The organism is Pedobacter sp. SG908 (assembly GCF_011759615.1).
In the GTDB taxonomy this organism is placed as follows: domain Bacteria; phylum Bacteroidota; class Bacteroidia; order Sphingobacteriales; family Sphingobacteriaceae; genus Pedobacter; species Pedobacter riviphilus.
In genome coordinates this window covers 519,012-576,682 of record NZ_JAAOYY010000002.1, presented here as the reverse complement: position 1 = coordinate 576,682, position 57,671 = coordinate 519,012, and the positions used below count along the sequence as shown (strand labels likewise).

Below are 57,671 nucleotides of genomic sequence, written 5' to 3'. Positions count from 1 at the left end.
GTCATCTCGCCTGGCAGATAAATGGGAAACTGGGTAAAAGTACCTGCACCAAAACCATTAATGCGTACAGTTGTATTAATTGCCGTATAAAATGGAATCCTGCCATCACCGCCATCCGGAATATTAGCGCCCGTTTGCCCTAAATTTATATTCTTAGGTTGAATTACATTATTGGTAGAGGTAGCGACTTCAAAAATTGGATTTAAATTTTGTGCATCGTAAGTGAACGACGATCTTTTAGTTAAATCAACGGCATTGGCACTGCTTAAAGCAAGACTATAGTTCCCAACAAATAAAGCGTAACGTGCTTTTAAGGCATTTAAAGTACTAGGAATATCTACCCCTGTAGGAATATTGCTCAAAAACGAAGTGCTAATCGGGTTTGCTGCTATTACCGCCAAGGCATTATCAATGGTTGTAATTGCTTTGTTATAGCCATCAGCACGACTAATGAAGGTAACGTTTTGCCCTGTACCAGCTGGAACCTTTTCCCAATATTCTGATAAACTACCCACAGCCAGAGCCTTAAAAACACTCGCATAAGCTATTAAACCCGCTGCATAGTTTTTATCCGGAAGATTGACAGCATTATTGATCACGTTATCAGCATCATAAATAATTTTATTAGCACCAGCCCAAACATTTAGCAATATCGAATTGGTACCATCTACCTGTACACCTCCAGCAACTAATCTTTCTTCATTGGTATTACCTGTATTAATGGATATTAACTCATTTGTAGTTAAGCCATTTAAAGTAATAGTCGCATACAGAATTCCAGCCCGCGTTGTAGAATAGTTTTTTTGTAAGCCTACCGTAACACCTGTCAAACCTTTTGCAGAGGTTAATACATCGCCAGCCGTAGCTGCATTAGGATTTAAGTATTCCTTTTTACAAGCGCTTGAGAAAGCCACTATGGTAAGCAGAAATGTATATCCTATATATCTTGATTTTAAATTTTTCATAACAACAGTTTTAAATTAGAATCTTGCCTGTAAACCCAAAGAGAAGGTGCGTGGAATTGGTACTGAACCGAAATCGATATTTCTCAAGATTGTTGATTGACCACCAGAATTCAATTCAGGATCATAGCCTTTGTAATTATCCCACGAAATGAGGTTTCTTCCACTAAGATTAACGCTCAAACTTTTAATGAATTTAACCTGACCAATATTATAACTCAAAGAAATCTCTCTTAATTTAACAAAAGATCCATCATCAATACGCCATTCTTCTACACCGTATGCCCCGGCCACGTAACCTCTAGGCAATTGCCCCATCTGCTCTGCTTCGGCAACTTTACCATTTCCCACACCCTGGCGTGTTCTCCAATCTGCGTTCCAAACATCACCTCCTTGAACAGCATCCAATTGAATGTGTAAGCTTAATTTTTTGTACGTAAAATCGTTGACAAAAGACCCCGTGTAATCTGGGTTAGGATCGCCAATTACTTTACGCAAAACATTATTGGCCGTCTGACCTGCAGTTAAAGGAATACCCGCAGCGTTTGTAGCAATATTTCCATCTGCTGTCCGCTCAAAATATGTTCCATAAAAAACGCCTACAGGATAACCGTCAATAATGGCAACAGGTGCGCCAGCATTGGTCTGAATTAATCTCCGTGCACCTGAACCTACTATTTTATTTCTATTTCTATTGTAAATTAGCGTCGATGTCCAGGTAAAATCTTCGGTTTTAACTGGCACCCCTGTAAGCATTAATTCAATACCCCTATTTTTTAGCGTCCCGCTAATATTGTCTAACAGGCTAGAGAAACCAGTTGTGGGCGCAGTCACAACTGGCAATAATAAATCAGTTACATTCTTATCGTAGTAACTAAAAGTTAAACCTAAACGATTATTAAAAAAAGACATGTCCGTCCCGATTTCAAGCTCTTTTTGGCGCTCTGGTTTTACACTTGTATTAGCCAATGTTGTTAACGATGTTAAAGACGTTTTGCTGTTTAGCGCACTTGGCGAGTACACATTAAAACGATCATATGCTCCAATCCCTGTTAAATTTCCAGACTGGCCGTATGCCGCTCTTAATTTGAAAGCATTCCACCATGATGATACACCAAAATCTTTCCAATAATCGGCAGATGACAGTACGTAACTTACATTAGCTTTAGGATAAAACTGTGTTCTATTGTCTTCCCCAAATACTGTAGATTGATCTACTCTTATGGCGCCAGTTACAAACAAATGGTCCTTATATTTAAAATTTTGTTGTAAATAAGCACCACTGATCGAGAATTCTGAACGACTATCAACATTAGTTAAAGCAGTACTTGCTCCGTTTACGACCTGAACAAATGGGGCTAAACCGCGCCCGTTTAGCAAGCTATACAGGTCTTTTTGGTATTGATAAGACCCACCAAGTTGGGTTGTTGAACTCAACAAATCTGTGATCTTGGCCTCATAAGTAAAATTCAGTTCATTATTAAATAATGTGGTAGTAGCATTTGCCGCACTGGCATAACCATTTAATGATGGATCCAGAGTTGGTCCACCACCATAAAAACTTGTACTTACATTATATGCAAAGGGCGGAATAAATGTTGTCCCATTTTGGATTGAGTTATCTACCCCCATGGTATAATCAATTGTTAAATTTTTAACAGGAGTAAGTTTTAATCCAGCATTTGCAATGATACGATTGGTAAACTGGCGCTGCTTGATATCTTCAATTACCGATACCGGATTAACACGACCGCGCTCTCCTATGGCTTTTAAATTACCCAATGCATCTCTAGTGAACAAATCATGAAAATTACCAATAATGGTTACCGAATTCATTGGCGAGAAAAAAGAGTTTCCATCTGGCTTTTCGTTCGCATCACTATGTATATAATTAAATCCTGCCGTCATTTTTGCCCATTTATTAATGGTTTGATCAAGATTCGCCCTGAAGTTCATTCTGGTGAAATCGGTGTTTTTTATAATTCCCTGGTTTGAGAAATAACCAGCAGAGGTATAAAATTTAGTGTTGTCATTTCCTCCAGAAACTGAAACTGAATTATCTGTACCTATACCCGTTCTGAAAATATAATCCTGGTAATTATACCTGGTTACCGGAGTTGTTGTAATTAGCGAAGGCGATAATACGTCTTGGGTTTGCGCATTCGGCCCATCAGTTGGCCCCCCAAATTTTGTTGGCGATTGATTGACATCAATTTGCTTGCGCAGCTCACTAATGATTAAACTGGTGTTGAAACTTACTTGCGGCGCTCCAGTTTTACCCCTCTTGGTGAAAATCTGAATTACCCCTGCATTGGCTCTCGATCCGTAAATTGCCGCAGCAGCTGCACCATTTAAAACCTCAATATGATCAATATCAGATGGACTAATGTCAACCATTCTATTTTGTCCGATATTTCCCACCTGAATACTATTGTTCGCATTATCATAATTAGATGAGGTATTGGTAACCCGTGTGGTTGCATTATTTACAATCACTCCGTCAATAATATAAAGTGGTTCTGATGATGAGTTAACCGAGCTTACTCCTCTTAAACGAACGGAAATTCCGCCCGCCGGATCTCCAGAATTCTGGCTAATCTGCGCACCAGGCGTTTTACCCTGCAATGAAGCCAGTGCATTTCCGCTGGGTGCTTTATTTAAATCATCTCCCTTCACCGTACTCACATAACTACCGAGCTGTTTACGGGTAGTTCCTTGAGAGGTACCTGTAACAATTACCTCATCAAGCCCCACTGCATCGCCACTCAAAGCACTATTTGCCTGAACCGTGGTATTCTCACCAAGTATTACAGTTTCGATATTTGATTTAAAGCCGATAAAAGAAATCTGGATCTGGTATTTACCAGGCGCTAAATCAACCGAAAAGCTGTACGTTCCGCCCGAACTCGTGCTTGTTACAAGATTTGTATTGATAATTTTTACTACAGCGCCGGGGACAGGGCTGTTATTTGAGGCATCGGTAACCTTACCACTTATGGTATACCGTTTGTTTTGTGCCTGTGCCATCCCTGTAGATAAGAGCAGCAGAAATGGGATCAACAAAATTACGAAGAATCCTGGTGACCATTTTAGGTAACTTTTTTCCATAAAATTTGGTTTTGTTAGAAGATTAGTTTAAAACAAATTAAACAAAATACCACACAAACCAAATTTTTAACAGATACAAACAGGTTTACAATCTGTAAAACAATTGCATTTTATTATGTTGGTAAACTAATTTTACCCATGCAAACCGAAGGCACACCTTGCCTATTGCCAAAGTCTATTGGTTTACCACAGAGCGTTTCGTTGGCCAAAACAGCAAACAAAACCGCTTCCTTAGCATCGGGATTGATATTTAAATCGGCTGTGGTTAGGAATTTGCAAAAAGGCAGCTTGCTTTTAAGAAGCTGAACAAGCAGCGGATTGTGCATCCCGCCACCGCTCATAAAAATTTGCGCTTTAGCCTCATCGCCAAAACAACGTTTTATCGCATTTGCAATGGTTTCTGCAGAAAAATGACATAAAGTGGCCATTACATCTTCTTTGCAAAGCGCTGTTGTTGAAGATTGTGCTTGGGCCTCTATTAAATATTCCAGGTTAAATAATTCCGGCCCAGTGGTTTTAGGGAAATCTAAATCGAAAAAACTGCAATTTAACAATGCAGATAATAGACGGGGATTAAATTTACCAGCCAAAGCAACAGTGGCATTTTTATCATAAAAATGATTAAAATGTTTTTGCATATACTGGTCCATCAAGGTATTACCAGGACCAACATCCGTCGAAAAAATTTCACTTGCATCCGTACTGCCTGGAAGGTAAGTGAAATTTGCTATACCTCCAATATTCAGCATTACGCGGTCTTCTCCGGCTTCTGAAAATATCAGGTAATCGCCATAAACGGCTAAAGGTGCGCCTTCGCCCCCTGCAGCCAAATGTTTCTGCCTAAAATCAGAAAGTGTAATAATTCCTGTTTTAATGGCAATATGGTCACCATCACCAATCTGTAGTGTACCATTAGGATAATCGGCCAGTTGATGCAAAGATTTTGGTGCGTGAAAAATCGTTTGTCCATGGCTCGCAATAAAATCAACGTCTTCATTTCGGATGCCCCACTCTTTTAGCGCTTCGTTTATGAGCTGCGCATGGGTATTTGCAATATGTTCGTTCATCAGGCACACCAACTGTAAGTCGACTTCTTTTTTCGAAAAAATCGCTTTAATTTTAGCCCTAAAATCATCGGTATAATCGCCTGTTTTAAATTTCAGCACCCGAATGTTGGTACCTGCTCCACTTCCCTTAACCGAGCATAACGCAATGTCAAGCCCATCCATAGAAGTTCCACTCATTAAGCCGATAATAAAACGTTCTGATTTCCCTGCTTTCGAATACAACTTTTCAATCTGTGTGTTCATATTGGTTTTTATCTTAAAAAGATCAAACGTTTGTCTGCTCCTCTAATCGAATTTTATATAAATACTTGCAATAAATGTAAATAACCTTTGTTAGAAATTGGGCATAACTCTCTATATTTACTGCTCCGTACATTAAAATCCATATAAAAAAAATGGCTAGATTAAATCTACTGGAGGAGACACGTTTCGAGAAATTACCAGTAAGCGTGTTCGAAAATCCAAAAATTGCTTCAATTAATGTAGCACACCGCATTGCCGAGCTCATTAAATCAAAACAAGCAAACAACGCACCTGCAGTACTGGGCTTAGCAACAGGTGTTACTCCAATTGCAGTTTATGCCGAATTGGTTAGACTGCATAAAGAAGAGGGCTTGAGTTTTAAGAACGTAATTACTTTTAACCTGGATGAATATTATCCAATGGCGCCAACTGCGACACAGAGTTATGTTACGTTTATGAACGAAAACCTTTTCAATCATATCGACATTGATAAAAAAAATGTTCACATCCCTGATGGTACGCTTGCACTAGAAGACATTCCGGCTTTCTGCCTGGATTACGAAAAGAAAATCGGCGATCTTGGTGGTCTTGACATCCAGATTTTAGGTATCGGGCGTACAGGTCACATTGGGTTTAACGAGCCGGGTTCAGCACCAAATTCTGGTACCCGTTTAGTTACCTTAGATGATTTGACACGCCGTGATGCTGCACGCGATTTCGGCGGAAAAACTTTTGTACCAACAAAGGCCATTACTATGGGTATCGGTACAATTTTCAAAGCAAGAGAAATTATATTGATGGCTTGGAGCCGTAAAAAAGCTTCAATCATCAAAAAAGCTGTTGAAGGCGAAATTTCAGGCGAGGTTCCGGCAACATACCTTCAACTATCCGACCACGTAGAGTTTATCCTTGACGTACCTGCTGCTTCAGAGCTGACCCGTTTTGATACGCCGTGGTTAGTTAAAGATTGCGTTTGGACAGATGCTTTGATCCGCAAGGCAGTGATCTGGTTGGCCAACACATTAAAAAAACCGATCTTAAAATTAACCGAAGACGATTACAACAATAACGGTATGGCACAACTGGCCACCGAAAAAGGACCAGTTTACAACATCAACATCCATATCTTTAATAAATTACAACACACCATAACGGGCTGGCCAGGTGGCAAACCGAACGCTGATGATTCTCAACGTCCGGAAAGAGCTGAACCAGCTAAGAAGAGAATTATTATTTTCTCTCCTCACCCAGATGATGACGTGATCTCGATGGGTGGTACTTTTCTACGCCTGGTTGATCAGGGACATGATGTACATGTGGCTTACCAAACCTCAGGTAATACTGCGGTATGGGATGACGACGCACTTCGTTTTGTAGAGTTTAATGTAGACTTCACAGAGAAAATGGGCATGGACAATACGCACTTAAAGGATCTTTATAATAAGATGAGAGCCTTTATAGAGCAGAAAAAACCAAACCAGATCGATACACCAGAAATCCAAACGGTTAAAGGACTCATCAGAAAAGGCGAAGCTATTGCCGGCGCAAGATATTGTGGCCTAGAAGATGACCATATCCATTTCCAGGCACTTCCTTTCTACGAAAGCGGTAAGGTTCAGAAAAACCCAGTAACCGATGCTGATATCGAGCTCACAATGGCGCTACTGCAAGAAGTTAAACCTCAACAGGTTTATGCTGCCGGCGATTTTGAAGATCCTCACGGAACACATATCGTTTGTTTCAAAATTATTTTAGAAGCACTAAAACGCTTACGTAAAACTGAAGCTTGGGCACAAGATTGCTGGTTATGGATGTACCGCGGTGCATGGCATGAGTTTGAAACTTATGAAATAGAAATGGCAGTTCCAATTTCACCACAAGAACTGGAGCGCAAAAGAAATGCGATCTTTAAACACCAAAGTCAAAAAGACAAAGCTGTTTTCCCTGGCGACGATTCAAGAGAGTTCTGGCAACGTGCTGAAGACCGTAACCGTGATACTGCAAGAGCTTATGATGAGCTCGGGCTTGCAGAATACGAAGCGATAGAGGCCTTTGTTCGCTGGAAATTTGAAGATTAGTTTTTAAAATAAACCAATCCTGCTTTGTTCACTCAAAGCAGGATTTTTTTTGTCCTCTTAACTAACCTCCGAAGCCTCAAAAGCCTGGAACGTGGCAAGACTTGGGAAGTTTCTCACAACACCTGCTCCCCCCCAACGCCTTATTTATTTCTCATTCTAAAAACAATATTCTAAATTAGTTTGCTGAACCCAAACAAGCTAACCATGACCGAGCCTAAACAACGATTACTTTCTCTTGATTTTTTTAGAGGATTAACTGTAGCTGCGATGATTTTAGTGAATAATCCAGGCAGCTGGGGGCACATATATGCCCCTTTAGAGCATGCAGAATGGAATGGATGTACACCCACAGACTTAATTTTCCCCTTCTTTTTATGGATTGTTGGTGTATCTATTGCCTTTGCCATGAGCACTAGTAAAGCAGATCCGTCTACACATCAAAAAACAATTATAAAAGCCGTTAAGCGTGGCATTATACTTTATTTACTTGGTTTCTTCCTGGCCATTTTCGGGAAAATTATCAGCGCGATAATGGATAACAGGTCCATATGGGAGGCCTTTCAAACCGTAAGATTGTTGGGCGTTTTGCAAAGGATAGGTATTGTTTTCATTATTAGCAGCATCATTTTTATCAAGGTTTCCAACAAAACGATATTTAAAACATTAATTGTAATACTTGCCGTTTATTGGGCATTAATGACCTTTATCCCTGTTCCGGGGGTTGGCTATCCCAACCTGGAAAAAGAAACCAATTTAGCGGCCTGGATTGATCGTGAAATTTTAACAGAGGCACATACCTGGGCTTCCTCTAAAACCTGGGACCCAGAGGGCATTTTGAGTACATTACCTGCAATAGGCACCTGTTTATTTGGTATTCTGGTTGGCGTTTGGATGCGCAGGAAAGATGTAGACAATCCAACCAAGGTAGCCTGGCTATTTACAACTGGGATTACGGCAGTTATTTTAGGTTTACTTTGGGATTTACAATTCCCCATTAACAAAGCACTATGGACCAGCTCTTATGTATTGTATGCTGGCGGCCTAGCTTCAATCGGATTGGCACTTTGTTACTGGATTATCGATGTTCAGCGTTACAAAAAATTTACCACTCCTTTTGTTGTTTATGGTGTAAACGCCATTACAGTCTTTTTTTTAGCGGGCTTAATGCCCCGAGTATTAAACCTGATCCAGATTACCAAACCTGATGGTACTAAAACAGGATTATTGGTTCGGTTTTACGAAACTTGTTATACTCCGTTTTTTAGCCCTATAAATGCCTCACTGGTTTGGGCAATAACCTATGTGCTCGGTTTTTATGTGTTATTATATTTTATGTATAAAAAGAACATTATTATTAAGGTTTAATAAATTTATGCTATAATTGAACGATTCCATCCCTAATTGAAAAAGAAAACCACCATATACGATATAGCGAAAGCGCTAAACATTACAGTATCAACTGTTTCGAGGGCACTTAGTGGCTTCCCCGCAATAAGCGATGCCACCAGAAAGGCCGTTGTAGAAATGGCTAAAAAATTAAATTACAGCCCAAATAAACTCGCATCTGCATTAAAATCTGGTAAAACCCATATCATTGGTGTAATTGTACCAAGTGTACAGGCACATTTCTTTGCATCTATTATCCATTGTATAGAAGATGGCCTGAAGGATAGCGGCTACCGTGTTATTATCTACCAATCCAACGAATCTGTTGAAAATGAAATAAATGGCGTAAGAACCTTACTAGAAGCACAGGTAGATGGCATTATGGCTTCAATGTCGTTAGAAACAGAAGATGTTTCGCACTTTGACGAAATTATTAAGCAAAATAAGCCCCTGATATTATTCGACCGCGTAAATACAGATTTAAAAGTTCCTACCATTACACTTGATGATTTTAAGGCAGGTTATATTGCTACGAAACATTTAATAGATCAGGGCTATCAAAAAATTGCATTCGTAACCACTGTTCACCAGATTAAAATATTTAATGATCGCTTAGAAGGATACAAAGCAGCTTTAGCAGACCATAACCTTCCACTAATAGAAGAGCATATTATTTTTGGAGGTTTATCCATTAAAGACGGCCGGTTTGGTGCAGGTAAATTAATGCGTAGCAAAAATAAACCCGATGCTATTATTGCCGGTGATGATTTTACCGCGCTGGGTGTAATTAAAAAGTTAAAAGAGATCGATGAAACACCTCCTGAAGTTGGTGTAATTGGCTTTGCCAACGAAGCATTCTCGGCTTACATTACACCTAACCTATCAACAATTGATCAGCATGCATCACAAATGGGCCAAGAATGTGCTAAAATGTTTCTGAAAATGATTAATCAGGAAAACCCATATGCCAATATGGAGCATATTGTGCTTGACCCAGCTGTTGTAGAAAGAGAATCGACCAATAAAAAGAGTTAAAAATCTATTATTCCTTTGCTAAAGGGACTTCAATACCAACAGGCCCACTAGGCTCACTTTCATTTTTTAATCGATCTAATGCTGTAACGAGGTAGCTGTACCGCTTCCCACTTTCTACACTGGTATCAATATATGAAAGATAATCTTCAAAGCTTATTTTAATAATGTTCTTAGGATCGAGTATCGAAATTTTCTCTCCTTCATTAAATCGGTAAACTACAAATCCCGAAGCCGTTTCTCCATCTTTTGCCTTTAGCGGAAGTTGCCATTTTAAATGTACACCATCTTTTAGCGCATCAGCGGTTAATGCTTGAGGCTCGTTTGGCGGTACCTCATCCAGCCATGGCATTTGCGGTGGCAAAGCAGGGTATTTATAAAGATCGTTCTTTAACGAATCGCCAACCGCCTTTGCAACCGTACTTAATGATTTAGAACTAAAAAACACGCTACCCTGAATCCGGTTGTTATCTCTAAGGTATCTAATCTGCTTGGGTATTTCGCTTAGGTTTTTCCAGGCTGCTTCTGCCCTCGAGTTTACCAGATAAGCACCCTGCCCAATATAAACATGCCTACCAAAGGTATTATTGCTCCACCAATCAACTAAAACACCATAAGGTGCTACTCTCCTGGTAAACGTAAAATAAATTTGAGGATTAATGTAATCTACCCAACCTTCTTTAACCCATTTACGGCTATCGGCAAAAAGTTCTGCATAGTTGGATAGGCCACTGGTAGCAGAGCCTTCGGGATCTTCATTTTTATTTTTCCAGATACCAAAAGGACTAATACCAAACTTCACCCATTTCTTATAGTGGTGGATACTATCGTCAAGCTGTTTGATGAGCAGATCGACGTTGTTGCGCCTCCAATCTTTTATGTCCGAAAAATTATTAGGGTATTTGTAAAAAGTGTTACCATCGTTAATCGTTTGTCCCTCTACTTTATAAGGGTAAAAATAATCGTCGAAGTGAATACCATCAATATCATAGCCCTTTACCACATCTAAAATTACCTGAACAATATACTCCCTCACATCTGGAATACCCGGATCAAACTGCTTTTTGCCACCATAGGTAAAAAACCAATCGGGATGTTTACGAAAAGCATGGTTTTCGCTCAATACCGCCGTGCTGCTCATACTGGCTCTATAAGGATTAAACCAGGCATGAAGCTCCATTCCCCTGAAATGGGCTTCTTTAATGGCGAAGGACAAAGGATCATAACCAGGTGCTGGCGCCAAACCCTGTTTCCCCATTAACCATTGGCTCCATGGTTCTCTGGATTTTGCATAAAATGCATCTGCTGCGGGCCTAACCTGCAAAATAATAACATTCATCCCTTGGCTTTTATGCCTTTCTAAAATGCCAATAAGCTCCTGCTTTTGTTGGTCAATGCTTAAACCTGGTTTGGATGGCCAGTCTATATTGGTTACAGTAGCTACCCAAACACCTCTAAACTCCCTTTTTGGTGCAATTTTTGATAAAGGTTGTGCATTTAATATATAAGGTATTACAGTTAAAGATAAAAGTGCGTATAGGAAGTTTTTAAGCATTATTTCTGTCTTATTTTTTATTCAGGTTGTGTGTTTGTGTTGATTTGAATACAAATGAACGTTAGCAATTAAACGATTTTTTTTAAAAACTCTTATAAGTTTTTAAAAAAATTTAATTTGCGCCCTGCTAAAATTAATTGTGTACCCCCATTTACCTATGGAGAACAAAAGTATATTAATTTACAGAAGATACAGCGTTATTAAAAATGGAATCACAAAAGATTAATAAGGGTGATAGAAACAAAATTTACTTCCTGGTCATCGTTATTGCTGCTTTAATTGGCACAAATGCTTACTTGTTTTTTAAAGACCGACAACAAAGTGAAAGATTTGTTACCGTTAGTGCAGAGAAAGATAAACTACGGCTGGAGGTAGAAAAAATTGAGGTTGAGCTGGATAAGGTTAATGCATTGAACCTTGATTTAAACGATAAACTTGTTGAAGAACAGAAGCTTGCGCGGGTAAAAATTGAAGAACTTAAAACGGCTTTAGAAAAAAACCAGATTACCCAGGGCGAACTCGACAAAGCCAATGCACAAATTAATGACCTGAAAACATTTGTAAAAAATTACAATGATCAGATTATTCAGCTGCAGAAAGACAATATTTTTCTAAAAAATAGTCGCGATAGTTTACAGAACTCCCTTAGAAACATCAGCAATAAGGCCTCGAACTTGGAGAACGAAAACTCTAATTTAAATGCGAAAGTTAAAACGGCCGCGGTATTAAAGCTTCAATCGGCCGAAATTATTGCTTTCAGAACAAAATCCAACGGCAAAAAAGTAGAAGTGAGCAAATCATCTACTGCAGAAAAGTTAAGTGTACGTTTTAACGTTGTGCCGAACCAGTTAGCAGAAAAAGGACATCATAACATTTACCTTCGGGTATTCGATCCGGCAGGAAACCTGTTAGCAGACGAAGGAAACCATTTCGAGGCTGATGGACAGGATATGCAGTTCAGCCATTCTATTTTTATTGACTACAATAACGATGACAGCACCTATGTTATCGACTGGGCAAACCCTAAACCATTTATAAAGGGCATATATACCGTAATTTTATATGCTGATGGTAATACCATGGGCAAGGCGCAAGTGGAGCTGAGATAATACCCGCCATCCTAATTAACCAATCTACCTTATTTTTAATTTAAACTAAAGGAAAGTTCAGATAGAACGTTGTTCCTAACCCGCTTATTGAGGTAAACTTAACTGAACCACCGGCATTTTCTACAGCCTGCTTAACAAAGGCTAAACCTAAACCAGTGCCCGATGTTTTTGTAGTGAAGTTCGGTACAAATATTTTATCCTGCAGCACTGGTGGTATGCCTTTTCCATTATCCTTTATTTCTATATATGCATTTTTCGCATCTACATATACAATAATGGTAATGCAGCATAAAGTTTCCTCATCTATAGCTTCTATCGCGTTTTTAAGCAGGTTATTAAACGTTCTTAAAAGCTGATCATGGTCTGCCATGATTTCGATATCCTTCTCGCTCTTGTTTAGCACATCAATGGTAACGTTTTCTGTGCTTTTAAATACCTCTCTTGCCTGCTCAATAATCGGAAGTAAAGAAAGCCGCTCCAGATTGGTATCGGGCATTTTGGCAAAATTAGAAAATTCAGAAGCAATTTTCGAAAGGCTATCAATCTGTTCTATAAATGATTTACTAAACTTATTAAACTTCAGTTCGAAGTTAGGGTCTTTCTCTTTCCACGATTTCTCTAACAACTGAACACCCAGTTTTAAAGGTGTTAGTGGATTCTTGATTTCGTGAGCAACCTGTTTGGCCATTTCGCGCCAGGCACTCTCCCGTTCCGATCTGGCCAGTTTAATTGCACTATCTTCTAGGGCCGCAATCATATGATTATATTCCTTAATTAAAGAACCGATCTCATCATGTCTACGCCATACAATAGGCTCGTTCTTTTGCCCTATTTTCGTTTTACTAATACTATCCTGGATAAAAGTTAAGGGATTGGTAATCTGATTAGCCAAAAATACAGCTAATACCCCAATAGCCACAAATACCAGTGCATAAAGATTAATCAGGTTACTCACAAAAAGCGCCAGTTTATCAGTATATTCTTCTTCGGTAGAGTAATTAGGCAAACCAATATAGGCAATTGTTTTATTTTGAGCATTCCTGATGGGGGCATATGCAGCAGCATAGGTTAAATTACCAATTTTCTCTGCCGGGTTGATAAATTCCGATCGGTGTAAACCACTTAAAGAAAAGAAGGCTGTTGGCCCCATTTTCTTACCGATAATTTTATAATTATAAAGCTTAGGGTAGGTCGTCATGATCAGGTTGCCATCCAGGTCATATAAATTTAAATCGGCATTATTGATATCGGCAAAATTGTTAAAATCTGCTGTTGCATTCTCGTCGTTTGCAATTATGCCATTGCTAAAAACCTGCTTCTCAAAATTCTGCTGTACCTTTCTTATTTTATCTTTTAATATAGCATCCTGCTGCCCACGGTACTCAAGATTCATGTAATAGTAGGTTCCCCAACCTACAATAACCAGCGTTGCCACCACCGCCATTACAATTGAAACCTGGATTCTGGTTTTATACAAAATCTTATTGGCATTGATCATTAAAGACCTGTTGATACTGAACCAGCCTACCTTATCATCATCAAGGTTTTTGATTAACCATATTAAACCATAAAGCAACAAGGAGAAAATGATAAATATCAGGAAGAAAAACGATAGCGCTGCCAAACGTTCTACATAATCTACCTTCTCCTTACTGATTACAACCATTTTGCTATCAGTAGGTTTATAAATTAAATGGCTGTAATGGAGCGAATCGTCACTGGTTGTAATAAAATCATCCTTTTTACCCTTAAATATGCTTCCATCTAAAGGATAAGTATAATTTCCAGATTGATTAAGCAATTTATTATTGCTATACAAGGCAATAGAATAACCCTTAAAATCTTCGTCTTTGATCAACTTTTGATCACCTAAGAGATCTGGTAGCCGATTGTTATAATTATATGGCTTTGAGCGGAGTTCGATAACGAGTGTACCTAATAAACTGCCATTATCTACAACGGAAATGATACCAAAGTAATCCTGATAACCAAATGTATTGTTAACCTGATAAAAAAAGTTAGATCCATCAATTTTAACAGAGCCCGCCTCAACCAGGTTTTTGTACTTATCAATCGGTGGTGTATCCGCATTTTCTATTGCAGCGCCCAATTTATTGTAAGGATAGATCTGATAATCGTAGCGGTTTAAATAGCCATCTAAATAATCTTTAATATGATTTTTGAGCACCGAATAACTCCCTTTTCGGTTTTGAGTAAAATAGTTTGTCAGAAAATTATCTTTAACAATTTCATTGCCCAAAGTACCTAAAGCAATAATGGCATTCGGATCTTCAGACGATTGCACTTTTCTGGCCAAAGGCTCCCGCAAACTTCTTTCTTTAATATCTTTATACTTAGTGTACTTAATAGACGTATTAAAAGCCAGGCAGAAAAATACTATGGCAAACATACCGATCGAAAAGTTCTTTTCTTTTAAATAAACAGCCCTTGCCACGATAAATAATACAAGCGCAAAAACGATAAAAAATGCATTAAAATCTACCACTAACTTGTAGATAAAAACACCAGCAAAGCCGATTAAAAAAATAATGACCCGCTCTTTATTGCTTACATTTAATTGACTGCTTACTGTTGCCGAAACAGCGGTTATCAGGTAAATCTGAAACCAGGCCAAACATAAAATTACAATACCCACCCAACTGGTTCCGCTAAGCTTAAGGATATTAACGATATCAAAATTAATTTTTGAGTTAAAAATCAATCCGAAGAAAATATCATCGGTATCCCAAACAATCCGGCCAATTAACACCATTAAGCCTGCCTGAATAACCATCCCGATTATTTTACTCCGCTTAATCCATCCCGGAAACTTATATTGTTCCTTATGGTTATACATAAACAAGAGTAACCAGGTTAGTGCGATTACATTTAACAGAAAATCGCCTAACGAAGGCATCAGGAAATTATCTGCATATATCCTCGGATCAAATAGATCTAAGGTAAACCTGTGGTTAAACCAACCGTAATATAAATCTGTTAACCGAAAGGCTAAAAAGAAAAACAACAGCAAAAAAGTACCCCAGGCAATATGTCCACGCCTGGCAATAAACGAACTTAATGAGTTAAAAAACATGCAGATGCATAACATGCCAGCAACAAACAGCCACAATTGTGTACCTGAATAATGGGTTTCTGCGTACCCGGGTTTTACTTTAAGGCCGAATAAAAACTTATTATCCAAACTTTTTATTACATACACGTCCTTATCCGTAAAAGATGCAAACGTTAATGTTTTGGTGGTTGATAAAATTGGATCGATATCATTTTTAAAATACTTTGTCTCTTTAAAAGGGTATTGAGATTGAATGGTGATTAAGAAAATAAAACTGAAATTACCCTGGGTACTTTTAATCACTTCGTACCAGCCGTTATAAAAAAACAATACCGAGCTACCTTCTTTTATTGTAGTTGGATCTATTTCGGCAACCTTATAGGTACTCCAAAACTTAAGCTGGTTGTTTTCATAGGTTAATAGGTTTATGCCGCCGTTTTTACGATAGGCATTGATAAAATTTATCGCATTTTGCGGATTGAGGTGAAACTGTTTTGCCTTGGCAACCTGCTGTTTATCGGCCAGAAAACTTTGAACAGATCTTTCTTTAATTGAAAGGTTGTGCTGAATTTCTTGTGCATCATGTTCCAGAAGCTCACTTTTGGTTGTAAACCTGCTTAACGAAATAGAAGTTGCAATGAGACAGCAGCCCAAAACAAGCAATAGAAATCTTATTTTTACACCAAAGCTCATTTTCATCTACGGATAAAGATATTAAATATTGATAAAAAACAACGCCATAAACAATTGAGTTTATGGCGTTGGCACTAATATTCTATTTGAATAAAATTAAGCTATCGCAGCGCTACTGGTTTGTACTTCGCGACTTACTTTTTTAACCAATCCCTGCAACACATTACCCGGACCAACTTCTACAAATTCTGTTGCACCATCGGCAAGCATGTTACCCACTGTCTGTGTCCAACGTACAGCGCCTGTTAATTGTTTAATTAAATTGGATTTTATTTCTGCCGGATCTGTATATGGCTTAGCATCAACATTTTGATAAACAGGGCAAATTGGTGATGCAATATTAGTAGCTTCAATAGCTGCCTGTAATTCGATTTTCGCTGGTTCCATTAAAGGCGAATGGAATGCACCGCCTACGTTTAATTTTAAAGCTCTTTTAGCTCCCGCTTCGGTTAGTTTAGCGCAAGCCAGATCAATACCTTCTATACTGCCCGAAATTACCAATTGCCCTGGGCAGTTGTAATTTGCCGGAACGACTACGGCATCAATTTCAGCGCAGATTTTTTCAACCACATCATCAGCTAAACCTAAAATAGCTGCCATGGTTGATGGCTGTGCCTCACATGCTTTTTGCATGGCATTTGCACGGGCAATAACCAGTTTTAATCCATCTTCGAAGCTTAATGCATTTGCCACCACTAAAGCCGAAAATTCGCCTAAGGAATGTCCTGCAACCATATCTGGTTTAAAATCATCGCCTAACACTTTGGCTAAAATAACTGAATGCAAAAAGATTGCTGGTTGGGTTACATTGGTTTGCTTAAGCTCCTCATCTGTTCCACTAAACATAATATCGCTAATGCGGAAACCGATAATTTCATTGGCCTGTTCAAATAATGCTGCAGCTTTGGGATGCTCATAAAGATCTTTACCCATACCTACAAATTGTGCTCCCTGTCCGGGAAAAATATATGCTTTCATTATAATTAGTTTGGCGTATCACGTTTAGTGGCTAGCGTTTTCAATCTATGCCTTACCTGATACCTATTACTGTTTATTTGATACTATTAATCTAAACTGGCGGTAATTAACCTTAAAAACTCAGCCCTCGTTTTATCGTTACTTAAAAAAGTTCCTGTAAAGGCTGATGTTGTGGTTACCGAGTTTTGTTTTTGCACGCCACGCATAGACATACATAAGTGCCGGCATTCCATGACCACAGCAACACCCATTGGGCTAAGGGTATTTTGGATACAATCCCTAATTTCGTTCGTTAAACGTTCCTGTACCTGTAAACGGCGGGCAAAGGCATCAACTACACGTGGAATTTTACTTAAACCAACAATGTGCCCATTAGGAATATAAGCGATATGTGCTTTACCGAAGAAAGGCAACATATGGTGTTCGCACATCGAATATACTTCAATATCCTTAACCACAACCATTTGGCTATAATCCTCTTCAAACATGGCCCCCTTCAGAATTTCATCAGGTTTTAAATCGTAACCATGTGTTAAATATTGTAGCGCTTTAGCCACGCGCTCAGGTGTTTTTAGTAAGCCTTCGCGCTCGGGGTTTTCGCCCAATTGGCCAAGAATATCTTTATAATGTGTTGCTACAGCTTCTATTTTATCTTCGTTGTAACGGTCTATTTTTACATAACCGTCTCTCGATTCGCCTTTCAATACGTCTTTATCGCTCATTAATTTAGGTTTTTAACCAAAGTATTCAACAAAATTATTTTCGGTTTCGTATATTTTTACGCAATGTAAAACTGCACCGCTCTCTGCAATCGGAGCCCAAAGTTGTTTCCAGATTTCGATGGCCAGATTTTCAGTTGAAGCCAACTTGCCTTTCATAAAATCTACATCAAGGTTTAAATTTTTATGATCAACTTTATCTACCACATAATCATTCATTACGTCTTTCAGCCATTTCAGATCAACCAGAAAACCTGTTTCCGGATTCACTTCGCCTTTAACGGTAACATATAACCAGTAGTTATGGCCATGCCAGTTGGGGTTGGCACATTTACCATAAACTTCATTGTTTTTATCATCATCCCAATCGGTACGGGCCAATTTGTGCGCCGCATTAAAGGATGCTTTTCTCGTTATGTAAATCATTACTATAAAATAAGATGCAAATATACAGATAAAGGTTCAAGCTTAAAGACTAAAGACCAAAGCTTACACAAAACCTAAAATTTTAATGAAAACAATCTGCTAACTTTACTTTATGAAAACTTTAATTGTTGCTGCTACAAAAGCCGAACTTACCTTCTTTTACCAGCATTTTAATTTACCAGACGGAGATTTTGTTGAAAGTAAAAATTTCGATCTGCTAATTACCGGAGTTGGAATGGTAGCAACAGCCTTTGCCCTGGGCAAACATCTTTCATCTAAATATAACCTTGTGGTAAATTTCGGCATCGCCGGAAGCTTCGACAGGGATATAGCTTTAGGTACAGTATTAAATATTACTGAAGATACTTTTGCGGAACTGGGCGCCGAAAATGGAGATGAATTTTTAACCATAAACGATTTAGGCTTTGGGGAGAACCATTACACCTCAAAAACACAAAAAAAAATTAACCTACCCATTGCAAAAGGCATAACCGTGAACTGTGTAACGGGAAGCGAAAAAAGCATCAAAAATTTAATTAGCAGGCTAAATCCCACTACCGAAAGTATGGAAGGTGCCGCCGTTTTTTATGCCTGTAAACAGTTAAATATAGCTAGCTTACAGATCAGAAGTATATCTAATTATGTAGAGCCAAGAAATAAAGACAATTGGAAAATTGGTTTGGCCATTAAAAACTTAAACGATTGGGCCATTGCTTTTGTTGGAGAAATGAACTGATTATGACCGATTAGTTTATCGCAGTACTTAATTTTGATTTATGAACCCGACACAATTAAAATAATTATTTTAATTGTCAAAGGCTCCATCTAACAACTGAAAACAAAAAAATAAATAGATGAAACTTACACTTGGATTTTCTCCCTGCCCTAACGATACATTTATTTTCGATGCACTAATTCACCATAAAATTGATACGGAAGGATTAGAATTTGAAGTTTATTATGATGATGTAGAAACCTTAAATCAAAAGGCACTTAGGGGCGAATTAGACATTACCAAATTAAGCTTTCATGCTTTTGCTTATGTAGCCAACCAATATGCTTTATTAGATGCCGGTAGTGCCCTGGGCTTTGGCGTTGGCCCGTTATTAATTAGCAAAAATCATTTTGAAGGTTCAGCCGACCCTCAACTCCACACCCCCAACGCTAAACTCAAAATTGGAATACCGGGAAAGTATACTACTGCAAATTTTTTGTTGGGAATTGCTTATCCACACTTACAAAATAAACAAGAACTTGTTTTTTCGGAAATCGAATCGGCTTTACTTAACGAGCAGATCGATTTAGGCTTGATTATTCACGAAAACAGGTTTACCTATCAGGATAAGGGTCTAACGAAAATAGTTGATCTAGGCGATTATTGGGAAAAACTAACGGGTTGCGCCATTCCATTGGGCGGAATCGTAATTAACCGTAATTTAGAACACAATCTGCAGTTAAAGGTGAACCGCTTAGTTCGCCAGTCGGTAGAGTTTGCCTTTGCACATCCAAAATCGGGAATCGATTTTATTCGCCAGCATGCCCAGGCTATGGAAGAAAGTGTGATGTACAAACACATCGAATTATATGTAAATAAATATAGCATAAACCTTGGCGAAGAAGGCCGTAAAGCGGTAGATACCCTATTTAAACTTGCCCAAGAGCGGAATATCATTCCCGCCATCCAGGAGAACCTGTATATTTAACTATATTTTTACTACCATTCGTCATCCAGAACTTGTTTCAGGATGATGAATCGATCTATTAGCTTACCAACAGCTTATAGCCTTTTCCGTGCACATTAATAATTTCTACTGTCGGATCAGCCCTTAGGTATTTTCGCAACTTACTTAAAAACACATCCATACTTCTTCCATTAAAGTAATTATCATCATGCCAGATACTTAACAGGGCTTCTTCGCGGGTTAAAACGGTATTCTTTTTCAAACACAATAAACGCAACAGCTCGGCTTCTTTGGTAGATAGTTTTTGCTGATTATCGTTATCGGTAATAATCTGCGTAGTATAATCGAAATGATATTGACCGATGGAAAACTGTGTTTCGGCAGCCTCATCATTGTGGTCTGTTTTATTGGCTATGCGTTTAAACATCGCATTAATACGCAGTAGTAACTCTTCTATACGAAAAGGTTTGGTAATATAATCGTCGCCGCCTAAATCATAAGCAGCAGATTTATCTTCTAACATGGTTTTAGCCGTTGCAAAAATAATAGGCACCTGTGTGTTTACCTTTCTAATATCTTTACCCAAGGTAAAACCATCTTTTTTGGGCATCATCACATCTAAAATACATAAATCAAAGTTCTGCTTATTAAATGCTCTCAGTCCATCTTCACCATCGGTGCATAACACTACATCAAACTTGCCCTTTAACTGCAAATAGTCTTGCAACAATAAACCTAAATTTGGGTCGTCTTCTACCAGAAGTATTTTTTTCATTTTCTTGTTTTTATTCACATAAGTGGCATTACCCACATTGAAAGTTTGATCCTGAATATGCATAACGGTTTAATTGATGTTGCAGATTAAATTAATACTCCACTATATTAGTCAAATTAAACCTGTTTTATTTTATTGTATCGATAAGGCAAGCTTTTGTACCGATGTTTAACTGTTTATAAAGGTAAAGATATTTCGAACGTTGTTCCCTTATCTTTTTCGCTACTTACCTTAACCGTTCCATTCAATTTCTTAATAATATCCTGAACATAATTTAAACCCAGGCCAAAACCTTTAACATCGTGCAAATTACCTGTTGGCACCCTATAAAACTGATCGAAAATCCGTTTAGACTGCTCCTTGGTCATCCCAATGCCTTTATCTGCTATTTCGATAATTAAATTCTTGCCAACATTGCGGGTAGTAATGGTAATCTCTGGCGTATCGCTACTGTATTTATTGGCATTATCAATAAGGTTATAAATTACATTAGACAGATGGAGTTCATCGCCATATACAACGGCATTTTCTGCATCGGTATGTACATTGACAATGGCATTCCTTTTCTGTAACTGTAATTCCATGCTATCCAGCACAATCACAATCAAATCGTTAACATCTACTTCATTGTTCTCCATTTTAAGCTCGCCTTTTTCTAAACGGGCTATACTTAAAACACGCTCGATATGACTCCCCAGACGAACATTTTCATCATAAATAATCCCCGCCAAGCGTTTTAACCTGGCTTTATCTTCTGTCACTTCCGGATCTTTCAAAGCCTCACTGGCAATCATTATGGTAGCCACAGGGGTTTTAAATTCGTGCGTCATGTTGTTAATGAAATCTGTTTTCATTTCCGACAGTTTTTTCTGCTTCAAAATAGCATACAAGGTATAAGAGAAAATAAAAACAAGTACCAGTAACAAACCGATTGATGAGGCAAGCGTAACACTTAGATTAGCTATAATAGCCGAATTTTTATTCGGAAAACTGACTAAAAGCATCCCGGGATCGCGAAAGATATCGTTTCCAAACAAAGGTGTTTTATAAGTGTTTTCGGGCAAAAACTCTCCTTTAACGTTAGAAGCCATCATAAAAATGGTCGAATCTTTTCTGGCTAACGAAATGCGGTAAGAAGGCACTAATGAAATATTATTAGCAAGGAGTTCCTGCTTTAATAAGCGGTCTAAAGAGCTGAAATTAATGCGTTTATAAATTGGCACATTGGTTTCCTGCAGTTCTTTAGATACATCCTCGACCACGCTCGATCGGGTATACGAAAAAGTATCCTTACCCAATGCTGCAATTTTAAGCTCTAATTTTTTCTTCTCAATCTCATCCTCACGCTTAAATTTTTTCTGTAAGTCATTAGGAATTTTAGGAACATTTGCGAAACCAGGGCTACCATCCCGGGGATCAAAAACCAGGTACCTTAATGTATCGGGCAAACTCTGCAGACTTTTAAATTCGAATGCTTTTGGCGGTGCGCTAAAAAGTTTTGTACGCATGCTATAGCCTTTTAAAATAAGGCTCTTAATATCAATAATCGCATCCATCTGCAAATCCAGCTTGTCGCCGTTTTTCGAACTCAACGAATTATATTCCCGTTCAGAAATCACATTAGGTGCCCGATAAGATACACGGATAATACTATCTTGTTGGTTCAGGTAGCTTTCAATCTGGTTTTCCCGCTCGGCTTGCCGCAACTCTGCCTCTTGTGCATACTGTTGGCGTAAATCCTTAATATCTAAGGCCCGTTGCCTGGAGTCTTGTAACTGCTTTAACTTATTTTCAGCATCTTTCCGGTTTAGGTGATCGGCAACATTTCTACGTTGTATTTTATTTACTACCGATGTTAGCGTTTGGTTTACCTGCTCATCAAAAAGTTGAGATTTTAGTTTATACGATTCCCTGATGTAATACAGCTGCATTACAAAAACACCAAGCAAAGCCACCGTCATTAAAACGGTAATTAACCAAAAACTCTTTTTCTTCATGAACTAGATTGGTTTTAAAGCTAAAAAAACCAGGGCATAATCTTCTTAAATCTAAACAGATATCAAAAATACTGATTAGCTAAGCGAAGTGTTTGTTTTTAACATATTTTAACAGCGCGAATAATTGGAAAGACTTGCGAAGTTCCCTATGCCCTGGCCGGGTAAACTTCAGAAGTCTTGTATAGGCAAAAAAAATGCCGGGGCTAAAGCCTCGGCATGGTTCAAAATTGTTTGCTTAAAAAAGATTCTTTATTTAGAAAGGCAAATCATCATCTTCACCTGGTGCATTGCTTACATCAACCGGAGCTGCATAAGCTGGCGTAGCGGCCGGAGCGCCTGCTGCAACTGCATTTATACGCCAAATAACCAAACTGTTAAAATATGATGTTTTACCTGCTTTATCTGTCCAAGGGCGACCACGTAAATTAAAGAAAACCTCAACCTCATCGCCTGCTTTAAATGTATCTAATAATGCAGTTTTATCTTGTAAAGCCTCAAAACGGATATATTCTGGGTATGTTGGATTTTCTGCGTATTCTACTATTAAATCACGTTTTTTAAACGTTTCACTTACTTGTTGTGTGGCACCTACTTCGTGTACTTTTCCTTTAATTTCCATATCTAATACTACTTAATGTACTATAAACATCAAATCTCTATAATTTTATTGATAACTTCGCATATATTATGATGCAAGTTTTCCACAATAAAAGCAAGGTAATTATTACCTGCAACAAGCGCCTTTCGCCTTATTTACAAGAAGAGGTTACGGCTTTAGGTTATACCATCGAGCGGTCTTTTGCTACAGGTGTTGAGCTCAGTATTACCCTTACAGAGTGTATTAAGCTAAATTTGAACTTACGCTGTGCCAGTCAGATTCTATATGCCATAAAAAGTTTCAAGGCCATTACGCCTGATGATTTATACAACGAAATTGCAGCTATTGAGTGGGAAGAACTGATTGATTTTTCGGGTTATTTCTCCGTAACCTCAAATGTGGATAACCCTAATATTACCACCCCGCTTTTTGCAAATTTAAAAGTAAAGGATGCCATTGTAGACCGTATGAAAGAGAAAAAAGGCATCCGCCCTAACTCTGGATCGGATGCAAATAAAACGGTAGTGCATTTATACTGGAAAGATGCCGATGCTGATGTTTTTATGGACACTTCTGGCGAAACCCTTGCCAAACACGGTTACCGCAAGATCCCCGGAAAGGCACCCATGTTAGAAGCTTTGGCCGCAGGAGTTATTTTAGCAACCAAGTGGGATAGGAAATCGCCGTTTATTAATCCCATGTGCGGTTCAGGAACGCTAGCTATTGAAGCGGCCCTGATTGCCACTAACCGTGCCCCTGGATTATACCGCATGAATTATGGTTTTATGCATATCTTAGGTTATAATGAAGAGGATTTTTTCGCTGAGCGCCGAATTTTAAAAGATCAGGTAATTAAAAATATTGATTTTAAAATTGTAGCTTCCGATCTTTCGGAAGATGCAGTTGAAGTAACCCGTAGAAATGCTAAAACTGCAGGTGTTGATACTTTAATTGAGTTCGAAGTTTGCGATTTTGAATTAACACCCGTTCCTGAAGATAGCAAAGGTGTTGTTGTTTTTAACCCTGAGTATGGCGAACGTTTAGGCGTGCACAGCAAGCTAGAATTGACCTATAAACGCATGGGTGATTTTATGAAAACAAAATGCAAAGGCTATTCTGGATATATTTTCACCGGAAATCCTGATCTTGCTAAAAAAATTGGATTAAAAGCTGCTAAAAAAATTGAATTTTATAATGGTAAGTTAGACTGTCGTTTACTAGAGTATGAATTATATGATGGCTCTCGCCGAGCACCATTAATTGAAGCCTAGTCTTTTTCGTTGAAAATTAATATATTACGCTCTCTTACGTACCATAACGTAAAAAATTTTGAAAAATATGGAATTTGATGATATGGACCACATGCCCGAATGGGAACATTTCAGCCGATTTGGCCGAGATGATGAGGATGAAGAAAATCTATCAAGTGTTGATGCGGAAAAGGTTAGGCTGAAAGTGACCAGGGCTAAAAGCCTTTATAACCAGGCAAGGGCCGTTTACAAATATGCCGCCCTGTTCTGCGAAACACTGGAAGGAGAACTGGCAGAAATGACCGCTAACTTAATTATGCAGAATGCCTTGATGTTATGCCCTAAAATTGTTGGGGCAGAAGGTGCAGATATGTATATTTTAAGAATGGAAAATGCATCTATTATCCGAACCAACTGCCGTGAATTAGAAACCCAGGTAAGAGCAGCAGATATGTTCGAAATCTGCACCCCAGAATATAAAGATATTGTTTTAGACGAAATTGAAAAATTCCGTATTCTCTTTATCGAGTGGGTTAAGTATTTCGAAAAAGACGAATTTGAAGATGATTGGGGGCTATATTAACCCTTAATAGTTAATTTTCATGTATTTTTTACCTCCCTCTTTTTGATTTGAATTACACGCTATGTGTTTCTAAATATACTGTAACGCTCCTATCCTTCTCTTCTATTTAAATCACGAAAAAACCACAAAAAACTGACTACCAATCAAAAACAAAACACCTAAACATTTAAGTTGTTTTTTTGTTATAACATTTATACTGTGTTTCTTGTAATTCTCAATAGTGTTAAAATTATAATTTAAAATCTGTTGGAGTGAAAGTTTCGTAAGTAATGAAATAACATTAAAAAATTTATCCCTTTTTTATGGAAGATGTATTGGCTTTAAAGACAAAAAGTGTAGCCGGGAATATCAGAAAAATTAGAGAATACAGAGACTATACTCAGGATTATCTGGCAGCTAAATTAAAAATATCTCAAAATGCATACAGTAAAATCGAGCTTGGTTATAGTAAATTAACCATAGACCGTTTATTTCAAATTGCAGCAATTTTAGAGGTTGAAGTATCTCATTTATTAACCCTTAACCACAATGATTTAATTAAAATTATTGCTGATGACGAGAGAAAGGCAACAGCGGCGAGTTAATGCTCAAGCGCTGTTGATATCATTTCTTTTACCCTGCAAATAATTCCAATACCTTTGGAATAAATTTAGGACTATGCAGGCTGCCATTCAAAAAACTATCGATTTTGTTAAAAAAACATTAGCTAATGCCGAAGCAGGGCACGATTGGTTTCATATTGAACGTGTTTTTAAAACCGCTCAAACCATTAATCAACAAGAAAATGGTGATGAACTGGTAGTAGCCTTTGCCGCATTGTTGCATGATATTGCTGATCCTAAATTTAATAATGGCGATGAAGAACTGGGACCGAATATGGCTGCTTCATTTTTAGCATCGATAGGTGTTGATGCTGCGGTTATTGCCCATGTTAAACTGATTATCCAGAACATGTCGTTCAAAAATAGTTTTGACGGTGCAGGTTTTACCTCAAAAGAAATGCAAATTGTACAGGATGCAGATCGTTTAGACGCTATCGGGGCCATTGGAATTGCAAGAGCATTTACCTATGGTGGATTCAAAAACAGGGTACTTTACGATCCAGCTATTTTACCCGAAGAACACCTCACTAAAGAAAGTTATAAAAATACTACCGCGCCTACCATTAACCATTTTTACGAAAAACTACTGTTGTTGAAAGACATGATGAATACTGAAGCAGGGAAAGCAATAGCCATAGAAAGACACAATTTTATGCTGTTATACCTGGATCATTTTTATAAAGAATGGGAAGGCAAATAACCCACAAAAAGACTATTATAAAATACCTAATAGTAAGTATTCCGAAACCATGCATTAGGGCTTAACTTTACAAAAATTAATCCTCATGCATCCTTATAAACTAAAATACCATAAAAATAGTGTTTTGTTAATCGCGATGGTTGGCATTCCTGTGTTCTTCATTTCCTTGATGTTGTATTGTCTTTTTAGTTTACCTGCATCGCTTTCCGAAACGTCCACCTTGATATTTGTTTCGCTATCCATTATTTTAATGGCACTTCTTTTATTATGGATTACCAAAACGCAGATTTTTGTACATAGTAAAATTTTAATCAGTGAAAAAGGCATAAGCTTTAAATTAAAAAGCACTTCTTTCTTATACCGGAGAACCGAGTTTTTTTCTGGATGGGAAAACGTAAGCAGTGTAACCGAAATGTTCGATAACCACAATGGAGGTTACTTTTATCAAATTGCATTTAAAAATCCTGATTTCGTAGCAAACTTTAGTCCACTTAAAAATCACGAAATAGAGGCCGACGGCTTCTTTTCTGAGCTGCAATACTATCAGGAAAGTTATAATATTGCGCACCAACTGCCAATAAGCAGAAAACTCAATCCTTCGAACAGTTTTTAGTTAACATTATTATTCCAAAATAGAATAGGTTAGGCAAATCTATTTGCTAATATTTTTAGTTATTAAACTATCTTTGTTAGTAAATACATCCCTATGTTCGACCGAATCCGTGAAAAATTAAATATTCTTGCTGACGCCGCTAAATATGATGTTTCTTGTTCATCAAGCGGCGGCACGAGAAAAAACACCAATAAAGGACTGGGCGATAGCCACGCATCGGGCATTTGCCATACCTACACAGAAGATGGCCGATGTGTTTCGCTTTTAAAAATCCTCCTGACTAACCATTGTATCTACGATTGTTTGTTCTGTGTTTCGCGCAAAAGCAACGATGTAAAACGTGCGGCCTTTACCGTAGATGAAGTGGTAGAACTGACCATGAATTTTTATCGCCGCAACTATATTGAAGGCTTGTTCTTGAGCTCAGGAATCTTCAAAAATGCCGATTTTACCATGGAACGGCTGTTGTTAGTCGTTAAAAAACTGCGTTTGGAACAGAACTACAACGGCTATATCCATTTAAAAACCATTCCGGGTGCCAGCGATGAACTGATTAAGGAAGCTGGCTTATATGCTGACCGAATGAGTATTAATTTAGAAATGCCAACAGAAGCCGGCTTGAAGCTTTTGGCTCCCGAGAAAAACCACGAGGAAGTAATTAAACCTTTGGCTTTTGTGCAGCAGCAGATTAGCCAATTTACTGCCGATAAAAAACTGATCAAACACGTGCCAACATTTGTACCTGCAGGACAAAGCACACAGATGGTTATTGGCGCCACCCCGGAAAGCGACAAAGATATTATGTACACCGCGAATACCTTTTACAAGAATTTTTCTCTAAAAAGAGTTTATTATTCGGGTTATGTACCCATTAGCAACGACACCAGGATGCCTATACTTGGTACGCAACCTCCATTGCTAAGAGAAAACAGGTTATATCAAACCGATTGGTTAATGCGGTTTTATGGCTTTAAAGTGCAGGAAATTTTAAACGACGCCAACCCAAATCTTGATATTGATATCGATCCAAAATTAAGCTGGGCAATTAGAAATATGCAGCATTTCCCTGTCGATATTAATACGGCCGATTATAAAATGATTCTCCGGATACCGGGTATCGGCGTAATGTCGGCCCAGAAAATTGTGCAGGCCAGAAAGTTCGGAAAACTCAGGATTGATCAGTTGAAAAAAATCGGCGTAGCTTATAACCGGGCCAAACACTTTATCGTTTGCCTGGATAGCCCCTATCAACTGAAAGATTATCAGGGTACACAGATTAAGGCTTTTATTTTGGCCGAAAGCCGGAGCAAATATTTAAAAACAGATAGCAACCAGATGATTTTGTTTTAAAAACGCTACGATCTAAAAAATAAATCCCAATGACCTACATTTTCGATGGCACTTTTCAAGGTTTATTAACCGCTGTTTTCGAATGGTTTGAACGTAAGCCTGGAAAAGTTGTGCTAAAATCTACCTCAATTTTTCAGCCTGAAGCTTTTGTAGAAAGTTTTACTGTTAGCAGCAACGCAGAAAAAGCAGATCGGGTTTGGGCAGGGCTGCAAAAGAAACTCAAAAAGGATTGGCAACGCAAATACTATTGCTCCTATTTATCAGAAATACCCGAGGCCTACAACCACATCTTTCAGTTTACCGTATACATTTTTCAAAATCAATTGGGTGCAGAAAGTAATTATGGCAATCCGCATGTAATTGCACTGGCCAAATATGCCAAAAGCGTAGAAAGGGAAAAACACAGAATGGAAGCATTTATCCGTTTTCAAAAAACTGGTGATGGGATATTTTATGCCAATATAGATCCTGATTTTAATGTACTGCCTTTAATATCCAATCATTTTAAAAACCGTTATGCCGATCAGCCCTGGGTGATTTACGATTTAAAGCGCAAATATGGCCTGCATTATAATTTAACAGGCGTTGAAGAAATTACGATCAGCTTTAGTAAGGGTGCAGATAAGCAAAATCTTGCGCCAGTTTTAATGGATGAGAGTGAGGTATTGTACGCCACGCTTTGGAAAGATTATTTTAAAAGCGCCAACATTGTTGCACGGAAAAATACCAAACTGCACCTGCAGCATGTACCTAAAAGATATTGGAAATATTTAACGGAGAAAGTTCCCATTTAGCTAACAAGAGTTGAGAACGCTAATAGCATACCGGTTAATAAGTTGTCGACACTGAATATACATACAATAAATCTGGCTAAAAAAACTAAAACTTACTGCCATGCTGACACCCACATCCTCAATTAGCGTGAAAAGTTTGACAGTTTGGTGAAAATTTGTCCCGCTAAACCTCTTGGCATAAAAAGTGTTAATTGTAAGCTTAGTTAAAAACTCAAATCAAAATAAAAAAATAATAAAAGTTATGGCGTTAAACCTTAAACCAATTGCTGGCAGTTCGAACAGAGTAATAGTTGAACCAGCTGCGGCAGAAGAGAAAACTGCATCAGGTTTGTATATCCCTGATACTGCAAAAGAAAAACCATCTAAAGGAACTGTAGTTTCTGTTTCTGAAGAAGATGCTGAAGGTAAAAAAGCGAGTGTAAAAGTTGGTGATGTTGTAATTTATGGTAAATACGGCGGTACCGAATTCCCTTACGAAGGTAAAGATTACTTAATTATGCGCGAAACTGATATTTACGCTGTTGTTGGGTAAAATTAAAATGTTGCAACGTTGTAATGTTGTAATGTTATATAAATCGGAGGGTGAAATGTTTCAACCTTCCAACATTAAAACTTTAAAATATTCTTAAAAATGTCAAAACAAGTAAAATATAACGTAGAAGCACGCGACGCCCTGAAAAGAGGTGTTGATATTCTTGCAAATGCAGTAAAAGTAACTTTAGGTCCGAAAGGCCGTAACGTAATTATCGATAAAAAATTCGGTTCACCAGCAATTACTAAAGATGGTGTTACCGTTGCAAAAGAAATCGAATTGAAAGATGCCGTTGAGAACATGGGTGCTCAAATGGTTAAAGAAGTAGCTTCAAAAACAGCTGATATTGCTGGTGATGGTACTACTACTGCAACTGTATTGGCTCAGGCAATTATTACTACAGGTATTAAAAACGTTGCTGCTGGTGCAAACCCAATGGATTTAAAACGTGGTATTGATAAAGCAGTTGCTGCTGTTGTAGAAAATTTAAAATCTCAATCACAAGCAGTTGGTGATGATAACAATAAAATTAAACAAGTTGCCTCTATCTCGGCTAACAACGACGAAGTTATCGGTGCTTTAATTGCTGAGGCAATGAGCAAAGTTGGTAAAGATGGTGTAATTACGGTTGAAGAAGCAAAAGGTACTGAAACTGAAGTTAAAACAGTTGAAGGTATGCAATTTGACAGAGGTTATTTATCTCCATATTTTGTGACCAATGCAGATAAAATGGAAGCTGAATTAGATAATCCTTACATTTTAATCTACGACAAAAAAATCAGCAACATGAAAGAATTGTTGCCTGTTTTAGAAAAAACCGTTCAAACTGGTAAACCATTGGTAATCATTTCTGAAGATTTAGATGGTGAAGCTTTAGCTACTCTTGTAGTTAACAAAATCCGTGGTTCATTAAAAGTTGTTGCCGTTAAAGCTCCAGGTTTTGGTGATAGAAGAAAAGCCATGTTAGAAGACATTGCAATTTTAACTGGTGGTGTTGTTATATCTGAAGAAAGAGGTTACAAGTTAGAAAATGCCGATTTAACTTACTTAGGTTCTGCAGAAAAAGTTGTTGTTGACAAAGACAATACAACTGTAATTAACGGCGCTGGTAACTCTGAAGATATTAAATCTCGTGTTAGCCAAATTAAATCTCAGATCGAAACGACTACATCTGATTACGATAAAGAAAAATTACAAGAGCGTTTGGCTAAATTAGCTGGTGGTGTTGCTGTTCTTTACGTAGGTGCAGCTAGCGAGGTTGAAATGAAAGAGAAAAAAGACCGTGTTGATGATGCTTTACATGCAACGCGTGCGGCTGTAGAAGAAGGTATTGTTGCTGGTGGTGGTGTTGCTTTTATCCGTGCGGTTGAAGCTTTAGCGAACTTAAAAGGCGTTAATGAAGATGAAAACACGGGTATCCAGATCATCCGTCGTGCTATCGAAGAGCCATTACGTCAAATTTGCGAAAACGCAGGTATCGAAGGTTCTATCGTAGTTCAAAAAGTTAAAGAAGGTAAAGCAGATTTCGGTTATAATGCACGTACTGATGTTTACGAAAACTTAATTGGTGCTGGAGTTATCGATCCAACTAAAGTAAGCCGTGTAGCATTAGAAAATGCAGCTTCTATTGCTGCGATGTTATTAACTACAGAAGTTGTTTTAGCAGACGAGCCTGAAGAAGGCGGTGCTCCAATGCCTCCAATGGGCGGCGGCGGTATGGGTGGTATGATGTAATACCATCTTATAGCGAAACGATTTCGTGTAAAAATATTCCCTCAAGGCTTAATGCCCTGAGGGTTTTTTTATGCCCTATTGCTATCAAAAACGAAGCTTTATCAATTCTATAACCCATTCATTTAGTTGATGTTGATGTAAAGTTTTATAAGCGTAGCATAAAAATCACGTTCTTTGCATTCGAATATTTATTGACGCGTCTTAGGCCGAATACTCATTTCTGAGATTGGATTTAAAGCAAGATTTAACTAGCAAAGCTTCCAGAACGCAATAAAATCATTCCCTAGTGTTAGAGATTTATGAAGATTCATTGTAAAAGGAAATGGATTTCTTTTGTCCTATTTTTTGGGGCATTTTTGTGTACGTCAACAAGTTTTGCCCAAGTTAATATTGGCGCGGTAGATCCTGGGCCGTTTACACCTGGCAGTACAATTGCTGTTCCTTTTACCGTACCTACGAGCTGTATATTACAGAACAATCAATTTCAGCTCTATTTATCAGATCAAAATGGAAATTTCGGTACCGAAACCCTTATTGGAACTTACACCGGTTTTTATAGCACTTATATAAATGGTATACTCCCTGTTGGCCTTACCCCAGGTACTGGCTATAGCGTAAGGGTAAAAACAACCAATCCAATATCTGTAAGTGCGCCCTCGTCGACATTTGAAATAAAGGCAGGGGCAGCGGTTGAGGCCAAGCTAACTTCAACCTTGTTAAATGTGGCAAATGATGAAACTTTTGGCACCTGCACCAGTAAGCCCAATAACTCGTTCTTTCTAAAAAATGAGTCTACAGCAAACAGCTCCGTTACTGCCACCATAACCGACGAAGTAAATGGAGGGGCGCCATCCCAAATCGCCTTCCCTACAGCAATACAAAGCTTTACAGCACAACAAGCACATTACACCATTTATACCAAAGCAGTAATGCCTGATGGTTCGGTTGCAACCAAAGCATACCTGCTGATCAACAACAAAGCGATAACAACCTTTGCCAACACCGGAAATACGGCACAATGTTTACCTACGGCTAATTTTACCTTTAATGTAGATGTTTCCTCGAGTTCGGGCATTCAAAACAATTTCCCGGGAGATATTTACACCATCACATGGGGTGATCAAGCTACAACCACACACACCCTTTGCGAAATTATTGCTAATGGCGGGAAGGTAACGCATCTTTATGACAGATCATCTTGTGGAAGTGTTTCTACATCGAGCGCCGGTACCATTTATAATGCCTTTGACATTTCCATCCGCGTATCCAATGCTTTCTGTAATACCATGGGTACGCCAGTTTCTTCTTCAGCAAAGGTGGTCGTAAAGCCGATAAACTCGTTCACTTATAATACACCAGGCTGTACCAATGCAAATATCACATTTGTTAACACATCTGTTTTGGGTGAAAACCCAACTACCAATACTCCAGGCTGTACCCCAAATAACATTACCTATAACTGGTATGTGGATGGTGTAATCATAGAATCTGATAAGCCAAAATCATACAATTTTGTATACAGCTTTCCTACCCATGGAGAATATACGGTTACATTAACGTCCAAAAATCTTTCAACCGATTGCGATGCCGAACCGGCCAATAACAAAATTTGTATCCAAGATCCGCCAAAGCCTGATTTTAGCTTGCCTTCAACTACCATTTGTTCTGGAACAACGTTAAAAGCAACTGATCTTTCTATTTTAGACAATATCTGCAATGCCGCTAATAACTATTCGTGGTCAGTTAGTCCAGCTGTGGCTTTTACAGGTGGCACAAATGCAGCAAGCAAAGAACCAGAGTTTAATTTTACCAGCCCTGGCACTTATACCATTACTTTAAGTATCAGCACGCCATCATGTGGCATAATCCCCAGTCCGCCCCAAACTGTTGTGGTTAATGAGGCTCCTGTAGCCACGCTATCGCCTGATATTACCCTGTGTAACCTGGCCACTTACGATTTTAACAATACCACAACAGGTCCCACCAAAACACTAATTAGCGGAACCACTCAGGAACTACCTGATAGCTATACCTGGACAGTTACCCCATCGGGATCAGGAACTTATAGCTTTACTGGTGGCACAACCGCGAATTCTAAATATCCATCAATAAAATTCGATAGCTACGATACTTATACGATAAAGGTTGTCCATAAAAATAATTGCGGAACGGCCGAAGATACCCAAACCTTAACCTTCAGCACGGCACCCGTAATTAGCGCAGGGCCTGACCAAAGCATTTGTTTTAACGATCCCGGTTTTACACTTAGCGGAACCATAACTGGCGCCACCACTACACAAACCTGGATTGGCGGGTTAGGAACATTTACGCCTAGCAGAAACGATTTAAACGCAACCTATGAGCCAACCCCAGCAGAAAAAACAGCAGGGACAGTTACTTTACGGCTAAGGGTTACTACTGCACTGGCCGCCCCCTGCAACCAGATTGACGATGATATCATCTTAAAAATAAAACCCAATATCAGTTTAACCAGTGCAGCAGCTAAAACCATCTGTACAGGTAATAGTGTTGCCTATACCCCAACTTCTGCGGTAGCGGGCGTAACCTATACCTGGACCGCTACTGGAAGTGCATCTGCAACCGGCTATACCCCCAACGGAAGCGGATCTATTAACGATGTCCTCACCAATACCGATCTAAATACTGATGCAAGTGTAACTTACATCATCACTCCCCATTTTGATGGCTGCGATGGAACGCCATTTAATTTTGTAGTTACCATTAAACCTAACCCTATTGTAACACCAACTGCAGCCAATACAACCATCTGTAACGCTACTTCATCGGATATTACCTTAGCAACAAACCTAACAGCTGTAAACTATACCTATACCAGTACGGTAACTGGTGCAATAACCGGAAATAGCAATAGAGCCGTGGCATCGGCAGGAGCGCAGATTAACGATATTTTAACTAACTCAGGTACTAGTCCAGGCACAGTAACTTACACCATTACGCCTGTATCTACAAATGGCTGCCCAGGTACACCCGCCAGCGTTACCATTACAGTTTTGCCAAGCGTAACACCGCCAAATGCCGGCCCGGATGAAGCGATTTGCAACGCTACTACTTACACGTTAAAAGGAAATACGCCAGTGGTTGGCACAGGCAAGTGGGCAATCGTTACTGCGCCAACAGCCGTAACTTTTGCTGATGATACACAGGGCCATACAACAATTACTGGTTTACAGGCCGGAAATGCTTATACCTTTAGATGGACAATAAGCGACACTAACTGTTCTACCTCCAATGATGATGTTCAGATCACGGTTAATCCCCTCAGTGTTGGCGGCACAAGCACAGGTGACGTAAATGTATGTGCAGGTGCAAATGGTGGAAACATCAATTTAACCGGCCAGGTTGGAAATATTATCCGTTGGGAAAGATCTATCGATAACGGGGTAAACTGGTCTACCATTACCTCAACAGCAAATCCTTATGTATATTCGAACCTCAGCATCACCACACAATACCGTGCGGTAGTACAAAGTGGCAGTTGCGCAGAAGCCACATCAAGCGTAACTACAATTACTGTAAATCCGGGCACAGTTGCAGCAAACGCAGGCGCAGACCAAAGTTTATGTAGTGGGAGCAGCATTATCCTAAATGGAAATAATCCTGCACCTAACAGTGGTACCTGGACCATCGTATCGGCTCAAGCGGGCGTTGTAATTACCGACCCTAGCCTATATAATACTTCGGTTACTGGTTTGGTTCCTGGGCAAACTTATACCTTCAGATGGACCATTTCTGGTTTTAACGGCTGCCCTCCATCTGTAGATGATGTTACGGTTACCTATTACTCACCTGTTACCAATAATATTGGGCCATCATCAGCACCAATTTGTGCAGGCCAAAGCATCACGATTACTGGTGATATGCCAACTGGTGGAACAGGAACATACGCCTACCAATGGCAGAGCAGTGCCGACGGAAATACCTGGAGTAATATTCCTTCTGCCATCAACAAAGACTTAAGCCTAATTGTAAACACCTCAACCTACGTCAGAAGAGTGGTGAACAGCACCTGTACTTCAAATAGTAATTCGCTACTGATTACTGTTTTGCCAGGCTTAACGAACAATACCATTTCTGCTGATCAAAACATTTGTATTGGCACTGCAGCTACGACTTTAACTGGTACTACGCCAAGCGGCGGTAGCGGCACGTACACCTACCAATGGCAATCGAGCCTAAATGGAACGGCCTGGAGTGATGTATTGGGCGCAAATAGTGTAAGCTTTACGCCCCCAACACCAACCGTAAGCATTTATTACCGTCGATCGGTAGCTAGCGGCCCTTGCAGTAACAATTTAAGCAACCAGATTAAAATAACGGTTAATCCGCATGCTCAGGCGGAGATTACCTACATTAAAAATGTTGATTGCGCACCTTTTATTCTAAATGCAAGCAATATCGCTGCAACATTATATCCTGATAGAAACAGTATTTATACCTGGTTTGCCAATAATGTACAGATCGGAGTAGGAGCAACATTTCCAGGTTATACCATCATGAATGGCGACGAAAGCGTAACCATAAAACTCGTTGTTACCAGTAGCACGGGTTGTAATCCAGACGAAAAAAGTGAAGTATTTAGCACACTACCGATAGTTACACCATCATTTACCACAAGTCCAACAGAGGGATGTGGCCCGCATCCCGTAAGCTTTACCAATACCACAACTCCAATTGATGGCGCCACTTACGAATGGATTTTTGGTAATGGAACAAGGTCTTTTTTAGCTCAACCACCACCTCAAATTTTTCAACCAGATGTAAATGGGGAAGATAAAACCTACACAGTTACTTTAAAAACAACCCCACCATGTGGTCCCCCAGTTGAAAAAACTGTAGACATTGTTGTGCATGCAAAACCTATTGCTCAATTTTTTCCTGATAAAACAACCGGATGTTCTGATTTATTGGTAACCTTTAAAAATACCAGCCCTACAAGCACTGGCACCACTTACACCTTCGATTTTGGAGATGGTAGTGATCCGAAATCATACCCTGACCGAAGAGATGTAAGTTATACCTTCAAAACAACGGAGGTAAAAGATTTTGTGGTAAAAATGACGGCTAAAAATAGCTGTGGCGAAACAAGTGCAATTCCTATTCTAATCAGGGTTTCGCCAAATAACATCATTCCATCTTTGGTAGTTAATGGAAACGAAAAAAGAGGCTGTGCGCCTCATGAGGTGCATTTGATTAATAACACAAGTGGTGCCAGCCGTTTCGTTTACACTTTTAAAAACGAAGATACTGGCGAAGAATTACCTCCGTTTATACCTACTTTAAGAAACCAACCTTATACCTTTTTTAAACCAGGAAGATATACCATCAGACTAGATGCTGAAAATGATTGTTCCAAAAATTTCGCCACAGAAACCGTAACGGTTTTAGAATCGCCAACAGCCGATTTTACAGCAGACAGGACAGTAGGCTGTACCAACCTTATTGTTAAATTTAAAAACAATAGTAAAGGTGCAATAGCCTACACTTGGGATTTTGGCGATGGTTCTCCAAAATCAAGTGAATTTGAACCACAGCATACCTTTCCCGGTTCAGGAATAAATTATACCGTTACCCTAACAGCCTCTGGCACTGAATGCAGCACTCCTGTGAGTAAAACCGATTTTATCCACATTGTTGCCCCACCAGTCGCTACATTCACTGTTATGCCGGGTAACGAAGTATCCATTCCCAATTATTCATTTGCCTTTAAGGATATCAGTACCGACGCCGTAAGCTGGGAATGGACTTTTGGTGATGGATCGGGATCAACCCTACAAAACCCTAACCATACCTATGCCAACGAGGGTACTTATACTGTAACGCTGAAAGTGCTGAACAAAGAAGGTTGTTCCTCCAGCACTTTTCAATCTGTTCGGATTATCGGTGTGCCTGGCTATCTGAACATCCCCAACTCTTTTATGCCTGCAAGCGCGAAAAATGAGATTAAAACCTTTAAGGCAAAAGGCCGGGGCATAAAAGAATGGAACATGTCTGTTTTTAACAAATGGGGAGAGTTACTTTGGGAAACAACCAAATTGGATGATGGTGCGCCGTTAGAAGGTTGGGACGGCACTTATAAAGGCCAGGATCAGCCACAGGGTGTTTATTACTGGAAAGTAGATATCAAATTTATTAATGGCAGCGATTGGAAAGGGATGACTTACGATTCATCTCCTCCTAAAAAAACAGGTGTAATATATTTAATCAGATAGATGATGGGGAGAAGGATAATCATATTTTTATTTTGTTTGCTGCCAATGGTTTCGTTGGCGCAAGACCACATTTACTCGCAGTTTTACAATGCACCCATTTACCTAAACCCGGCGTTAACAGGACAGTTTGAAGGCGATATCAGGTTTAACGCTCTTTACCGTAACCAATGGACAGGTTTGGCCAGCGATTATTCGTACATGACGGCTTCTGGGGATCTCAACCTACATAGATTAAACAGTGGTATCGGGGTTATTTTTAACCGCAGTAGCGAGGGTACAGCCTACCTGGTAAAGAATAACATAGCCTTAAGCTATTCCTATATCATTGGTGGAGATGACTTTGCGCTCTCGTTTGGTTTGCAGGGGGGCATTACAAACCAAAAGCTAAACTGGGATAAACTTGTTTTTGGCGATCAAATTGATATTAATACAGGTTATATTCCGGGCAGTATTTCAGGCGCCGAAAGGCCAAGTGTAGATAGTCGGTATTATTTCGATTCCAATGCCGGTGCTAATCTGGTGGTAGGAAAATTCATGCTGGGATTAGCAGTGCATCACCTCAATCGTCCGGATGAATCCTTATCGGGTTTTCAGGCCAGGTTACCCATGCGCATTTCAGGCAATTTAAGTTACAAGTTAACCTTAGTACCTGATGAGTACGATCGCGATGGAAATTACCTCATTCCATCCATCGTTGCCTACAAACAAGGCAACGTAAAATCTTTCAGCGCAGGCATGCAATATAAATATGCCGGTATAAATGCAGGCATCTGGTACAGAAACGATGGCAATTCAAACGGAAATGATGCAATTGTATTTTCGGTAATCTTCGATATTTTTAATCGCAGAACCAATGGCGAAAAATTCAGGTTAGGAATCAGTCACGATGCTACAATTTCTAAAATCAACTATAGTAACACGGGCGGAACATCCGAAATTGGCGTAGGTTATGAAAAATACTTCCCAAATAGTTCAAATGGCGGCAGGGCAAATGGCTTAAGATGTTACGATTTTTATTAATTTGCCTTTAATAACTCAAGGCAATGAACGAGATTTTAGATAAAACCCATTTCATTACACAAAGTGAAATCAACAAGTTTCTATTGGCTACCCTACTTTGCGGTATAATTGGAGCCGAACGCGAATACAGAAGTAAATCTGCCGGGCTCAAAACCATGATGATGATTGGTTTGGGCGCGACCTTATTTACCATACTGTCCATCAATATCGGGGCCACCAGTCAGGACCGCATCGCATCGAACATTGTAACCGGCATTGGTTTTTTAGGGGCGGGTGTAATTTTTAAGGAAGAAAACCGCGTTAAGGGCCTCACCACGGCCTGTATCATCTGGATTGTTGCAGCCATTGGTATGGCGGTAGGCGCTGGCTATTACGAACAGGCCATTGGTGTTACCATTGTGGTAATGCTGGCTTTGATTATCTTCCCTTTTTTAGAAGAAATTGGCGACCGTCGTTTTACTAAGCGGGTTTACCGCATTGTTAAAAGACAGCATACGCATGGCAACTTAGAAAGCTACGAAGATGTTTTTCGCGAAAGTAAACTCAAACCCCAACGCGGGAAGCACCAATTGGCAGGCAATATTATTACCGGAAACTGGACGGCAACGGGCACGCCAAAAAATCATCAGAAATTTGTAGACCGTATGCTTAAAGATAATGATATTATAGAGTTTGATTTTTAACCGAATCAAATAGATCTATCCTTTGGCTTTGTAAGTCCTGTTTTTTCTCGTCAATCACTATCGTGTCCGACCAGCGATCGTGCCAGGGATCACAAGGATTACTCAGGGCGCTAATTGCATTAAAAGGGATCACGCGGATCATATTTCGCGTAAATGCTTTTTGAAAATCAATCTCGCTACCATCTAAGTTTACGGCTTTTGTTCCCGTAATGAGTTTCCCGATTGATTTTCCATGTGAAACAGCTTCTATTAAACACATAATAAAGCCATAACAAACCATTGCAATCAATCGGTCTAAAAGATCATTAATCCCATCTAAAACTCCAGGAAGTAAAATTCCTACACAGATGTAAATACCAAAAAGAATAATGTAAAAGACAATTAAGTCGATGATATAATTGGCAAATCTTTTACCTGAGCTGGCGCGACAGTAGTTTAAATCAATTTCTTGATAGTTGTTGTTAAAGTCCATGTTTTGGAGCGTTTGGATTAGATTTTTCTAAGGTAAAATATTTTTGTCACCAGCGAAAATTAATTTATCCAAAATCATAAAACAATCATAGCTTTGTGTAACTATTATTCATAATGATCAAGGAACAGATTTCGGTTTTCGATATTTTTAAAATAGGCATAGGTCCATCCAGCTCACATACCTTAGGTCCATGGCGGGCAGCACAACAGTTTACTGCTTCGCTTGCTCAAAACAATTTGATTGATGAAATTGAAGGCATCAAGATATTGCTTTATGGTTCGCTTGCCAAAACAGGTAAAGGCCATGGAACAGATGTGGCTATTCTACTCGGGTTAACAGGAGCTGATCCGGTAACTTTTGATGTAGATGCCGTTACCCCTACTTTTGAAAGCATCCAAAGAGATAAGAAGTTAAATCTTGCCGATCAATTAATTCTTGATTTCGATTACGATAACGACCTGCTTTTTCTTTTTGCTGAAAGTTTACCCTTCCATCCAAACGCGGTTACTTTTCAGGCATTTTTAAAAGATGGAAAAGCTTTTTCAGAAACATACTATTCTATTGGTGGTGGTTTTGTGGTAAAAGAAGGCGAAGACAATAGCAAAAAAGCCCAGGTAGACCTCCCTTTTCCTGTAGAAAAAGCAAAAGATCTTTTACACTGGTGTTTATCTACCGGTTTAAAGGTGAGCGAAATCGTGATGGAAAACGAACTGGCTTGGCGCGCTGAAGCAGAGACAAAAAAAGGCATTTTGCAACATTTCGCCGTAATGCGCGATTGTATTTATCGCGGATGCCATACCACGGGTTTTTTACCTGGTGGCTTAAATGTAGCCAGACGGGCATTCCCGCTAAATAAACGATTAATTGGTAATAATGAATATTCTGATTATAACAGCTGGGTAGCAGCCATTAGAAAAGGCGGAAACGGCTTTAATTATACTTTAGACTGGGTAAGCTGTTTCGCGCTAGCGGTTAATGAAGAAAATGCATCTTTTGGTCGTGTGGTAACTGCCCCTACTAATGGTGCTGCTGGGGTAATTCCAGCCGTATTACAATATTTTATTACCTTTTGTGATGGTTATAGCGAAGAAAAAATCATCCAGTTTATTGCCTGTGCTTCAGAAATAGGCAGTATTTTCAAAAAAGGGGCAACAATATCAGCTGCCATGGGCGGATGTCAGGCCGAAATTGGTGTTTCCTCAGCCATGGCTGCTGCAGCTTTAACAGAGTGCTTAGGCGGCTCGCAAAGGCAGGTTTTAATGGCTGCAGAAATTGCAATGGAGCATCACTTAGGCTTAACCTGCGATCCGATTGGGGGTTTGGTGCAGATTCCTTGTATCGAAAGGAACACTATGGGTGCCATTAAAGCCATCACGGCCAGCCAGCTGGCATTACAAAGCAATCCTGATAAGGCAAAAGTAAGTTTAGATGCGGTGGTAAATACCATGTGGGAAACCGCCCTTGATATGAATGCCAAATACAAAGAAACATCTGATGGAGGATTGGCAACCAATATTCCGATCAGTTTACCAGAATGTTAATTCAACATTGTTGCAATAAAATGATCGATTTATTACAAACTTTCTGGTGACAAATCAACAAGTATTTTTACATTCGCTGACTTTATTAATTATTCATAAAAAAATGATCAACTACACAAAAATCAGTGTGATTGGTTTGGCTTTGTCGTTATCTATATCGGCGACTTATGCGCAAGACAATCTCGTTAATTCTTTAAAAAACAACCAAAGCGAAAACAGTGCTGCTTCTTTTAAATTCACTGAAGTGATTAACCTGGCCAATACCCCGGTTCAAAACCAAGGATCTTCAGGTACTTGCTGGAGCTATTCTACCAACTCATTTTTAGAATCAGAAATGATTAAAGCGGGTAAACAACCCGTAACCTTATCTCAGCTTTTTTCGGCCCGTAATGCTTATGTAGAAAAAGGTAAAAATTACGTGCGTATGCATGGTGCGGTTTCATTAGGCGATGGCGGTGCTTTGCACGATGTAATCAACATGTACAGAAAATACGGTGCGGTTCCGCAGGAGGTATATACCGGATTAAATTATGGCACTAAAATTAATAAAACTGCAGAGCTTGGCGATATCGAAAAAGGTGTTTTAGAAGCTGTTGTAAAGAATGCGAATGGCGAGTTAACTCCAAATTGGTTAAAAGCTTATACTGGTGTAATTGATGCTTATTTAGGTGCTGTACCAGAAAACTTCACCTATAATGGCAAAAAATACACACCAAAAACTTTCGCTCAGGAAGTGGTGGGTTTAAATGCCGATAACTATGTAGAACTTTCATCGTTCAACGATCACCCTTTCTACAGCAAATTTACTTTATTAGTGCCTGATAACTGGTCTTTCGATCAGGTTTATAACGTAAAAGTAAACGAGTTAACAGACATTATCGATAACGCCTTAAAAGGTGGTTATACTGTTGCGTGGGCTACAGATGTCAGCGAAAAAAACTTCAGCTGGAAAAATGGTGTCGCTTTTGTTCCGCAAACACCATTTGCTGATATGACAGCAAAACAAAAAGCAGATATGTTTAACGGCCCACAGCCAGAGATGGAAATTACACAGGAAAACCGTCAGCTTGCATTCGATAACTATCAAACTACTGACGATCATGGTATGCACATTGTTGGTTTAGCTAAAGATCAGACAGGTAAAGAATATTATATCGTTAAAAACTCCTGGGGAGCAAGTAACGATTATAAAGGATATTTATACGTAACCAAAAACTACGTAAAATATAAAACAACGGCAATTTTATTAAACAAAGCAGGTATTCCATCTGCAATTGCTAAAAAATTAGCTTTGTAATTAAAACTAAATTATCCAGGGAGCCGCAGAAGAAATTTTGCGGCTTTTTTGTTGGATTTGAACTGCAAAGGGCCTAGAGCAGCTAGTATAACCTATAGTCGTCACCCTGAATTTATTTCAGGGCCTCTCTAGCAAAAAGATGCTGAAACGAGTTCAGCATGACGATCGCATCAAGAAATTCGGTTAAAAATTGGTCACTATGAATAAATGTTAATCGAACTTAAGCGCATAAGCTCCCGCTGCGTTCTCTTTGCATACTTTGCGGTTAAAAAACCGAGATAAATTAAACCAGCCCTGAATAAGTCAGCACCAACCACCATAAACCCGTGGTGATAAAACACAATAAAATTCCGATTCCAATTACCAAATTAGAAAGCTTCGGATTAAGGTTATACTGATCGGCTACCACACCAGCGGTTAACAAGGTTGGCATGGCCATTTCGAAAATGGTTATTTTGGTAATTATTCCACTCATGCCTAAAACAAGTGCCACAACCAAAATTACCGAGGGCGCTAAAATCAGTTTATACAATAAAGCAAAACTGATGTGTTTCAATTCATTAAACCACCCACCAAACTTTAGCTGTAAACCAATCGAAAACAATGCCAGTGGGCCAACCGTAGCTGCTAGTTTCTCAAATAATGGATCTAATGAAGAAATATCAATAAAACGAGGGAGGGTTAGCGCCAAAAAACAACCAATAAGCGGCGGAAAGGTCACTACTTTTTTTAAGACTAATTTCGGGCTTAACTTTTGATTTTGCGACGAGCGGATGGCTACAATGACACCAATGGTAGATAAAAGCATAAAGGTTACCTGATCGCAGATAATGGCTATTGCCAGTTCCTTTTCGCTAAAATAAGCCACAATTAATGGAAAACCTACAAATGACGTATTGCTTAAAGAACTGGTTAGTTTTAACCCACCAGATGTGGCCTTGCTTATATTCCGGATACGGCTATATAGGGTAATAAATAACCAACCAAATAGCCACACGCAAATTGGTGCCAGTACCGGGAGCAGTAAATCTTTAGTCCAGATAATGTGTGGTAGATATTTAAATGAAACTGCAGGTAGCGCAATATAAATAATCCAGGCATTAATACCTTTATGCGCATCTTTGGGTAGCGATTTGCTTTTTCTGAAAAGAATGCCCGCTAAAATGCATAAACCTATAATAATGAAGTTTGCCATTGAGTATTAGCGCAAAGATAATTTATAAAAGAAAAACGCCAATAAGAAATGTACTTATGGCGTTTTAAATATTATACAGAAGGTTTTGGTTTTTTCTTTTTGTGCCAAACCTTTTTTTTGCCCTTATGTTGAGGCCGCTTTTCCTCTACATGTGTAATTTCTATTGCAGCTATGCTTTCTGGCAGAGGCATGCGGGGAACTTGCTTCTCGATTAATTTTTCGATGTTATCGAACTTACGCTTATCTCTTCCGTTAACCAAGGTAATCGCCGTTCCTTTGGTTGCGGCTCTTGCAGTACGCCCAATGCGGTGTACATAATCGGCCGGATCACCAGGAACATCATAATTGATTACCAAGTCGATCCCTTCTACATCGATACCGCGAGATAACACATCTGTTCCGATTAAAATTGGCAACCTACGATTTTTGAAAGCCAGTAAAATATCTTCACGCTCTTTCTGTCCCAAATCGGAGTGAAAAGCTTCGGCTTTAATGCCCAATCCTTTAAAGGTTTTGTATAAAGCTTTTACTTTTTCTTTGGTCGAAACGAAAATGATACTGCTTTTGTATTGTCCGCTTTTAAAAATATCGGTTAATAAGGCCTGTTTCTGCTGGTCGTGGATGTTATAGGCCTGTTGATCGATCCCCTCAGCAGGTTTAGCAATTGAAATGGTAATCTGCTTCGGTTCGTGCAAAATCTTACCCGCCATGGTTCTTATTTTCGGTGCCATTGTAGCCGAAAATAAAAGCGTTTGCCTTTTCTTTGGCAGGTAGCTAATAATTCGGATAATGTCGTCGTAAAAGCCCATATCCAACATTCTATCTGCTTCATCTAAAATTAAATGCTGCAAATGTTCCAGTTTTAACACCCCTGAAGATAAATGTGCCATTAATCTGCCCGGAGTGGCAATAATAATATCTACGCCTTCGCGCATAGAACGTTTTTGCTGTTCGTAAGCGATACCATCTCCCCCACCGTAAACCGCTAAAGAACTGATATTGGTAAAATAAGCCAAAGCTTCTACCTGTAAATCTATCTGTTGTGCAAGCTCGCGTGTTGGAGCCAGAATCAAGGTATTATTGTGCCTATCGGCAGCTTTGCTAATTTTATCCATTACGGGCAAAAGGTAGCTGGCCGTTTTCCCTGTACCAGTTTGAGCGCAGGCAATCAGATCATGATTATCTAAAATTACCGGGATGGCTTGTTCTTGTATTGGAGTAGCGCTTTTATACCCCATGGCCATTAAGCCTTCGTATAAATCGGGGTTAAAATTAAAGTCGTTAAAATTCAATCTATTGTGTTTATGTCTTTTAGCAAAAGTACCTTAAAATACCGCTAATAGCAAACCACATTTAATATCCGCTTGCTTAATTATTCGAAAAGCAATATTGGATGATCCTTTTCTCTCGCAATAAAACAAAATAGCCCCAACTGCTTTAAAACAATCGGGGCTTGGAAATTATAATAGACGAAACTTAGTCTACCAGAATATCTTTCTCTGGTGTATTCGTTTCAGGGTTTTTAGGTAAGTAAACTTTTAAAATTCCATCAGCATAACTGGCCGAAATATTTTCTACTAAAACTTTTCCGTTTAAGCCAAAAGCCCTTTCGAAAGTACCATTGCTGTACTCTCTACGGCTATACTTTTTAGCCGAATCTGCTTCTTCTTTAGCTTGGTAGGAAATGGTTAACACATCATCTTTGGTAACCACCTTTAAATTCTCTTTAACCAAGGCTGGTGCAAAAAGTTCAATAATAAAGCTCGTTTCTGTTTCTTCTATGTTAACAGGTACTTTTCTAAAGGCCTGATTAAACATATTGTGTTTGTAATGACCGAAAGGTCCACCAAAGGGCCTTCCAAATCTTCCTTCTCCTGCGCCGAAGCGACTATGCATCTTGCCCGAATGGCATCTATGTTCGTTGTACATCTTGTTTAATTTAATTGTTATTTATTCTGTTAATTTATTGGCTAAAGCCAATTTTAGCTGTAGGCCACCTGCTCCGTTTTAGGAATACCCAATAGCTGTGTAATAATATTTGCATAGGGGTACGATGGCGGGAAAACGGCATAATCAAATTTTAAACCCCTTATCTGAACCAAAATATCATCGATAAATTTCATAGGCTCAAGTAGCGCACTGATCAATCCCGATTTAGGTTTTTCTTCTTCGTCAATCGCCTTTTTACCTTGAAAAATATTCAGTTCCTGATTGTAGGCTTTAAAGTCTGCGCCAATTTGTTCTATAGGGGCTTTAAATTCATCCGAACTAAAAAAAGTTACCTTCTCCCCACGGGTAATCAGTTCGTTTGCCATACCCAAAATCGGACTAACATCGGCCTGAGATGGATCGCTTAAAAAAAGTACCTGTGACATCGCGCTATTTATTTACTTTGTTTACACTATCAATAAGGTCAATCTCAATCTTGTTATCATCAGTTTTGGCGCTATGGTGACTGTAGCTATGGTTTCTATGATGTTCTTGCTGGCAATCATCACGATAGTGCCTGTTTTTAAAATCTAACCGATCGCGGTATCCATTCTGAACGGCAAGTACATTTAAGCTGTAAAAAGTCCCTGCGGCAACAGCCAATGCCAATAATATTCTAAATGCTCTCATAGCTGTTAATAATTTACGTTAATGTTGTTAACCGTTCCAGTGCTTTCTACGTTTGGCCTGTACCATTGGTTATCGATCGGTACAATTGGATTGTAATGATTCTCGAAACCATTAAAGCGGTTATAGAAATAATGGCGTCGTCTTCCGATAAAAATCCTGAACATTAAACCGATCAGCATGATGGCCAATATAAATTTGAACACAAACGGTATGAAGAAAGCGATTGCACCAAGTACAATCCCGAATCCTATGGTTTTTAATATCTTTTTCATCTTTTTATATATGTTTTTATTTGTGATGAAGCGATCATGATTTCTCCCGTTATTTTGGGTTTTGAAAATCATGATGGTTTCATCTTTTTATAATTTTAAAGTATTGTAATCAATTCATCTTAAATAAGTTGAACTACTAATACTGTTGTTTTTGTTATTTATATAGGAAGACGGGGCAACTTTATTTTTACTTTAAATTATTTTGATTTTTTTTCTTAGGATTTATCATCCCGCATTATGTCAATCCTGAGCGGAGTCGAAGGATCTTTTTAATAAATTTCGGAGGTGCGTAATTTCTAGGGATAATTACTTCATAAAAATCAATATGATGCCTGATTTTTATGCAAATGTTAGGCTATCAGGAATCGTCATTCCTAACTCGATTGGGAACCACGTAGTGCTCATGAATGTCTTTGAAAAAAGGAAGACTTATGAATAATCGTAATGCAAGCGCTTTAAGATTCCCGCCTGCGCGGGAAAGACGACCACTCTATTAAAAATCTGTTAATGATATCGATACCTCATTCAGAATGACAGTAAAACAAAAAAGCCCCGAATTTAATCGAGGCTTCCAAATTATTCCTTATTGCGATGGTGGCCCCATCCGCCACATCTCTGTTTATATTCTTCCTTAAATTTTGCCCGCTCCTCTTCGTTCATCGAATCCCATTTAGCGCGCATTCCCCGGGCACGTTCACGAAAACCATTATGCCCACCGTGGCCACCTTTATTAAAGTTCCCAAAAAGCAACCTGCACAGCACAAGTAAACCGAGGGCTTGCCAATAATTAAGTTTGCCTGCATGTGCCACCTCAGGTAAAATCCAATTCCATAAAAACATAACCACATAACCCAATACCGCTGCAATAAGCACCGCTACGGGTAAAAAGAAAATAAATTTCTTGCGCCGATTAAAATTTCTATTCATCATGTCTGCAAATTTAATAGTTAATAAATTCCTGATATAAATTTTGTAAACGGTTACGCAGGTGTTTTACTGCATAACCCTTTCTTGATATTAATGTTTTGATATTCTCTCCGCTTTCATCAGCCAGTTCCTGAAAAGTGCGTTCTTCCAGCTCGTTCTGAACAAACACATAACGCTGATTCTCCGGCAGTTCTTCCAGTGCCAGAAACAGTTGATCCCAGAATAGTTTTTTTAAACTCTCTTCTTCTGGCGAGTAAGCCTCGGCAAGTAAAATTTCTTTAAAATTAATTTCGCCATCTTCCCCCTCGAAAGTGAAATCTTCTAACGATTCTTCTTTTTGTTTACGATATTTATCGGTGATCTTATTTCTGGCCACCCGATATAGCCAACCACTAATCTGCTCAATGGCACCCACTTCAGGCTGGTTGCTAAGCTGAAACCAAACATCCTGTAAAATATCTTCTGCATCCTCATCCGTATTCACCCTTCCACGGATGAAACTGAATAAGCGCTTGCCATAATTGGCAACCGTTGAAATGATATTTTGAGGTTCGTTTGTTGGCACTAAATTTTGCTTAATAACCCAGTAAACGGATGAAACTCAATATTACTTTAAATTTTCCTTGTTTTTTTCAGAAAATCGATATTTTCAATCAAAATAGACTGATCTTTAAACACTTATACCGATCATTTTTTAAGTAATCCTTCATACAGCTTTTGATAAGTAGGTGCAGCCGTACCAAGTTTTTCTGCTTCGCGTACAATGTAGCCTGTTAACGACTCGACTTCTGTTTGCTGTTTCTGATTGAGATAATCGCGGTGCATGGATGAGGTAACCTCGTAGGCCATCGATTTCATCGTATTTAGTGTTTTGCCCGAAATGTCATCGCTAATGGTTACACCTTTAGCCAGGGCAAGGTTTTTCACTTCTTCAATTAATTTCAGAACAGTTTCAATATTTTCTTCCAATACCTTTCCGATGGTACAATCGAAATAAGACGTGGAAGTAGCCGTAGGGGAAATAAATATAAACTTTTCCCAGATGGCGGTAGAGATTTTATCCGAAACCGTTACATCGATTCCTGCATCAAACATTAAATTTTTCAGGTGTAAAACCGCTTCGCTAAGTGGCCCATCCGTACCAAAAGATAGCTTTTGGATGTTACCAGAATTTTCGATTATACCAGGCGATTTAATTTTGGAAACAATAAATGCACAGCCTTTTAAAACATTTGCCTGGGGCAGGATTTCTAAAATTTCTTCAGTCGCGCTAACACCGTTTAAAAGGGGCAACAATATCGTGCTATGGCTGATTAAGGGTTTTAATTTTTCGAGGGTTTGTTTTAAATCGTAACTTTTCGTGCAGATTATAATATAATCGGCCTCGCCAATCTTACTATAATCATCGGTAGCCAGATATGGCTTAGTTACAAAACTTTCGTTTCCTTTTATTACAGTTAAACCCTTATTTTGGATCTCATTTAAATGTTCGCCACGGGCAACAAAAACAATTTCTAAGTCATTTCCGTTGGCATATTGCTTAGACAGTAAGCCTCCGAAATACCCTCCTACACCACCAATTCCTACAATAACAATTCTCGTTTTATTTAGCATGTTAATCTAAATACAATAAACAGGTTATTTCAATGCACCCGTTGGGTTGTTTCCTTTATCCACTACCGTTTTAATATTCCCTTCTAAATCAGAAACATATATTTTGCTTTGCGTAAAGGGTTTTTCGGCTCCGCTATAAAAAATCCGATCATCGGCAGTAAGAAAAACATAAGGAACATCCATACCTTTTGGCGAAATACGCGTTACTTTTTTACTGACCAGATCTAAAACATAAACTGCTTCGCTCGGTCCTGTTAATCCATCTAAAATATCGGTATTCCCTGCATTAAAAATCAGTTTCGCTCCATCTTTTGTATAAAAGAAGCGGTTGCTACTTGCAATGGAAAATTCTTTCCCGATCAAATCGGCTATCAATTTGGTATCGATTAACTTTCCGGCAAGGTCAAAAGTATAAAGCTTGGTAAGATCCTGTCCGATGATTTCCTTTTCATTTTTCCAGGTTGGGGCATAAACATTTATTTTAGATGCACTATCGAGCATTACGTAGCCCGAATTATCAGTTTTAATAACACCTATCTTCCATAGGTTTTTACTATTAAAAATATTGAAAGCGATCGCTCCTCCATCAGCCGACCACATGGCCTGATAATAGTCATTGCTACTTACCTGCAATTTACCCTGGCTTTTGTTTTCCATATCGGCAATCCAAATAGATCTGTTCCCTGCAGAATCGCTCAGGGTATATGCCAGTTTATTTCCATCAGGAGAAATAGCCGGATCGGTAGCACCGCCGAACGAAATCTGTTTCATGGTATCAATACTCGTGGCTACAATTTTATCTCCATCCTGATAAGCTAACGCGAAATTTTTATTGCTTAAAGAAATAGTGTCTAAAACGGCTTTGTTCCTGTTATTCTGGTCTGATTTATTATTTCCACAAGAAGCGATTAACGTGGCGCAAGGGATTAGGATAGAAACTATTGAGGTGCTGATTTTCGTCATGTGCAATTTTAAAAATAGTTTTTGTTTTTGTTATTCCAGAGACCGTGGGGAAGCTATATTTTACTTAATACATACATTGTGCTTGTCGATTCTATCCTTTGGCGCGGTTTGTTTCCTCGCGAATCACAATTAAACAGATTAAATCTTTTTCTTATCTGCGTAGCCAAATACTTTTTGCAGCAAGGTTGTGCTTCTTGAGCTTAAATTGCCCCTAATTTTGAGTTCTTCCTTCGCAACTTCAATAAACAAACCATCTATCGCTTTTTGCGTAACGTATTCAGTTAAATTGGTGTTTACGGGTTTTACCAAAGGTAAACGGTTGTATTGCATAGTTAAATCGCTGTAATACTTGGTAGCATTTACCTTATTTAAGCTTGTGGTTACAATCGGACTAAATTTCTGTATCAATTGTGCTGTGGTTACCCTTTTAAAATATTCGGTAGCTGCGTCATTATTACCCAAAAGGATATTGGTGGCATCGGTTAAAGTCATCTGTTTAATGGCCGATATAAAAATCGGTTTTGCTTCGGTAGCAGCATCTTCAGCGGCACGGTTTAAGCTTACAATCACGTTATCGCAAAGTTTGTTCAAACCTATGCTACGTAACGTTTTTTCAACCTTCTGTGCTTCAGGTGGCATCAGGATTTTAACAGCTAAATTGCCTAAAAAGCCATCTTTAAGCGAAAGCCTGTCGGCCCCCGCAGAAACACCAATTTGTAGCGCTTCCTTAATTCCCTGTCCTATTTCAAAGGTAGATGGTGTTCCGGTAGCAGCAGTTGTGGTGCCCTGTTTTTCGGTTACTTTTTTAAATATATCGCTCAGTTTAATCTGTGCGCTAACATTTAGGCTTGCAAATACCAGCATAGCCAGTGATGCCGATAAAATATTGATCTTTTTCATTTGTGTGTTTAATCATGCTTAGCAAAATAACTGCCATAATCTTTACACTCAAAGATAAGTCTTTGTACATGGCAATAATATTTAAACAGCTTAAAAAGATAATCGGCAATGTAAAAAATTTGCGTTCCTCTCTTCCTAAAAAATTAGTTTATGTCCTATCACTCAGAAATATTTTTTATACTTGAAAGATAATTCGAAATAGCTGCCATTTTTTTGAGGTTTATAAAAAACACAGCTGGGAATGCCCAGCAAGACGACGCCAAACTGATTGCCGAGTATAAAAATACTGGCGATTTGGACGCGTTGGGCACGCTTTATAATAAATATATGCATCTGGTGTTCGGGGTTTGCTTAAACTACTTCAAAGATGAAGAACAAAGCAAAGACGCTGTAATGCAGATTTTTGAGGAACTGGTAACCAAACTGAAAATACATGAGGTACAGAACTTTAAAAGCTGGCTCCATGTTTTAACGCGGAACCATTGTTTAATGGCGCTACGAAAATCGGCGAAGCAAAATAATGTTTCAATAGACGATACTTTTGTGGAAAATAGCGAGTTTGTGCATCTGGATATAGACAACACAAAAGAAACGCAGCTTACCATTATGGAAAAGTGTATGGAAACTTTGCCCGAAGAACAGCGAAAAAGCGTAGATTTATTTTATTTACAAGAAAAATGTTATAAAGAAGTAGCCGACATTACAGGTTACGATATGCTTAAAGTGAAGAGTTACATCCAAAATGGTAAGCGGAATTTAAAGATTTGTATAGAGAAAAATAGTAGTGAATAACGATTGGTTAGATATTGATGTTCTGGAAGATTACCTGGATGGTAAGCTTGATGCTAAGACTATGCATTTTGTAGAAAGGCAGGCTTTGGATGATCCTTTTGTTGCCGAAGCATTGGAGGGACTGAAGCAATCGCCCAAACGCAAGCAAACGCTTTCTATATTACAGAAACAACTGTACGACCGTGTATCAGAAAAGCCTATAAAGCGCAAGCTTTGGGGCATTACCACCCAAAGGTTAAGTATTGCGGCAACCGCAACCGTGGCCTTTATTGCAGTAAGCATTTTATTCTTTATGCGCGAAACCAACCGCAGAAATGCAGAACTTGCTACACATAAAAAGGAAGGCGTGCTGGTTCAATTAGACAGCTCAACGAGTATTGCTTCAGTCCAACCCAAACTTAAAGATGATACGGTTACGCAAAACTCAACAAAGGCAGCTTTGATTGACAAAGCAATTACAGCCGCAAAAACTGGTGATTTAGCGAAAAATACTAAAGCGGACCTTAGTGTACAACCTGCAGAACAACAAATTGCTGAAGCAAAAGCAGAAAAATCTGCAGCTGATAATAGCCGTGCTAAAGCGATGAGTCCTGTTGGCTTTGGCAATTACAAGCCAAGCCCGGTTACAATAAGTGAGGCTGTAGTTACACCAGCTCCGGCAATTGGCTCAAGTAAAATCGCGTTTAGCGGGAACGTTGTAGACCAAAGCAATGGCCAGCCTATTCAGGGTGCTGTAGTAAAGCTGGCTGGCTCTAAAAATGTAACGGCAACTGATGCCAAAGGTTATTTCTATTTGCCTGCTGATAGCAATGCAAAAGATAAAGATTTATTGATTAATGCCATTGGCTTTAAAGAATTGCCTGTAGCTGGTTTGCAAGACCCTAATGCAATTAAAAACGCATTAAGTGGAAATAAATCATTAAACGAAATTGCTTTAATTACAGGTTCAAACGGACATAAAAAAGAAAATATTGCTGCGCCTAAAATTACACTGCGTGCAGAACAGAACCTGGACAGAAAATCGGCTGACGATATTACGAAACCTATTCCGGTTTCTACCATTAACTATAGCCAATATTTAGAGAATAACAATAAACTTTATAACCCTAAAGGTCCGGAGCAATTTGTAATTTTAAGCTTCAAAGTTAAAAGCAATGGGCGGCCAACAAATATTAGCGTTATAAAATCACTGAACAAAAAAGCTGATGCGGAGGCGAAACGACTGATTCATGAAGGTCCGGATTGGGTATTACCTAAAAACGGAACTGATTCAGTAGAAATCAGCGTTAAGTTTTAATTGTCGATTTATTAACCGCAAAGGGCGCTAAGCAATTGCAAACGACAATACATGCTTGGTAAGCTTTCTTGTTTTCCTTTTTAATGAAGGATTTCAGGTACACGATATCCTTCCCAAGAACCACAACAATTGCAATCTAAACCCGATATAAGCGAGCATCCCGATTTTTTCATCGAGATAAAGCGTTTAGCGGGGCGGAACCCAAACCAAAGGCTTCCACTCTTGCTTTCCAAATCATTATAAAACAAAAAAGACCAAGGCAATTAGCTTTGGTCTCTTGAGTATATTAAAGGATTTTGTTTTTATTTTAAGTAATAGATCACGGCATAAATAATGGCGGCTAATGTAGCCGAAACCGGAATGGTTAAAATCCAGGCCCAGATTAAGTTGATAGTTACCCCCCAACGTACAGCCGAAACACTTTTTACCACACCTACACCTACAATCGAACCTGTAATGGTATGTGTAGTAGAAACCGGGATACCGAAATGCTCCGTAATTCCCAATGTTACCGCACCAGCACCTTCGGCAGCAACACCTTCCAATGCGGTTACCTTGGTAATTTTCGATCCCATTGTTTTAACAATTTTCCAACCACCACTCATGGTACCTAACGATATTGCCGAATAACAGGCAATTGGTACCCAGGCAGGCATAGCTTCGAAATTAGGAATTACTTTAGAGGCAATTAAAGCCGTAGCAATAATACCCATTACTTTTTGTGCATCGTTACCACCATGGAAGAAACTTAGTGCAGCAGAAGACAGCAATTGCAGGCGTTTAAACCATTTCTCGGCAGTTGCGGGTTTAGCATAACGGCAGATATTGATAATGATCAATGTTAATACAACTGATATCACCATACCGATTATCGGGGCCAATACAATGAAAGAAACGATTTTTATTACATAACCCATGTTTACAGCATCAAGCGGACTAGCACCTGTAAGTAAAGCATGTGTCATACCCGCACCTGCAAAACCACCAATTAAGGTATGTGATGAACTTGAAGGGATACCATACCACCAGGTTAAAAGGTTCCAGATAATGGCTGCAACCAAACCCGCAAGGATAACTTCTAGTGTGATATAATTTTCAATTACCGTTTTAGCAACCGTATTGGCCACTTTATGGTCGGTAAAATAAAAGTAAGCAGCGAAATTGAACAACGCAGCCCACAAAACTGCCTGAAAAGGCGTAAGAACTTTTGTAGAAACAACTGTTGCAATCGAGTTAGCGGCATCGTGAAAGCCGTTAATGTAATCGAAAGCAATAGCCAGAATTACAACAACAACCAATAAGGTAGTTACCATGTTTGTTATTTATTAAGCGTTTTTAACCAAGATAGTTTCAAGCACATTCGCCACATCCTCACACTTATCTGTCGCTTTTTCTATCGTTTGTAAAACCTCTTTTTGTTTAATTAATTCAATCGCATTAGTTTCGTATTCGAATAAACGGGCTACCGCTAATGTAAATACATAATCAGCCTGGTTTTCGCCACTGTTAATACGGATACAAGCATCGGCAATTACACGGATGTTTTTAAAACTGCGTAATTCTTTAATTGCTTTATCAATATCAGTACACATTTCTACCAAAAGCTCGGCAATTTTAACAATCGGCTCGTTAATGGTATTCATGTTATACATCTGCATCCGGTTTGCAGTACCATAAATATAATCGGCAACATCATCAACGGCAGTAGCCAATGCATGAATGTCTTCTCTATCAAATGGCGTAATAAAGTTCCTGCTCAGTTCAAGAAAAATTGAATGGGTAATATCATCACCTACATGCTCCAGGCGCTCAATTTCTTTAAAAATTGTTTTTCTGCTTTCAGCATCACCCGTGCTAACCATTTCTAAAAGGGTTTCTGCAATTTTTAATGCATTGCTACCTGCTTGTTCGAAAAGCGGATGAAACTTTTTGTCTTGAGGTGTAAAGAACTTAAAAATATTGTTCATGTTAATTTTTAATATGTTGCAAAGCTACAAGCCCAATGTTAAGTTAATGTTAATTTATTAATTATATTAACTAATTAGCAGCTTATTTACTTAGGTGTAGCTTATTTCTATAGTTTTAGATCGCTGATAATGAATGACTCAAGAAGTTAATTGTTCATTAACATCGTAATTTGTTTGCATTTTGCAACTTGTGCCTTCTTTGTAAGGGAATGATGAGCTTTTGTATCAGGTAAAAGATGCAGATTACCCACCTTTTTGTAACGTAAATGCAAAGGTAGTGCCTATGCCTGGTGTACTTCTTACCGAAATGGTTTGTTGGTGCGCCTCTAAAATGTGTTTTACAATGGCTAAGCCTAAACCTGTGCCTCCAACTTCTCTTGCCCGATGAGTATCGATGCGATAAAAACGCTCAAACAAGCGTAACAAATGTTTTTCTTCTATCCCGATGCCGTTATCGGTAACCTCAATCAAAACCTGATCGTGCAGTTCAAAAATCTTAATGGCTGTTTCGCCGCCATCAACGCCATATTTAATGCTGTTTACCAGCAAATTAATTAACACCTGCCTAATCTTCTCCCGATCTGCAGAAACCAATGTAATGGCAGTATATTTATCTTTAAAAAAGAGTTTAATATTTTTTGCTTCGGCGCGGTCTTCGAGGTTTTCCATTACCTCTTTCGCCAATTGTACAAAATCAAATTTTTGGTAGTTAATTGGCGATTCGCCCGTTTCTAACTTTGAAATAACGTCTAAATCATTAATTAAATAACTCAGTCGCTCTACATTATTTTCTGCTTTTTTCAGGAATAAAACCGCCTGATCGGGGTCATCTACCAGGCAATCCTGCAAAGTTTCGATGTAACCTTGAATGGCAAAAAGCGGCGTTTTAAATTCATGCGAAACATTTGAAAGAAACTCTCTTCTAAACTGTTCCTGTTTTTTTAACAGGTCTATTTCTTTTTTCTTTGCGCCAGCCCATTCCTTTACTTCTTGTTCAACATCATTAATCGGATCGGAACTCACATACTCACCCAGCGCATCTTTTAAATCTTTACCCAATTTAAGATTATGGATTAGCTTGTAGATGAGTTTAATTTTGGTATAGATATACTTCTCAAGTAAATAATAAAAAACCAAAAAACTGCACAGAAACGATACACCAAAAGAAATAGCCAAGTAATACAGGCTATGCTGAAAATAAAAATTAACCATCCCGATGGAAAGACCAACGGCAAGAGCAGTAAATAGAACCAGCACGCTTAATTTCATGCTGCAATTTAAAGCTTTTTATGTTAAATGTGTGTTAAGAGCCAAAGGGTATTCATTCATTTTTCCGGATATTAAAACAAAAAAGCTTTCCCTTTTGAGGAAAGCTTTATAAAATACGGGTAAGTATTATTTATTTCTTTGTCGAATCGGTTTTAGCCGGAGTTGAAGCAGCAGGTTTAGTGCTGTTTAAATTTCCACCAATTGGAGATGGTGATGGCGTTTTATCTAAACGCTCCTGAATAGCTGAGTTTCCAACTGCAGCACTACCACCGCTAGTTTTAGCAATTGTAGTAACGGCAAGGGTTAATACTACTATTAGCGTTAACAATACCCACGATCCTTTTTCTAAAACATCGCCAGTACGTTGTACACCAAACATGTTACTGGTGCCACCGCCTGTAGCTAAACCTCCGCCTTTAGGATTTTGTACTAAAACAAATAAGCCTAAGGCTACACACGCAATAATTAATAAAATGATTAAAAAGGTTACCATGGTAATATTATATTTTAAAATTTCTTTTCTATAGATTGGATAAGGTCGGCAAAGTAACGGCTTTTTTCCGGATATTTCAAACTTAATTTTTTATAAGTATCTATGGCTTTGTGATAAAGCATTTGCTCGATATAAATTTTAGCCAAAGTCTCCGAAACAAGGTCGTAATTGTCTTCTGCGCTTTTCTTTGCCTTATTTTCGTTATCTATCTGTTCTGGCTTAGGCGGCTTGATTGTTGGATCTTCTTTTAAGAATTTCTCGATAATTTCTGCCCCCTTCGCATCTTTAATTTCGGCAGAAGGGTATTCGGCTAAATGATCTGCTACCTCAAAAGGAGTCTGAATATGAAAGATATGCTCCACGTACTGCTGTTGAAACTCGGCGCTTTCTTGCCGTGGTTTATTTTGGAGCTGTGGTTTTGCCTTATCGGCACTAGGATGAGCATAGGGCTGAAAAATCT

At 38.8% G+C, this 57,671-nt stretch carries 51 protein-coding genes (2 of these 51 cut by a window edge); 22 read left to right on the top strand and 29 right to left on the bottom strand.

Going from position 1 to position 57,671, the window contains the following annotated elements:
- The 3 genes from FHT21_RS17440 to FHT21_RS17430 form a co-directional block, all read right to left on the bottom strand.
- Positions 1–965, bottom strand: partial view of a RagB/SusD family nutrient uptake outer membrane protein gene (locus FHT21_RS17440; protein WP_167296032.1) — the 5' portion only. Its footprint begins 331 nt before the window's first position; the window shows 965 of its 1,296 coding nt (coding positions 1–965); its start codon is at positions 963–965; its stop codon lies beyond the left edge, outside the window.
- Positions 966–980: 15 nt separating this feature from the next.
- Positions 981–4,070, bottom strand: a complete 3,090-nt coding sequence (locus FHT21_RS17435) for a SusC/RagA family TonB-linked outer membrane protein (RefSeq protein WP_167296031.1) — start codon at positions 4,068–4,070, stop codon at positions 981–983.
- Between the two features lie 113 nt (positions 4,071–4,183).
- A complete protein-coding gene (locus FHT21_RS17430; RefSeq protein WP_167296030.1) occupies positions 4,184–5,380 on the bottom strand; it encodes an anhydro-N-acetylmuramic acid kinase in 1,197 nt (398 codons plus the stop codon).
- 152 nt (positions 5,381–5,532) lie between these two features.
- Here FHT21_RS17430 and nagB point away from each other — a divergent pair, with 152 nt between their 5' ends.
- The 3 genes from nagB (at position 5,533) to FHT21_RS17415 (ending at position 9,879) form a co-directional block, all read left to right on the top strand.
- A complete protein-coding gene (gene nagB, locus FHT21_RS17425; protein WP_167296029.1) occupies positions 5,533–7,458 on the top strand; it encodes a glucosamine-6-phosphate deaminase in 1,926 nt (641 codons plus the stop codon).
- A gap of 204 nt (positions 7,459–7,662) precedes the next feature.
- A complete protein-coding gene (locus FHT21_RS17420; protein WP_167296028.1) occupies positions 7,663–8,823 on the top strand; it encodes a DUF5009 domain-containing protein in 1,161 nt (386 codons plus the stop codon).
- 36 nt (positions 8,824–8,859) lie between these two features.
- Positions 8,860–9,879 carry a LacI family DNA-binding transcriptional regulator gene (locus tag FHT21_RS17415; RefSeq protein WP_167296027.1) on the top strand — a complete coding sequence of 340 codons (1,020 nt, stop codon included), beginning with the start codon at positions 8,860–8,862 and terminating at the stop codon, positions 9,877–9,879.
- A 7-nt stretch (positions 9,880–9,886) separates the two neighbouring features.
- Here FHT21_RS17415 and FHT21_RS17410 read toward each other — a convergent pair whose 3' ends face one another.
- On the bottom strand, positions 9,887–11,431 hold the full coding sequence (locus tag FHT21_RS17410; RefSeq protein WP_167296026.1) for a family 10 glycosylhydrolase: 1,545 nt from the start codon (positions 11,429–11,431) through the stop codon (positions 9,887–9,889).
- Positions 11,432–11,637: 206 nt separating this feature from the next.
- Between FHT21_RS17410 and FHT21_RS17405 the strand changes: the two genes are divergently transcribed.
- Positions 11,638–12,540 (top strand): hypothetical protein, encoded by a 903-nt coding sequence (locus tag FHT21_RS17405; protein ID WP_167296025.1) that lies wholly within the window; start codon positions 11,638–11,640, stop codon positions 12,538–12,540.
- Between the two features lie 40 nt (positions 12,541–12,580).
- On the opposite strand, the gene FHT21_RS17400 is transcribed toward FHT21_RS17405, so the two are convergent.
- The 4 genes from FHT21_RS17400 to FHT21_RS17385 all read right to left on the bottom strand — a co-directional run bounded on the left by FHT21_RS17400 (position 12,581) and on the right by FHT21_RS17385 (position 18,429).
- The gene (locus tag FHT21_RS17400; RefSeq protein WP_167296024.1) at positions 12,581–16,312 is read right to left on the bottom strand and encodes a HAMP domain-containing sensor histidine kinase; all 3,732 of its coding nucleotides are present in this window, start codon (positions 16,310–16,312) and stop codon (positions 12,581–12,583) included.
- Positions 16,313–16,402: 90 nt separating this feature from the next.
- Complete coding sequence (gene fabD, locus FHT21_RS17395) at positions 16,403–17,284, bottom strand: ACP S-malonyltransferase (RefSeq protein WP_208398977.1); 882 nt, start codon at positions 17,282–17,284, stop codon at positions 16,403–16,405.
- An 86-nt stretch (positions 17,285–17,370) separates the two neighbouring features.
- The gene (folE, locus tag FHT21_RS17390) at positions 17,371–18,006 is read right to left on the bottom strand and encodes a GTP cyclohydrolase I FolE (protein WP_108197170.1); all 636 of its coding nucleotides are present in this window, start codon (positions 18,004–18,006) and stop codon (positions 17,371–17,373) included.
- Between the two features lie 12 nt (positions 18,007–18,018).
- Complete coding sequence (locus FHT21_RS17385; protein ID WP_029274209.1) at positions 18,019–18,429, bottom strand: 6-carboxytetrahydropterin synthase; 411 nt, start codon at positions 18,427–18,429, stop codon at positions 18,019–18,021.
- Between the two features lie 112 nt (positions 18,430–18,541).
- On the opposite strand from FHT21_RS17385, the gene mqnB reads away from it, so the two are divergent.
- Together mqnB and FHT21_RS17375 are read left to right on the top strand one after the other, a co-directional pair.
- Positions 18,542–19,165, top strand: a complete 624-nt coding sequence (gene mqnB / locus FHT21_RS17380) for a futalosine hydrolase (RefSeq protein ID WP_167296023.1) — start codon at positions 18,542–18,544, stop codon at positions 19,163–19,165.
- A gap of 118 nt (positions 19,166–19,283) precedes the next feature.
- Positions 19,284–20,132 carry a 1,4-dihydroxy-6-naphthoate synthase gene (locus FHT21_RS17375; protein WP_167296022.1) on the top strand — a complete coding sequence of 283 codons (849 nt, stop codon included), beginning with the start codon at positions 19,284–19,286 and terminating at the stop codon, positions 20,130–20,132.
- Between the two features lie 58 nt (positions 20,133–20,190).
- On the opposite strand, the gene FHT21_RS17370 is transcribed toward FHT21_RS17375, so the two are convergent.
- The 3 genes from FHT21_RS17370 to FHT21_RS17360 all read right to left on the bottom strand — a co-directional run bounded on the left by FHT21_RS17370 (position 20,191) and on the right by FHT21_RS17360 (position 23,502).
- A complete protein-coding gene (locus FHT21_RS17370) occupies positions 20,191–20,886 on the bottom strand; it encodes a response regulator transcription factor (RefSeq protein ID WP_167296021.1) in 696 nt (231 codons plus the stop codon).
- 176 nt (positions 20,887–21,062) lie between these two features.
- Positions 21,063–22,883, bottom strand: coding sequence for a HAMP domain-containing sensor histidine kinase (locus tag FHT21_RS17365; protein WP_167296020.1), 1,821 nt, complete (start codon positions 22,881–22,883; stop codon positions 21,063–21,065).
- Positions 22,884–23,136: 253 nt separating this feature from the next.
- Complete coding sequence (locus FHT21_RS17360) at positions 23,137–23,502, bottom strand: DUF3127 domain-containing protein (protein WP_057933226.1); 366 nt, start codon at positions 23,500–23,502, stop codon at positions 23,137–23,139.
- A gap of 71 nt (positions 23,503–23,573) precedes the next feature.
- Here FHT21_RS17360 and FHT21_RS17355 point away from each other — a divergent pair, with 71 nt between their 5' ends.
- The 4 genes from FHT21_RS17355 to FHT21_RS17340 all read left to right on the top strand — a co-directional run bounded on the left by FHT21_RS17355 (position 23,574) and on the right by FHT21_RS17340 (position 26,616).
- Positions 23,574–24,752, top strand: coding sequence for a class I SAM-dependent RNA methyltransferase (locus FHT21_RS17355; protein WP_167296621.1), 1,179 nt, complete (start codon positions 23,574–23,576; stop codon positions 24,750–24,752).
- Positions 24,753–24,819: 67 nt separating this feature from the next.
- Positions 24,820–25,314: a hypothetical protein gene (locus tag FHT21_RS17350; protein WP_167296019.1), complete on the top strand. Its 495-nt coding sequence runs from the start codon at positions 24,820–24,822 to the stop codon at positions 25,312–25,314.
- A gap of 302 nt (positions 25,315–25,616) precedes the next feature.
- Positions 25,617–25,898 carry a helix-turn-helix transcriptional regulator gene (locus FHT21_RS17345; protein ID WP_167296018.1) on the top strand — a complete coding sequence of 94 codons (282 nt, stop codon included), beginning with the start codon at positions 25,617–25,619 and terminating at the stop codon, positions 25,896–25,898.
- A gap of 73 nt (positions 25,899–25,971) precedes the next feature.
- Positions 25,972–26,616, top strand: coding sequence for an HD domain-containing protein (locus FHT21_RS17340; RefSeq protein ID WP_167296017.1), 645 nt, complete (start codon positions 25,972–25,974; stop codon positions 26,614–26,616).
- Between the two features lie 93 nt (positions 26,617–26,709).
- Here FHT21_RS17340 and FHT21_RS17335 read toward each other — a convergent pair whose 3' ends face one another.
- Complete coding sequence (locus tag FHT21_RS17335; protein ID WP_167296016.1) at positions 26,710–26,859, bottom strand: hypothetical protein; 150 nt, start codon at positions 26,857–26,859, stop codon at positions 26,710–26,712.
- 7 nt (positions 26,860–26,866) lie between these two features.
- On the opposite strand from FHT21_RS17335, the gene FHT21_RS17330 reads away from it, so the two are divergent.
- From FHT21_RS17330 to FHT21_RS17295, 8 genes are all read left to right on the top strand, one after another.
- A complete protein-coding gene (locus FHT21_RS17330; RefSeq protein WP_167296015.1) occupies positions 26,867–27,229 on the top strand; it encodes a hypothetical protein in 363 nt (120 codons plus the stop codon).
- 93 nt (positions 27,230–27,322) lie between these two features.
- Positions 27,323–28,579 (top strand): putative DNA modification/repair radical SAM protein, encoded by a 1,257-nt coding sequence (locus FHT21_RS17325; protein ID WP_167296014.1) that lies wholly within the window; start codon positions 27,323–27,325, stop codon positions 28,577–28,579.
- Between the two features lie 29 nt (positions 28,580–28,608).
- Positions 28,609–29,373 (top strand): TIGR03915 family putative DNA repair protein, encoded by a 765-nt coding sequence (locus FHT21_RS17320; RefSeq protein ID WP_167296013.1) that lies wholly within the window; start codon positions 28,609–28,611, stop codon positions 29,371–29,373.
- Between the two features lie 241 nt (positions 29,374–29,614).
- Positions 29,615–29,905, top strand: coding sequence for a co-chaperone GroES (locus FHT21_RS17315; RefSeq protein ID WP_010599229.1), 291 nt, complete (start codon positions 29,615–29,617; stop codon positions 29,903–29,905).
- A gap of 99 nt (positions 29,906–30,004) precedes the next feature.
- On the top strand, positions 30,005–31,639 hold the full coding sequence (gene groL / locus FHT21_RS17310; RefSeq protein ID WP_167296012.1) for a chaperonin GroEL: 1,635 nt from the start codon (positions 30,005–30,007) through the stop codon (positions 31,637–31,639).
- A 299-nt stretch (positions 31,640–31,938) separates the two neighbouring features.
- Positions 31,939–37,890, top strand: a complete 5,952-nt coding sequence (locus tag FHT21_RS17305; RefSeq protein WP_167296011.1) for a PKD domain-containing protein — start codon at positions 31,939–31,941, stop codon at positions 37,888–37,890.
- Positions 37,891–38,910 carry a PorP/SprF family type IX secretion system membrane protein gene (locus FHT21_RS17300; protein ID WP_167296010.1) on the top strand — a complete coding sequence of 340 codons (1,020 nt, stop codon included), beginning with the start codon at positions 37,891–37,893 and terminating at the stop codon, positions 38,908–38,910.
- A 23-nt stretch (positions 38,911–38,933) separates the two neighbouring features.
- The gene (locus FHT21_RS17295) at positions 38,934–39,593 is read left to right on the top strand and encodes an MgtC/SapB family protein (RefSeq protein ID WP_167296009.1); all 660 of its coding nucleotides are present in this window, start codon (positions 38,934–38,936) and stop codon (positions 39,591–39,593) included.
- On the opposite strand, the gene FHT21_RS17290 is transcribed toward FHT21_RS17295, so the two are convergent.
- Positions 39,574–40,065 carry an RDD family protein gene (locus tag FHT21_RS17290; protein ID WP_167296008.1) on the bottom strand — a complete coding sequence of 164 codons (492 nt, stop codon included), beginning with the start codon at positions 40,063–40,065 and terminating at the stop codon, positions 39,574–39,576. The genes FHT21_RS17295 and FHT21_RS17290 overlap by 20 nt on opposite strands.
- Before the next feature lie 113 nt (positions 40,066–40,178).
- Here FHT21_RS17290 and FHT21_RS17285 point away from each other — a divergent pair, with 113 nt between their 5' ends.
- Together FHT21_RS17285 and FHT21_RS17280 are read left to right on the top strand one after the other, a co-directional pair.
- Positions 40,179–41,606 (top strand): L-serine ammonia-lyase, encoded by a 1,428-nt coding sequence (locus tag FHT21_RS17285; RefSeq protein ID WP_167296007.1) that lies wholly within the window; start codon positions 40,179–40,181, stop codon positions 41,604–41,606.
- Between the two features lie 103 nt (positions 41,607–41,709).
- Positions 41,710–42,903, top strand: coding sequence for a C1 family peptidase (locus FHT21_RS17280; RefSeq protein WP_167296006.1), 1,194 nt, complete (start codon positions 41,710–41,712; stop codon positions 42,901–42,903).
- A 283-nt stretch (positions 42,904–43,186) separates the two neighbouring features.
- Here FHT21_RS17280 and FHT21_RS17275 read toward each other — a convergent pair whose 3' ends face one another.
- From FHT21_RS17275 to FHT21_RS17225, 11 genes are all read right to left on the bottom strand, one after another.
- The gene (locus tag FHT21_RS17275) at positions 43,187–44,098 is read right to left on the bottom strand and encodes an AEC family transporter (protein ID WP_167296005.1); all 912 of its coding nucleotides are present in this window, start codon (positions 44,096–44,098) and stop codon (positions 43,187–43,189) included.
- Between the two features lie 71 nt (positions 44,099–44,169).
- Complete coding sequence (locus FHT21_RS17270; RefSeq protein WP_208398976.1) at positions 44,170–45,390, bottom strand: DEAD/DEAH box helicase; 1,221 nt, start codon at positions 45,388–45,390, stop codon at positions 44,170–44,172.
- A gap of 184 nt (positions 45,391–45,574) precedes the next feature.
- Positions 45,575–46,027, bottom strand: a complete 453-nt coding sequence (locus FHT21_RS17265; RefSeq protein ID WP_167296004.1) for an Hsp20/alpha crystallin family protein — start codon at positions 46,025–46,027, stop codon at positions 45,575–45,577.
- A 53-nt stretch (positions 46,028–46,080) separates the two neighbouring features.
- Positions 46,081–46,473 (bottom strand): hypothetical protein, encoded by a 393-nt coding sequence (locus FHT21_RS17260; protein WP_167296003.1) that lies wholly within the window; start codon positions 46,471–46,473, stop codon positions 46,081–46,083.
- A gap of 4 nt (positions 46,474–46,477) precedes the next feature.
- A complete protein-coding gene (locus tag FHT21_RS17255) occupies positions 46,478–46,717 on the bottom strand; it encodes a hypothetical protein (RefSeq protein ID WP_167296002.1) in 240 nt (79 codons plus the stop codon).
- A gap of 5 nt (positions 46,718–46,722) precedes the next feature.
- Entirely contained in the window at positions 46,723–46,989 is a 267-nt protein-coding gene (locus FHT21_RS17250; RefSeq protein WP_167296001.1) for a hypothetical protein, read from the bottom strand.
- A 576-nt stretch (positions 46,990–47,565) separates the two neighbouring features.
- Positions 47,566–47,919: a hypothetical protein gene (locus FHT21_RS17245; RefSeq protein WP_208398975.1), complete on the bottom strand. Its 354-nt coding sequence runs from the start codon at positions 47,917–47,919 to the stop codon at positions 47,566–47,568.
- Positions 47,920–47,929: 10 nt separating this feature from the next.
- Positions 47,930–48,481, bottom strand: a complete 552-nt coding sequence (locus FHT21_RS17240; RefSeq protein WP_167296000.1) for an RNA polymerase sigma factor — start codon at positions 48,479–48,481, stop codon at positions 47,930–47,932.
- A gap of 122 nt (positions 48,482–48,603) precedes the next feature.
- A complete protein-coding gene (locus FHT21_RS17235; protein WP_167295999.1) occupies positions 48,604–49,530 on the bottom strand; it encodes a 2-dehydropantoate 2-reductase in 927 nt (308 codons plus the stop codon).
- A gap of 24 nt (positions 49,531–49,554) precedes the next feature.
- A complete protein-coding gene (locus tag FHT21_RS17230) occupies positions 49,555–50,493 on the bottom strand; it encodes a PD40 domain-containing protein (protein ID WP_167295998.1) in 939 nt (312 codons plus the stop codon).
- A gap of 138 nt (positions 50,494–50,631) precedes the next feature.
- Positions 50,632–51,393 carry a DUF4197 domain-containing protein gene (locus FHT21_RS17225; RefSeq protein ID WP_167295997.1) on the bottom strand — a complete coding sequence of 254 codons (762 nt, stop codon included), beginning with the start codon at positions 51,391–51,393 and terminating at the stop codon, positions 50,632–50,634.
- 213 nt (positions 51,394–51,606) lie between these two features.
- Between FHT21_RS17225 and FHT21_RS17220 the strand changes: the two genes are divergently transcribed.
- Both FHT21_RS17220 and FHT21_RS25130 read left to right on the top strand, forming a co-directional pair.
- Positions 51,607–52,185 carry a sigma-70 family RNA polymerase sigma factor gene (locus FHT21_RS17220; RefSeq protein ID WP_167295996.1) on the top strand — a complete coding sequence of 193 codons (579 nt, stop codon included), beginning with the start codon at positions 51,607–51,609 and terminating at the stop codon, positions 52,183–52,185.
- Positions 52,178–53,482 (top strand): carboxypeptidase-like regulatory domain-containing protein, encoded by a 1,305-nt coding sequence (locus FHT21_RS25130; protein WP_167295995.1) that lies wholly within the window; start codon positions 52,178–52,180, stop codon positions 53,480–53,482. The genes FHT21_RS17220 and FHT21_RS25130 overlap by 8 nt, the downstream gene beginning before the upstream one ends.
- A 302-nt stretch (positions 53,483–53,784) precedes the next feature.
- Here FHT21_RS25130 and FHT21_RS17210 read toward each other — a convergent pair whose 3' ends face one another.
- The 5 genes from FHT21_RS17210 to FHT21_RS17190 form a co-directional block, all read right to left on the bottom strand.
- Entirely contained in the window at positions 53,785–54,795 is a 1,011-nt protein-coding gene (locus FHT21_RS17210) for an inorganic phosphate transporter (RefSeq protein ID WP_108197143.1), read from the bottom strand.
- Positions 54,796–54,807: 12 nt separating this feature from the next.
- Positions 54,808–55,449 (bottom strand): DUF47 family protein, encoded by a 642-nt coding sequence (locus tag FHT21_RS17205; protein WP_029274248.1) that lies wholly within the window; start codon positions 55,447–55,449, stop codon positions 54,808–54,810.
- 243 nt (positions 55,450–55,692) lie between these two features.
- Positions 55,693–56,718 (bottom strand): ATP-binding protein, encoded by a 1,026-nt coding sequence (locus FHT21_RS17200; RefSeq protein ID WP_167295994.1) that lies wholly within the window; start codon positions 56,716–56,718, stop codon positions 55,693–55,695.
- Between the two features lie 130 nt (positions 56,719–56,848).
- Positions 56,849–57,211, bottom strand: a complete 363-nt coding sequence (gene secG, locus FHT21_RS17195) for a preprotein translocase subunit SecG (protein ID WP_167295993.1) — start codon at positions 57,209–57,211, stop codon at positions 56,849–56,851.
- 14 nt (positions 57,212–57,225) lie between these two features.
- Positions 57,226–57,671, bottom strand: the end of a protein-coding gene (locus FHT21_RS17190; RefSeq protein WP_167295992.1) for a hypothetical protein. It continues 613 nt past the right edge of the window; 446 of the gene's 1,059 nt are visible here — the last part of the coding sequence; its start codon lies beyond the right edge, outside the window; its stop codon occupies positions 57,226–57,228.

Bases quoted from the DNA above. Each gene is read 5' to 3' on its own strand.
- FHT21_RS17435 (WP_167296031.1), bottom strand. From the start codon at position 4,070: ATGGAAAAAAGTTACCTAAAATGGTCACCAGGATTCTTCGTAATTTTG.
- FHT21_RS17430 (WP_167296030.1), bottom strand. From the start codon at position 5,380: ATGAACACACAGATTGAAAAGTTGTATTCGAAAGCAGGGAAATCAGAA.
- nagB (WP_167296029.1), top strand. From the start codon at position 5,533: ATGGCTAGATTAAATCTACTGGAGGAGACACGTTTCGAGAAATTACCA.
- FHT21_RS17420 (WP_167296028.1), top strand. From the start codon at position 7,663: ATGACCGAGCCTAAACAACGATTACTTTCTCTTGATTTTTTTAGAGGA.
- FHT21_RS17410 (WP_167296026.1), bottom strand. From the start codon at position 11,431: ATGCTTAAAAACTTCCTATACGCACTTTTATCTTTAACTGTAATACCT.
- FHT21_RS17405 (WP_167296025.1), top strand. From the start codon at position 11,638: ATGGAATCACAAAAGATTAATAAGGGTGATAGAAACAAAATTTACTTC.
- FHT21_RS17400 (WP_167296024.1), bottom strand. From the start codon at position 16,312: ATGAAAATGAGCTTTGGTGTAAAAATAAGATTTCTATTGCTTGTTTTG.
- fabD (WP_208398977.1), bottom strand. From the start codon at position 17,284: ATGAAAGCATATATTTTTCCCGGACAGGGAGCACAATTTGTAGGTATG.
- folE (WP_108197170.1), bottom strand. From the start codon at position 18,006: ATGAGCGATAAAGACGTATTGAAAGGCGAATCGAGAGACGGTTATGTA.
- FHT21_RS17385 (WP_029274209.1), bottom strand. From the start codon at position 18,429: ATGATTTACATAACGAGAAAAGCATCCTTTAATGCGGCGCACAAATTG.
- mqnB (WP_167296023.1), top strand. From the start codon at position 18,542: ATGAAAACTTTAATTGTTGCTGCTACAAAAGCCGAACTTACCTTCTTT.
- FHT21_RS17375 (WP_167296022.1), top strand. From the start codon at position 19,284: ATGAAACTTACACTTGGATTTTCTCCCTGCCCTAACGATACATTTATT.
- FHT21_RS17370 (WP_167296021.1), bottom strand. From the start codon at position 20,886: ATGAAAAAAATACTTCTGGTAGAAGACGACCCAAATTTAGGTTTATTG.
- FHT21_RS17365 (WP_167296020.1), bottom strand. From the start codon at position 22,883: ATGAAGAAAAAGAGTTTTTGGTTAATTACCGTTTTAATGACGGTGGCT.
- FHT21_RS17360 (WP_057933226.1), bottom strand. From the start codon at position 23,502: ATGGAAATTAAAGGAAAAGTACACGAAGTAGGTGCCACACAACAAGTA.
- FHT21_RS17355 (WP_167296621.1), top strand. From the start codon at position 23,574: ATGCAAGTTTTCCACAATAAAAGCAAGGTAATTATTACCTGCAACAAG.
- FHT21_RS17350 (WP_167296019.1), top strand. From the start codon at position 24,820: ATGGAATTTGATGATATGGACCACATGCCCGAATGGGAACATTTCAGC.
- FHT21_RS17345 (WP_167296018.1), top strand. From the start codon at position 25,617: ATGGAAGATGTATTGGCTTTAAAGACAAAAAGTGTAGCCGGGAATATC.
- FHT21_RS17340 (WP_167296017.1), top strand. From the start codon at position 25,972: ATGCAGGCTGCCATTCAAAAAACTATCGATTTTGTTAAAAAAACATTA.
- FHT21_RS17335 (WP_167296016.1), bottom strand. From the start codon at position 26,859: ATGGATAGCGAAACAAATATCAAGGTGGACGTTTCGGAAAGCGATGCA.
- FHT21_RS17330 (WP_167296015.1), top strand. From the start codon at position 26,867: ATGGCACTTCTTTTATTATGGATTACCAAAACGCAGATTTTTGTACAT.
- FHT21_RS17325 (WP_167296014.1), top strand. From the start codon at position 27,323: ATGTTCGACCGAATCCGTGAAAAATTAAATATTCTTGCTGACGCCGCT.
- FHT21_RS17320 (WP_167296013.1), top strand. From the start codon at position 28,609: ATGACCTACATTTTCGATGGCACTTTTCAAGGTTTATTAACCGCTGTT.
- FHT21_RS17315 (WP_010599229.1), top strand. From the start codon at position 29,615: ATGGCGTTAAACCTTAAACCAATTGCTGGCAGTTCGAACAGAGTAATA.
- groL (WP_167296012.1), top strand. From the start codon at position 30,005: ATGTCAAAACAAGTAAAATATAACGTAGAAGCACGCGACGCCCTGAAA.
- FHT21_RS17305 (WP_167296011.1), top strand. From the start codon at position 31,939: ATGAAGATTCATTGTAAAAGGAAATGGATTTCTTTTGTCCTATTTTTT.
- FHT21_RS17300 (WP_167296010.1), top strand. From the start codon at position 37,891: ATGATGGGGAGAAGGATAATCATATTTTTATTTTGTTTGCTGCCAATG.
- FHT21_RS17295 (WP_167296009.1), top strand. From the start codon at position 38,934: ATGAACGAGATTTTAGATAAAACCCATTTCATTACACAAAGTGAAATC.
- FHT21_RS17290 (WP_167296008.1), bottom strand. From the start codon at position 40,065: ATGGACTTTAACAACAACTATCAAGAAATTGATTTAAACTACTGTCGC.
- FHT21_RS17285 (WP_167296007.1), top strand. From the start codon at position 40,179: ATGATCAAGGAACAGATTTCGGTTTTCGATATTTTTAAAATAGGCATA.
- FHT21_RS17280 (WP_167296006.1), top strand. From the start codon at position 41,710: ATGATCAACTACACAAAAATCAGTGTGATTGGTTTGGCTTTGTCGTTA.
- FHT21_RS17275 (WP_167296005.1), bottom strand. From the start codon at position 44,098: ATGGCAAACTTCATTATTATAGGTTTATGCATTTTAGCGGGCATTCTT.
- FHT21_RS17265 (WP_167296004.1), bottom strand. From the start codon at position 46,027: ATGTACAACGAACATAGATGCCATTCGGGCAAGATGCATAGTCGCTTC.
- FHT21_RS17260 (WP_167296003.1), bottom strand. From the start codon at position 46,473: ATGTCACAGGTACTTTTTTTAAGCGATCCATCTCAGGCCGATGTTAGT.
- FHT21_RS17255 (WP_167296002.1), bottom strand. From the start codon at position 46,717: ATGAGAGCATTTAGAATATTATTGGCATTGGCTGTTGCCGCAGGGACT.
- FHT21_RS17250 (WP_167296001.1), bottom strand. From the start codon at position 46,989: ATGAAAAAGATATTAAAAACCATAGGATTCGGGATTGTACTTGGTGCA.
- FHT21_RS17245 (WP_208398975.1), bottom strand. From the start codon at position 47,919: ATGATGAATAGAAATTTTAATCGGCGCAAGAAATTTATTTTCTTTTTA.
- FHT21_RS17235 (WP_167295999.1), bottom strand. From the start codon at position 49,530: ATGCTAAATAAAACGAGAATTGTTATTGTAGGAATTGGTGGTGTAGGA.
- FHT21_RS17230 (WP_167295998.1), bottom strand. From the start codon at position 50,493: ATGACGAAAATCAGCACCTCAATAGTTTCTATCCTAATCCCTTGCGCC.
- FHT21_RS17225 (WP_167295997.1), bottom strand. From the start codon at position 51,393: ATGAAAAAGATCAATATTTTATCGGCATCACTGGCTATGCTGGTATTT.
- FHT21_RS17210 (WP_108197143.1), bottom strand. From the start codon at position 54,795: ATGGTAACTACCTTATTGGTTGTTGTTGTAATTCTGGCTATTGCTTTC.
- FHT21_RS17205 (WP_029274248.1), bottom strand. From the start codon at position 55,449: ATGAACAATATTTTTAAGTTCTTTACACCTCAAGACAAAAAGTTTCAT.
- FHT21_RS17200 (WP_167295994.1), bottom strand. From the start codon at position 56,718: ATGAAATTAAGCGTGCTGGTTCTATTTACTGCTCTTGCCGTTGGTCTT.
- secG (WP_167295993.1), bottom strand. From the start codon at position 57,211: ATGGTAACCTTTTTAATCATTTTATTAATTATTGCGTGTGTAGCCTTA.